Origin of the sequence: Micromonospora sp. NPDC005305, from assembly GCF_040607315.1 — a bacterium.
GTDB lineage: Bacteria > Actinomycetota > Actinomycetes > Mycobacteriales > Micromonosporaceae > Micromonospora.
This window is the reverse complement of record NZ_JBEXGL010000011.1, coordinates 190,028-234,029: the sequence shown is the minus strand read 5'-3', so window position 1 is coordinate 234,029 and position 44,002 is coordinate 190,028. Positions and strand designations below refer to the sequence as shown.

The window sequence follows — 44,002 nt, the reverse complement described above, 5'->3', positions numbered from 1 at the left end:
CCGGACGCCTACGCCCAGTGGGAGCAGCAGGCCACCGACATCGTCGCCCAGCACTGGAACAGCTGACCCAAACAACGACCGCTGGCCGGCACCCCCGAACACGGGGGTGCCGGCCAGCGGCGTATCTGGGAACGGGTCAGCAGGGTCCGTACAGGCGGCGCGTGCCCGAGCCGGCAGTCCAGGCGGCCGGGTCGCTGAACCGGCAGCCGAAGTCCGGCGCCGCCAGCGCCTTCCGATCGGTGACCGTGTCGCCGGCCGGGCGCTTGCCGGTGCGTACCCAGGAAATCAGGTCGTCCCAGGCGGCGCCGGCCTCGGCCGGGCTGAACTCGCAGTGCTGCGCGGCCCGGATGGCCCGCTGCACGACCAGCCGGCTGCGGCCGTGCCACGCGACGTCGCGGGCGTAGGCCTGCTCCATGCTGAACGGTACGAACAGGTCGCCCAGGTCGTGCAGGCTGAGCACCGGCACGGTGGGCCGGCCGCTGATCCGCGGCACCTCGGTCAGCGTCGGAGACAGCCGCTGCCACAGGTTCTCCGGTGCGACCCGCTGCACGGCGGCGTTGACGTTCACCGGACTGTTCGGGGAGTACCGGGTGAGCAGGTTCGTGGCGAGCTGACCGGGCCGCTGGGCGGGGGAGTCGCCGCCGTCGGTGACGGTGATGCTGAACAGGAAGTCCTTCCAGACCGCGAAGGCGGCGTCGGCGCCGGGCCGCGGGCCGCCGGACCGCTCGACGGTGATCGCCCGCAGTTGCTTGCCCAGGTCGTTGGTGGTGTCCGGGCCGCCCGGCTTCAGTTCGGCCAGCCCGAGCGCCGCCTGGATGCGCGGCACCGCGCCGGTCAGGTAGTCGTCCGGCGTCGGGTACGCGCGCACCCCGGCGAGAGCCTGCGCGACCAGGTTGTAGTCGAGGAAGAAGTCGAACAGCTCCTGGTCGCCGAGCACCCCGCACATGGGCAGCGCGCCGTCGTAGTAGTTCGGGTACTGCTCCAGGGAGCGGCCGATGATGTGCCCGCCCATCGAGACCCCGGCGATGAGCACCCGCCTGGGCCGCTTCACCGTGTCGGCGAAGAGGTCGGCCAGCTTCCGGGTGCCCAGCACGCCGGAGCGGATGTCGTAGCCGTTGCGGTCGTAGGAGGACGACGCCCAGGCGTACCCCTGCGCCAGCATCCGCTGCCGCAGGTCGTAGCCGGGCGGCTCGGGGGAGAGCACGGTGCCCTGGCCGCGGTAGCCGTGCGCCCACATCACCAGGTTGCCGTTCCACCTGGCGGGGGTCTCGATGATGAAGCCGGCGTGCGCGTGCACGCCCTGCCGGACGGTGGTGGTGGCGCCGTCGATCACCAGCGGCGCGAGCGGCGGATTGCTGATGGTGTAGCCGGGCAGCGGCTGGCTGCCGTCGTCCCGGTCGGCGGCGACGGCGGGCGCGGCGCCGGCGAGGCCGACCGCGACGGTGAGGGCCGCGCCGGCGGCGAGCAGCCGGCGCAGGAGGCGGGTGGATGAGGTCTGCATCGGTGCTCCCCCGGGGACGGGTGCCGCCGCCCTGGGACGGGGGCGGCCAGGCGGGACGGATGCCTACCGGCCGGTAGCGCCCCTGAACCTAGGACGGGCGTCGAAGGCTGTCAATCATTGACTGACCGAACGGTCAGCGAAGGTCGGCCGGTCCGCCCACAGTGGCCGCTCACACCAGACCGTGCGCCAGCATCGCCTCCGCCACCCGCCGGAACCCGTTGATGTTCGCCCCGGCCACGTAGTCGCCCGGCAGGCCGTACTCCTCGGCGGTGGCCCAGCAGCGGGCGTGGATGTCCCGCATCGTCTCCCGCAGCCGCTGCTCCGACTGGGCGAACGTCCACGAGTCGCGGCTGGCGTTCTGCTGCATCTCCAGCGCGCTCACCGCCACCCCGCCGGCGTTCGCGGCCTTGCCCGGGGCGAACCGTACCCCGGCCCGGCCCAGGATCCGCACCGCCTCCGGCGTGGTGGGCATGTTCGCCCCCTCGACCACCGCGACACAGCCGCCGGCCACCAGCGCCGCGGCCTCCGCGCCGCCGATCTCGTTCTGCGTCGCGCAGGGCAGCGCCAGATCGCAGGGCACCTCCCAGACGGTACGACCGGAGACCGCCACCGCGTGCGGCACGTGCCGCACGTAGTCGTCGAGCCGGGCCCGGCGCTGCTCCTTCAGCTCCCGCAGCAGGGCCAGGTCGATGCCCTTCTCGTCCAGCACGTAACCGTCCGAATCGGAGCAGGCCACCACCGTGCCGCCGAGCTGGTGCACCTTCTCGATGGCGTAGATGGCCACGTTGCCGGAACCGGAGACCACCACCCGCTTGCCGTCCAGGCTGTCCCCGGTCTGCTTCAGCATCTCCTCGGCGAAGAAGACCGCCCCGTAACCGGTCGCCTCCCGCCGCACCTGCGCGCCCCCGTACGCCAGCCCCTTGCCGGTGAGCACGCCCGACTCGTACCGGTTGGTGATCCGCTTGTACTGGCCGAACAGGTAGCCGATCTCCCGACCGCCCACCCCGATGTCCCCGGCCGGCACGTCGGTCTGCGCGCCGATGTGCCGGTACAGCTCGGTCATGAAACTCTGGCAGAACCGCATCACCTCCCGGTCCGAGCGGCCCTTCGGGTCGAAGTCCGCCCCGCCCTTGCCGCCGCCGATGGGCAGGCCGGTCAGCGCGTTCTTGAAGATCTGCTCGAAACCGAGGAACTTGACGATCCCCAGGTACACCGACGGGTGGAAGCGCAGCCCGCCCTTGAACGGACCGAGCGCGCTGTTGAACTCCACCCGGAAGCCGCGGTTCACCCGGACCCGGCCGTGGTCGTCCTCCCACGGCACCCGGAAGATGACCTGCCGCTCCGGCTCGCAGATCCGCTCGATGACGCACGCGTGCGCGTACTCCGGGTGGCGGGCCAGGGCCGGCCCGATGCTCTCCAGCACCTCCCGGACGGCCTGGTGGAACTCGGGCTCACCCGGGTTCCGCTTGACCACGTTCGCGAACACCGTCTCGACGGTCTCCGGCATCACGGACACGCCCCTTCCGGTTCCGGTGCCGGCCTCGTCGCCGCACCGCCCCGGGGTACGGATCGTCACGGTCGTCCGGTTCATTGAGCGGGTGGACGAGTTGATCTGGAAGACGGCGAGGGACGCCCGCGCCGTGGCTGCCGAACTGGCGGACGTGGCGTTCGAGAGCCTGGAGCTGGATGCGCGAAACCAGCTGTCGGCCTGCGCCCGGAAGGCGCGCACGCGGCGCGGCGGACCACGCCGGGCGGGCATCTCTGGCCGCCCCGACGCGGCGTGATGTCCGGTTCCCGCTCTGCCCGGGGCGGTGAGTGGAACGCTCTGTGTGTCTCCCGGGTCCGGATACGTCCATACCGTTCCACCGACGGTGCCGGTATGGGCGCGGTGTCCGGTTGCGGGGGTGACCGGCGGCATCCTGGCGGTGGAATGGCCGGCGGGCCGGGGTCGTTGTATCCGGGTGAACGGCCGAGGACCACGCCCCGCCTCCCGGGGTGACCCGCCGAGAGCGACCGTCCGCCGAGGCGGGACTGCCTGGCCGGGAATGACGGTGGCCGGTCGGTCGTTGTACATGGTCCCGGCGCGACGTAGAGGCTCTGCCCCGCGCGCTGGCTGATCCCCCTAAGACTTTCCCTTTGAGCGCCTGACGGTGCTTGCGCACACCAGCACTTTGCCGGCCCCCGTCGGCGTGTGTGCGCCAACCCCCAAGGAGCCTTTGTCATGAACACGATGCTGCGTAAGAGTGTGCTGGGTATTGCTGGTCTGGCTTTCACCGGTGGTGTCTTCGCCGGTCCGGTCGCCGCCCACGCCGACGCCCACCCGGTGGACACCAAGCCGGTGGCGGTGAGTGTGCAGGGCGCCCAGTCGCACATCGACCTGAACGACGAGCAGACCGCGAACGCGAAGGCGATCATCGCGGCGACGAAGAAGGCCGGCCTGCCCGAGCGGGCCGCGGTCATCTCCATCGCCACGAGCCTGCAGGAGTCGAAGCTGGAGAACCTCGGCCACCTCGGCGACGCCAATGACCACGACTCGCTGGGCCTGTTCCAGCAGCGCCCGACCAGCGGTTGGGGCACGCCGGAGCAGATCACCAACCCCGAGTACTCCACCCTGGCCTTCCTCAAGGGCCTGAAGCAGGTCGACGGCTGGGAGAGCATGCCGCTGACCGAGGCCGCGCAGACCGTGCAGGTCTCGGCCTACCCGGACGCCTACGCCCAGTGGGAGCAGCAGGCCACCGACATCGTCGCCCAGCACTGGAACAGCTGACACAAGCAAGCTGGCCGGCACCCCCAACACGGGGTGCCGGCCAGCGGCGTATCCAGGAATGAACTGAACCCGAAATGGAGACGTATCAGCGGACGGGGACCGGTGAGAGGGGACAACCATGACCGACCCTGAGCCGACCGGGTCGGGATGGTCCGGGGCCGCCCGCCTGCTGGCCGCCGCCGCGGTGCTGGTGGTGGCACTCGGCGTGGCGGCCGTCGTCGTGACGCTGTCCCACCCGAGCCGACTCGGAATCGCCTTCTCCGGCCAGGCGCCCCCGCAGGGCCAGGGCCGCCAGCCGACGCCGGCGGAGGGCGACCAGCCGGCGCCGATCGAGGGCCACGGGTCCACGCCGACCGAGGGCCAGCAGGTGACGCCCACCGACAGCCAGCGGCCCACGCCGGCCGAGGGCCGCCGGCCGGGCGGCGTGACCACTGCGGCGGAGGAGACGCTCACCGCCCCGCGCGGCGGCCGGCGGCTGGCCGACTTCGAGCTGGTCGACCCGCTGGCCAGCTTCACGCTGCGGGTCGCGGACCTGGGCGACGACCTGTACCGGATCGGCACGCCGGACGCTGCCGGTGTCACCCCGCGGCCGGAGGTGACCGGGGACCGGGTCCGGCTGCGCGTCCAGGACAACGGCCGGTCCGGGCCGGCCGCCGTCGAGGCGGTGCTGAACTCCCGGGTGACCTGGCGGCTGCGCCTGGCCGGCGGGGTCAGCGAGCAGCAACTCGACCTGGGCGCGGCCCGGCTGGCCGGGATCGACCTGGCAGGCGGGGCGTCCCGCACCGGGCTGCGGCTGCCGCCGTTGAGCGGCGCACTGACCGTACGCGTCAGCGGCGGCGTCAGCGAACTGACCGTGCTCGTTCCCGGCGGGTCGCCGGCCCGGGTCCGGGTCGGGGCCGGCGCCGCCTCGGTGGCCGTGTACGGCGACCGTCGCACCGGGGTGGCCGCCGGCCAGGTGGTCAGCTCACCCGGCTGGGACCAGGCCCGGATCCGGCTCGACCTCGACCTGGCGGCCGGCGCGAACACCGTGAGCGTCTCGGCCGGCTGAGCACGGCGTCTGGGGCCGTTGAGCGGGGCGAACACCGTGAGCGTCGCGGCCGGCTGAGCGTACAGTCGGGCGGTGGACCGTACCGAATCCCTGCCGGCGCAGACCCTCCCACCTGGCGTGGGCTCCACAGACCCGGGCAGCGTGCTGCTGCCCGGTCACGACGTGCCGTTGGGGCGCTACACCACGGTGCGCCGCCTGCTGCCGCAGCGGCAGCGGCGGCTGGTCGGCGCCTGGTGCTTCGTCGACCACTTCGGACCGGACGACGTGGCCGAGCGCCCCGGCATGGAGGTGCCGCCGCACCCGCACACCGGGCTGCAGACGGTCACCTGGCTGCTCGACGGGGAGATCCTGCACCGCGACAGCCTGGGCAACGTCCAGCCGATCCGGCCCGGCCAGCTCAACGTGATGACCTCGGGCCACGGCATCGCCCACTCGGAACGCTCGCCCCTGGTGCACCCGCCGGTGATGCACGGCGTGCAACTGTGGGTGGCGCTGCCCGACCCGGCCCGGGCCGGGTCGGCCGACTTCGCCCACCACGCCGACCTGCCCCGATGGCGCGACGGCGACCTGGACGTCACCCTGCTCGTCGGCGAGGTGGGCGGGGAGCGCTCCCCGGCCGTGGTGCACACTCCGCTGGTCGGCGCGCAGCTGGAGGTCCGCGGCCCGGCACCGGCCACGCTGCCGCTGCGCCGCGACTTCGAGTACGGGCTGCTCGCCATGTCCGGCTCCGCCGAGGTGGACGGGGTGGCCTTCGCCCCCGGCGCGCTGCTCTACCTGGGCGCCGGCCGGGACGCGCTGACCCTGCGGGCGGCACCGGGCAGCCGGCTGCTGCTGCTCGGCGGCACCCCGTTCGAGGAGCCGCTGGTCATGTGGTGGAACTTCGTGGGCCGGTCGCACGAGGAGGTCGTGGCCGCCCGCGAGGACTGGATGGCGGGCCGGCGGTTCGGCACGGTGGCCGACGACGCGGCGCCTCCCCTGCCCGCCCCGGCCCTGCCCACCACCCGGCTCAAGGCGCGGGACCGGCGCGGCGGCACGCTCGGCTGAATGCCCCGGCCCGCCCCGGGTAGACGGCGGGCATGCCCACCACCAGTGCGATTTCCAGTGTCGAGGACAAGAAGCGGCTGGTCCGCCGGCTCGCCGGGGACGGGCGGGGGTTCGCCGAACGGTACGGGTTCCGGGTCACGAACAACCCGTCCCAGCTGTTCCAGGTGCTCTACCTGTCCGTTCTGCTGGCCCGGCGGGGCGACTTCCACAAGGCGATCGACGCGGCGACGGGGTTGCGGGACGCCGGCTGGGACAGCGCCGCCCGGCTGGCCCGCTCGTTGCACGCCGACCGGGTCCGCGTGCTGCGCGCCGCGGGACAGCGCGGCGACGTGGACGCGCTCGCCGCCACGCTCGGTGACCTGGCGCAGAACGTGGTCGACGCGTACCGGGGCGACCTGCGGCGGCTGCGCACCGAGGCGCACCAGGATCCGGGCCGGGAGCGGCGGTTGCTGACCGGGCTGCCCGGGGTCGACGACGAGGTCACGGACCTGTTCCTGCGGGAGGTGCAGGCGGTGTGGCGCGAGGTGGCGCCGGTGGCCGACCGGCGGGCGCTCGCGGCGGCCCGCCGGCTGGGGCTGGGCCGCTCCGCCGACGACCTGGCCGGGCTGGCCGGGAGCGGCGAGTCGGAGCGGTTGGCCTGGCTGGTCGGGGCGCTGGCCCGGGTGGATCTGGAGAAGCGGTACGCCGAGGTGACCGCATGACCGGGACGTGCCGACCGCCACAATCCCGGGATACTCACCCGTTCGGCTGATGCCCTGTCGTATGATGATCGTGGCAGCGATGCCCGCCCGGTTCGGGCGAACATCCACCGCCTGTCGGTCGCGACCCGGTTCGGGCGCGGGACCGGCGGGGACAGGTGCTGCTTGGCGCCCCAGGTCGCGGTTCGTGACCCGGGGCGCCCGCCTGTCACCTGGGCTCACTGGGCGAGGCTGGCGAGCAGGTTCACCGTGGCGGCGACGATGACCGCGCCGAACAGGTACGACAGCAGCAGGTGCCGCAGCGCCGTCCGGCGCAGCTCCGAGCTGCACAGGTCGGTGTCGGAGACCTGGAAGGTGGCGCCGACGGTGAAGCCGACGTAGGCGAAGTCGGAGAAGCAGGGCGGCTCGTCCTGGTGGAAGTTGATTCCGCCCGGCTCGCCGCTGTAGTAGAGCCGGGCGTACCGGGTGGTGTAGACGGTGTGCACCACGAACCAGGAGACCGCGATGCTCAGCACGCCGAGTGCCCCGTAGAGGTCCCGGAGCAGTCCGGCTGGGACGTCGTGCGCCGTCGTCAGCACCAGGCCGACCGCCAGCAGGCTGGCCAGGCAGGCGGCCAGCAGCAGGGCGTCACGCGTCGCCCGGTTGGGGTCCTCCAGCTTCGCCAGCCGTGCGGTGCGGGCGGCGTCCAGCCGGGACAGCCGCGTCCACTGCAGGGCGAGCCAGCTCAGCGCGGCGGCGTCCCACCCGACGAGCGGGCTGAGTGCCGGCGTGAGCATGACGGCGGCGGCGCCGGCGGCGGCGCCGCCGGCCAGCGCCATCACCACCAGTTGGAGCGCCGCCGGCACGTGTCCGTGAACCCGGGCGGCCGTCCGGCGCGGCACCGGGCGGGGTCAGATGCCGCGCAGGTGCTGCGAGACCCGCGTGTGCGGCTCCCGGGCCTGCGCCGCGCGCTGCGAGCGACCCACCTCGGGGGCGGCGTCGATGCCCGCCGACCGGGCCACCTCGGTGCCGTTGGCGTAGTCCACCGGCGGCAGCGCACGCAGCGCCTTCAACACCTCCGGCGGCGCGCCCTCCCGTTCGGCCTCCTGGATGACGTCGTCCTTGCCGGCCGGGTAGTCCAGCGCGGACAGATACTCGAGGACGTCGGTGTAACTCGCCATGGGTGGGGCTCCTCGCGCCTGTAGTTGCGGTCACGACCGGCGGCGGTTACCCGCCGGACCGCGGGTCACGCCCCGCGCGCCGGTGGAATTCCGGCACCGTTTGCGGGCCGTCGTGACGGGTAGCCGCGCGGGTACTGAGCATCGAAGGGGGTACCACTCATGCACTACCTCACCTTCGTCGGCCGGGTGGCGCGGCGTACCGGGACGTCCCAGGAGTTGGCGGCGGAGCTCACGCGCGCCACGCTGGCCACCCTCACCGACCGGTTGACCGGCGGTGAGGTGCTGGATCTCGCCGCCCAGATGCCGAAGCCCCTCCAGGGGCTGTTGAAGCCGGACCCGCGCGCCGAGGCGGCCGAGCGCTTCGGCGCGGCCGAGTTCGTCGCCCGGGTCTCCGCGCGGGCCGGCGTCGACGAGAACACCGCCCGGGACGGGGTGCGGGCCGTGTTCTGCACGCTGCGCGAGGCGATCACCAGCGGGGAGTTCCAGGACGTGGTGGTCCAGCTGCCGCGCGACTTCCGGGACATGGTGGAACCGGCCCTGGCGCCCCGCCGCTGACACCGCCCGTCAGGCCACCGTGCCGGCGGCGCGCAGGGCGGCGATCCGGGCGGCGTCGAGACCGGCCTCGGCCAGCAGCTCGTCGGTGTGCTCACCGGGCCTGGGCGGTGGCCGGCGCACGGAGGTGGGGGTGGCCGAGAAGCGCGGCGCGGGGGCCGGCTGGGGCACCCCGTCGGGCGCGACGAAGACCTCCCGGGCGGCCAGGTGCGGGTGCCCCGGGGCCTCGGCCCAGTCGAGCACCGGCGCCACGCAGGCGTCCGAGCCGGCCAGCAGCGCGGCCCACTCGTCCCGGGTGCGGGTGCGGAACAGCCGGGCCCAGGCCGCGCGCAGCGCCGGCCAGTTCGCCGGGTCGTGCCGGTCGGGGGCGTCGTCGCCGTCGAGCGGGAAGCAGGTGAGCCGGACCAGCTCGTCGTAGAACCGCGGCTCCAGGGCGCCGACCGCGAGGTGCCGCCCGTCGGCGCACTCGTACGTGTCGTAGAAGGGTGCGCCGCCGTCGAGCAGGTTCACCCCGCGCGGGTCCTGCCACATGCCGGCGCGCCGCAGCGCGTGGATCTGGGTGGACAGCACCGACACGCCGTCCACGATGGCCGCGTCGACGACCTGGCCGGGTGCGCCGGCGCGGACCGCGTACAGCGCGGCCACGACGCCGAGGGCCAGCATCATGCCGCCGCCGCCGAAGTCGCCGAGCAGGTTCATGGGCGGCACGGGGCGTTCGCCGGCGCGGCCGACGCCGTGCAGTGCGCCGGTCAGCGCCAGGTAGTCGATGTCGTGGCCGGCCGTGTGGGCGAGCGGGCCGTCCTGCCCCCAGCCGGTCATCCGCCCGTACACCAGTCGCGGGTTCGCGGCGCGGCAGTCGTCCGGGCCGAGGCCGAGCCGCTCGGTGACCCCGGGCCGGAAGCCCTCGATCAGGGCGTCCGCCCCGGCGACCAGGGTCAGCACCACCTCGCGTCCCTCGGGCGTCTTGAGGTCCACGGCGAGCGAGCGGCGGTTGCGGTTCAGCAGGTCACCCGGGATGTCGCCGAAGCCGCCGCCGCCGACCCGGTCCACCCGGACCACGTCCGCGCCGAGGTCGGCGAGCATCATGGCGGCGAACGGCCCGGGTCCGATGCCGGCCAGTTCGATCACCCGTACGCCGGTCAGCGGTCCCTGACTGTTCATCGCGTCACCATAGGGCCCCGGCCCGCGCGGCACCACGGCCGCTGTTCCGCACAGCGGTTGACCAGGGCAATCACCCGCGTCGCCACTTGGCGTCCACGTTGAGGTTGCCCTAACCTTGAGGCGGCGAGGGGAGTACTTCCCACGAACCATTCCGGTCAGTACGGCGGGCCCCGGGCGCGCCTCGGGTGGTTGCCCACGAACGGTGGGTGAAGGAGACCTCGAACATGACACGGTGTTCGAGGAGGCTCCATGACCGAGTTGTCGTACCTGTCCGCTGCCGAGTTGTCGTCGGTGGGGACCCCCACCCTGTGGGCGGTGACCATCGCCGGCGTGCTGGCGCTGCTGGTGCTCGACTTCCTGGTCACCCGGCGGCCGCACGAGGTCTCCCTCCGGGAGGCGCTGGGCTGGTCGGCCTTCTACATCGCCCTGCCGCTGGCCTTCGGCGGCTGGGTGTGGGGCCGCTACGGCTCGGAGCAGGGCGTCCAGTATCTCACCGGCTACCTGGTCGAGAAGTCGCTCTCGGTCGACAACCTCTTCGTCTTCATGCTGCTGCTGGCCGCGTTCGCGGTGCCCGCCGTGCTGGCCCAGCGGGTGCTGCTCTACGGCATCGCCGGCGCGCTGGTGCTGCGCGCGGTCTTCATCGCCCTGGGCGCCGCCGCCCTGAAGACCCTCGACTTCGCCTTCCTGCTCTTCGCGCTCATCCTGGTCGCCACCGCGGTGAAGCTGCTGCGCGACGCCCTGTCCGGGCACGAGCAGGAGGTCGACATCGACAAGATGCGGTCGGTCCGGCTGCTGCGCAAGGTCATGCCGGTGGTCGACGAGTACCACGGTCCGAAGATGACCATCCAGCAGAACGGCCGGCGGGCGCTCACCCCGTTCGCCCTCGTGGTGGTCGCCGTGCTCGCCACCGACGTGGTCTTCGCGGTCGACTCGGTGCCCGCCGTCTACGGCATCACCGAGGACCCGTACCTGGTCTTCGCCACCAACGCCTTCGCCCTGCTCGGCCTGCGGGCGCTCTACTTCGTCCTGCACGCCGCGCTGAGCCGCCTCGTGCACCTCAGCTACGGCCTGGCCGCCATCCTCGCCTTCATCGGCCTCAAGCTGGGCCTGCACTGGGCGCACGGCATCTGGCCCGGGGTGCCGCAGATCCCCACCCTCGCCTCGCTCGGCGTCATCATCGGCGTCCTGGTGATCGTCACCCTGACCAGCCTGCGCGCCACCCGCGACCGGGCCACCGGCGAGGAGGCGGTCGTCGCCGAGCGGCGGTGACCCGGCCGCCGCGCCGGTCACCCGGCGCGGCGGCTCCCGGCCGAACCCGTCGCCCCGGCCCACCCCAGGTGGTACGACTGACGCGTGGGAATCGTCTCGCCGGGCTTCCAGGGCCGGCCCCGTACGGCCGAACCGGCCCTGCCGCCGGGCCAGTACCTCACCGAGGACTTCCCGGTGCTCTCCGCCGGGCCGACGCCCCGGGTGTCGCTGGACACCTGGGAGTTCGTGCTCACCGCCGAGACGGGCGCCGAGTACCGCTGGTCCTGGGACGAGCTGATGGGCCTGCCGCAGGAGACGCCGCACGTGGACATCCACTGCGTGACCCGCTGGTCCAAGCTGGGCACCGACTGGCAGGGGGTGTCGCTGGACACCCTGCTCGACGGCGTCGACACCGCCGCCCGGTACGCGCTGGCCCACTCCTACGGCGGCTACACCACCAACCTGCCGCTGGACGACCTGCGGGGCGGGCGGGCCTGGGTGGTCCACACCTACGAGGGCGGCCCGCTGCCGGCCGAGCACGGCGGCCCGGCCCGGCTGATCGTGCCGCACCTCTACTTCTGGAAGTCGGCCAAGTGGGTCCGCGGGGTCCGGCTGCTCGCCGACGACCAGCCGGGCTTCTGGGAGACCGCCGGCTACCACGACTACGGCGACCCCTGGCGCGAGCAGCGCTACCAGGGCGACTGAGGTGGCCGCCCCGACGGCCGGCGGCCGGGTGGTCGCCCCACTGACCTGGCGGGTCGCCCGGCTGGTGGAGCGGCGGGTGGAGACGCCGAGCGCGCAGACCCTGGTGCTGGACGTGCCCGGCTGGCCGGGGCACGAGCCCGGGCAGCACCTCGACATCCGGCTCACGGCGGAGGACGGCTACCAGGCGGCGCGCTCGTACTCCCTGGCCGGCCCGGCCGAGGGGGAGCGGATCACCGTGACCGTGCAGCGGGTGCCCGACGGGGAGCTGTCGCCCTACCTCAGCGACACCTACGCCGAGGGCGACCCGGTGGAGGTGCGCGGCCCGGTCGGCGGCTGGTTCGTCTGGCGCACCGACGAGACCGCGCCGGTGCTGCTGGTCGGTGGCGGTTCCGGGGTGGTGCCGCTCATGGCGATGGTCCGGGCCCGGCGGGCCGCCGGCAGCCGGGCGCCGTTCCGGCTCATCTACTCGGCGCGCACCCCCGACGACGTCATCTACGCCGACGAGCTGCGCCGCCGCACCCGCGACGACCAGGGCTTGGACGTGGCCTACATCTACACCCGGGCGGCGCCGGAGGGCTGGCGGGGGGAGCCGCACCGGATCGGCCTGGCCGACGTGAACAGCCACGGCTGGCCGCCCGACCTGGAGCCGCTCTGCTATGTCTGCGGCCCCACCGGCTTCGTGGAGACCGTGGCGGACCTGCTGGTGGGGCTGGGCCACCCGACCCGGCGGGTGCGGACCGAGCGGTTCGGCCCGACCGGCTGACCACCCGAGGAGAGCGCATGACCGACATGTCCTACCTGGACGGCAACATGCTCGACGGGCCGCTGCGCGAACTCTTCGCGGTCGACCTGAGTTCCGCCACCGGCCGCTGCGACCACTGCGGCATGACCGGCCCGGTGGCGGGGCTGCACGTCTACTCGCACGCACCCGGGCTGATCGGGCGCTGCCCGGCGTGCACCGAGGTGATGGTGCGTCTGGTCCGTGCCCCCGACCGGGCCTGGCTCGACCTGCGCGGCACCACCTTCCTGCGGGTCCCCATGCCCCTCGACCAGCCCCATCCCCGCCCGCTCTGACGCCGCCGCGAGCGACGCGCCCCGCGGCTCAGGACGCGACGGTGAGCTGACCCACCTGGCTCGGGGTCGGCTCGGCGTGGTTCGTCGGGCTCAGGGGCGCCGGGGAGCCCGCCGGCCCGGCCGGCGCCGGGACGGGCGCCGGGCGGGTGACGGCCAGCGCGGCCCGCCGCCACCGCCGCCGCAGCCGGCTGGCCAGCTGCCCGACGGTCACCGGCACCACCGACAGCACGAGCTGGCCGTTGCGCGGGTCGACGGTCGCGGCCACCCCGTACAGGCGGGCGCCCTGGCGCAGCAGCCGGGGGCAGCCGGCGGCGAGCCGGGGCGCGCGGACCGGGGCGCTGCCCCGGCCGTGGCCACCGTCGACCTCCGCCCGCACCGGGTGGCGCTGGCCGCTGGCCGCGCTGCCGGCGAGGAGCCGGTCGACCGGGAAGTCGGTCCGCACCGTCCGGCTGGTCGGGTCGGTGGCGTCCAGCAGGGTGGTGCCGGCGACCGGGCCGGCCACCAGCCGCACCGGCCCGGCCTCCGCGGCGAAGCGGGGGTACGGGCTGCGCGTGGTCACCGCGAGCGTGTGCGCGTCCGTCCAGCTCACCGTCACGGTGTCCAGCCGGGCCAGCCAGTCGGCGCGTACCTCGGTGACGTCGGTCCAGGCGGCCGGCGCGCCCGGGTAGCCGGCGTGCCAGCGGCCGTCGGCGACCACCGTGGCCGGCACACCCCGCTCGGCGTCCTGGTCGATGATCGCCAGCAGCTCGTCGACGCCCCCGGCGGTCACCGCGCCCAGCCGCAGGCGGGCCTCGATGTCGAGCCGGTCCCGGAGCCCGTCGGTGACGTACCGCTCGACGAGCCGGCGCACCGCCGCGTGGACCCGTTCCTGCGCGGCACGGTCCAGCCGGCGGAAGTCGTCGCCGACCAGGTGGGCCAGCTCCAGCCCGACGTGCCGGCGCAGCACCGCGTCCCGCCGGGCGCCGGCCGGGATGAGCCCGGCCACGAAGTCGAACAGCCGCTCCACGCTGACCAGGCGCTGGTCGACGCGGCTGTGGTAGGTGATGTTGCGGGCGTCCAGGCGGCGCACCGCGTGGTAGTAGTCGTAGTCGGCGAGCACCGAGATCCGCCGGGCGTGGTAGCAGGCGGCGAGGGTGAACGGCTGGTCGCTGAGCACCGGCATGTCCTCGGGGAAGCGCAGCCCGAGCCGGTCCACGAGGTCCCGGCGGAACAGCTTGGTGTTCGCCAGCGACCAGGGCAGCGCGGAGTCGAACAGGCTCACGTCGACGGCGTTGCCGGCCGCGAAGACGTCGGAGAAGACGTGCCGGCCGTTGACCCCGACCACCTTGCCGAGCACCACGTCCGAGGCGTAGCGGTCGGCGGCGGCGACCAGCCGCTCCAGGGCCTCCGGACCGAGGTGGTCGTCGGAGCCGAGGAAGAAGACGTACCGGCCGGTCGCCACCTCCAGGCCCCGGTTGCACGGTGCGGCCGGGCCGCCGGAGTTGGTGTGGTGCAGCACCTTCACGGTGCCGGGGTGGCGGGCGGCGAACCGGTCCAGCAGCCGGCCGCTGCCGTCGGTCGAGCCGTCGTCCACCGCCACGATCTCCAGGCGGTCGCGGCCGATCGTCTGGCGCAGCAGCGAGTCGAGGCAGGCCCGCAGGTAGGGCCGCGTGTTGTAGACCGGGATGACGACGCTCACGTCTGGGGTGGGCACCGGAGCGCTCCTCGGGGAGTCGACGATTCGGGCGTGTCCGCGTCGGGCGGGGGTGCGGCGTCGGGCGGGGACGGGGCGTCGGGCAGCAGCCGGCGGTACGCCGCCTCCAGCACCTCGGCCTGCGCCGACCAGGTCCAGCCGGCGAGCAGGCCCGGCCGGTCGTACGCGGCGCGGCGCCGGGCGGGGTCGGCCAGCACGGCGGTCACCGCGCGGACGAGGTCGTCGACGTCGCCGGCCCGGAACACCTCGCCCTGGCCGGTCTCCCGCACCGTCGCCGCCATGGTCCGCACGTCGCTGACCACCACGGGCAGCCGCGCGTGCGCGTACTCGAAGAACTTGGTGATCAGGGCGATCTCGTGGTTGGGCCACCGGTGGATCGGGATCACCCCGACATCGGCGCCGGACAGGAACGGCACCACCTGCCAGTGCGGCACGTACGGCAGCACGTGCAGCCGGTCGGGGACGCCGAGCCGAGCGGCCTGCTCGGCGAGCCGCTCGACGTAGCGCAGCGCCGGGTTGACCACCAGCGCCAGGTGCACGCCGGGCAGCCGGGGCAGCGCCTCGACCAGGGTGTCCAGCCCGCGCTGCGGGGCCGCCGCGCCGCTGTAGACGAGCAGCGGCACGCCGGGAGCGAGCCCGCACTCGGCCCGCAGGTCCGGCGGCGGCGCGTCGTCGGCCGGGCGGTGCTCGTCGGCCGGGGCGTTGAGCAGCACGCCCGGCGCCTCGGCGAGCCGGTGCTCGCGGCGCAGCAGCTCGGCCAGGTCCGCCGAGACGGTGAGCACCGCGTCGGCGTACGGGGCGTACTCCCGCTCGTGCGCCCGGTGGGCGGGCAGCCAGCGGGCGTGGTCCCGCCACGGTTTGATCCCGGGCAGGAACTCGTGGGCGTCCCAGACCAGCGCCACCCGGCGGCCCTCACCGGCGGCGCGGATCTTGGCGCGGGCGCCGACGCCGAGCATCCGGAAGTCGTGGGCGTGGATCAGGCCCGGGCGCAGCCGGTCCACCTCGGGCCCGTAGGCCAGCTCGTAGTCCCAGAGCCCCGGCTCCAGCCGCCGCCACGCCCGGTCACCCTGGACGAGCTGCCAGAACAGCGTGTAGGCGCGGTCCCAGGGGCTGCGGAAGCGGCGGCCGTACCGGACCCGGTTCATCATCTTCGTGCGCAGCCACACCCAGCGGTCGAGCAGCCCGGCGGCGATCTCCCGCCGGCGCAGCGCGCGCCGCGCCCGGCCCAGCCGGGCGCCGGCCAGCTCGCCGTCGGCCGCGCGCCGCATGACCAGGGCGGACCGGACGGCGAGGTCGGCCCGCCAGGCCCGGACCCACTGGGCGCGGTGCTCGGCGATGCCACCCGACCGGTACGCCAGCGGCCAGCGCAACGAACGGCGGAACTCGTGCCGGCGCCGGTGCAGCGGCTCCGCCATCGGCAGCAGCCGCACCTCGGCGGCGCCCAGCCGCCAGGTCCGCTCGACGCCGTCCGGGGAGCGGCCGAGCAGGGTGACGTCCCACCCGGCCTCGGCGGCGGACCGGGCGATCTTCTGCACCCGGGAGTCGCCCTCGACCTTGTTGTCGACGAGCATGACGATCCGGCCGCGGCGCGGCGGTGTCGCCTCCTCGTGTGCCACTGCTGGTCCTCCGCTGGTCGGCCGGCCTGTCCGGCGTGACCCCAACCTGCTGGAGGCATCGGTCGGCGGGGCGACACCGACGTGACGCCGAGGTGACCGAGAGGAGGCGGTTGGGGGATGCCGGTGGGGAGACCGGACGGCCTCCCCACCGGTGCCGGGCCGATCAGCGCCCGGTGTCGCCCAGCCGGCGCCACACCAGCACGGTGAGCACCGTGAGCGCCGCCGCGGCCAGCCAGAACGGTGCCAGGATGCTCCCGGTCGCCCGGGCCAGGACGCCGCCGGTGGCGGTGCCCAGCGCCGCGCCGCCCAGGTCGGCCAGGGCGTAGACGCCGGTCACCCGGCCGCGCAGCCGGTCCGGCACGAGGCGCTGCCGCAGCGACACGACGAGCACACCCCAGACCATGGCGTGGCCGCCCCACACGACCAGCGCCGCGCCGGCGACCACCGGGTGCCGGGTGCCGGCCAGGACGAGCTGAAGCCCGATCTCGATCAGCAGCCCGGCCCGCAACAGCGCCGGCGTGCCGAACCGGGACCGCAGCCGGGTGGCCAGCGCGCTGCCGGCCAGCCCGCCGATCGCCGAGGCGGTCAGCAGCAGCCCGTACCCGACCTCGGCGAGGCCGAGCCGCTGACGGGCGTAGAGCACGAACACGGCGAACGCGGCGCAGAAGGCGACGTTCATGACGGCGATGCAGCCGGCCAGGGTGCGCAGCACCGGCACGGCCCAGAGCGCGCGTACGCCTTCCACCACGTCGGCCCGCAGCGACCGGCGCGGGGCCGCGGGCTCCGGCGGCGTCGCGGGCGGGACGGGTCGCCAGCGCAGCAGGGCCAGCAGCAGCGCGGCCAGCCCGAAGGTGGCCGCGTCGAATCCGAACGGCAGCGCCGCCGCGCCCACGAAGAGGTACGCCCCGAACGGCTTGGCCACGAACTGGTTGCCGATCACGAAGGTCGCGGAGAGCCGGCTGTTGGCCTGCTCCAGGCGCTCGGCGGGCACCACCGACGGCAGGAGCGCCCCGGCTGCGGTGTCCGCCAGGGTCTCGCCGACGCCGGTCAGGAAGAACGCGAGGCAGATCAGCGGCACCGTGGCCACGCCCGCGAGCACGGCCCCGGCCAGCGCGGCCAGCACCAGGGCCCGACCCAGGTTGACCGCGACGATCAGCCGGCGGCGGTCGAGCCGGTCCACGAGCGCCCCGCTGACCAGGGCGAGGAGCAGCCACGGCAGCTGCGGGGCGAGTGCCGCGGCGGCCACCGCCGCCGGGTCCGGGGTGAGCGAGGCGACCAGCAGCGGCGCGGCCACCAGGGTGATGCCGTCACCGAGGTTGGAGACGGCGGAGGCGGTCCAGAGCCGCCGGAAGTCGGGGCCGAGCCGGTCGGCCGGAAGGGTGGCCGTCATGCCGGCCACCGGGCAGGGATACGCGGTCCGGGCGCGACGCGGCGCCCGGACGGGTCGTCCGGAAACACGAGGAACTCCCTCGGAAGCGATGTGGTGGCGTGCGGGCACGCCGGGACGTCGGGACCCGCGCAGGGCGGATCACCGGATCGCTTCGCGGTGCGGGTGGCGGTGTCGGGCCCGGCGGGAAGCGCCGGGCGGACCGGGTGGCGGCGCGCCGGACCAGATCAGGACACCGGGTCTCCCACCGGCGAAGCGGAAACCAGCACCGTGCCGAGTGGAGCAGTCCTCATGATCGACCTCCCGTCCTCGGATGCCACGCTAGGGCACGTCCGCGCGTGGCGCGACCCCGGTTGGACAGCGGGCGGACGGGTGACCGAGAGTGGATCACCGTGAGGTATCTGCGCAGCGACGGCCGCGTCGCGATCCGCCGTCCCCGCCCCACGGACGAGGCGGAGTTCGTCGCCGCCGCCCGGCGCAGCCGCGACCTGCACCACCCGTGGCTCGCCGCGCCCGACGACGCCGAGCGGTACGCCGCCTACCTGCGCAAGATCCGGGCGCGGAACAGCTCCGGGTACCTGCTCTGCGACCGGGCCACCGGCGAGATCGCCGGGTACGCGAACATCAGCGGCATCGTCCTGGGCGCGCTGCGCGGCGGCTACCTGGGCTACGCCGCCTTCCTGCCGTACGCCGGCACCGGGCACGCCTCGGCCGGGGTCCGGCTGGTCGTCGAGCACGCGTTCACCGCGCTGGGGCTGCACCGGCTGGAGGCGAACATCCAGCCCGGCAACGAGCCGTCGAAGAAGTTGGCCCGGCGGCTCGGGTTCCGTCAGGAGGGCTTCTCGCCCGACTACCTGTTCATCGACGGCGCCTGGCGGGACCACGAGCGCTGGGCGATCACCGCGCCGACGGCGGGCTGAACGGCGCGGTGGCGGCCGCGCAACGGCGACCGCCACCACGTTCATCGGCTCAGCGCCCGGGCCTTCGATCCTGCGGTCGCTGACCGGTGAGGCGCTGGAGCTTCGCCTCCTTGTGCTCGACGCGCCGGCGCTGACGGGGCGTGAGCTGCGGGCGGCCACTCTGCTGCCGGTAGTGGGAGATACGTCGGTCGGACGGCAGGATGCTCACTACGGGCTCCCCTCGTGTCGGAGTCGACTCTCGCGCTTCCCACCACTCTCCGTCTCGGCCGGGTGAGGTCACCCCACCCGATCCGGGTGAGCGGCGGTCAGCTGCCGGGCTTCGGGAACGCCACGGGGCTGCGGTGCCCCGCCCGGTCCACCGCCCGCACGCCGAAGAACACGTTGTCCTTGGACAGGTCGATCGTCACCTCGGTGACGTCGCCGACCGGCAGCACCTTCTACCACTCGGGGGCGGTGGTCTCCCGCCACACCACCTCGTAGCCGGCGAGGTCCGGTTCGGTGCCGCGCTGCCACCGCAGCGTGGTGTCGTTGGTCAGGTTGGTGGTGACGACGGTGACCCCCTTCGGGGTGCCCGACCCCCGGCGGTCTCGTGGGTTCCCATCTGGGCATCCTCGCCCCGGATGGGAAGCCTGTCCATATAGTCAGGCATGGATCAGCGTGGCGATTTCATCCGGAACGGGTGATGCCACCCTCGCCCGCACTCCTCCTACCGTCGGCGCATGGCTGTCGTGCGTCCGACTCCGGCCGACCCGACGCCGGGCGTGCTGGCCCCCGCCCATGCGAGCGGGGACCAGCGATCCATCCCGCCCGAGCTGGGCGCCGAATCCATCGCCGTCCTCAACGGCCCCACCTTCATGTACTCGGAGCCGTCCGGCGACGTGCCGCCCGGCAGCATCGGTGGTCTGGTCCATCTGGACACGCGGCTGCTCAGCGGGTGGGTGCTCACGGTGAACGGGCAGCGCCTGCTCGTGCTCCGCTCGCAGATCCTTCAGCCCTACTCGGCCCAGTTCGCGCTCGCCAGTCCGGAGCTGCCCGGCCTCCCGGCGAACGGCCTCGGCTTCCGGCGGCTGCGCTACATCGGCGACGGTTTCCACGAGCGGGTGGAACTGGTGTCCTACCAGCCCGAACTGGTCCGCATCGAGCTGCGGCTGGCGGCGGCCGCCGACTTCGCCGACCTCTTCGAGGTCAAGTCCGGGGTCCGGGACCGCTCCGCGCACATCACCCGCCGGCACACGCCCGACCAGCTCTGCTTCACGTACGCGGCCGACGGCTTCTCCGCCGAGACCCGGGTCTGCTCCTCGCGGCCCGCGGACCGGGTCGAGGGCGACGAGCTGGTGTGGGAGCTGGAGCTGCACCAACGGGAGGAGTGGTTCGTCGACCTGGACGTGCCGCTGCCGCCGGGCCTGGGGGTGGTCGAGTCGGTCCGGGGCGACATCGCCGACGTGGTCCACGGGCGGGTACCCGACCCGTTCCGCCACTGGATGGCCGAGCGGGCCCTGCTGCACAGCGACAGTCAGGCGCTGGAGCGGACCATGCACCGGACCGGGCAGGACATCGCCTCGCTCCGGCTGGAGCTGGAGGTCAAGGGGCAGCGCATTTTGCTGCCCGGCGCCGGACTGCCCTGGTTCCTCAGCGTCTTCGGCCGGGACACCCTGCTCACCGCCTACCACACACTGGTCGCCGGTCCGAGCATGGCGCGCGGCGCGCTACTCGCCCTGGCCCGGTTGCAGGGCGACCGCTGTGACGACTTCACCGACGAGGAGCCGGGCAAGATCCTGCACGAGGTCCGCAGCGGGGAGCTGACCCGGACCGGGCTGAAGCCGTACGGCCCGTACTACGGCACCGCCGACGCCACCCAGCTCTGGCTGGTCCTCCTGTCCGAGTACTGGCGGTGGACCCGGGACGACGACCTCGTGCGGAGCCTGCGGGACAACGCGATGGCCGCCCTCGACTGGATGGACCACTACGGGGACCGGGACGGCGACGGCTACGTCGAGTACGCCACCCGCTCGCCGGAGGGCCTGGGGAACCAGTGCTGGCGGGACTCGCCGAACGGCGTCGTCTTCCACGACGGCCGGATCCCGGTGCTGCCGATCGCCACCTCCGACATCCAGGGCTACGGATACGACGCGAAGCTGCGGCTCGCCGAGCTCGCCGACGGCCCCCTGAACGACCCGGCCCTGGCCCGCCGGCTGCGCGCGGACGCCGCTCGGCTCTACGACCAGTTCAACCGCGATTTCTGGATCGAGGAGCGGGGTGGTTTCTACGCCGTCGGCCTGGACGGCGACAAGAACCGGATCGACTCGAAGACGTCGAACATGGGCCACCTGCTCTGGAGCGGCATCGTGCCACCGGAGCGGGCGGACCGGGTGGTGCGGCAGCTGATGGCGGAGGACTCCTTCTCCGGCTGGGGAATCCGCACCCTGTCGCGCGAGGACGCGCTGTTCAACTCGCTCGGCTACCACCACGGCACGGTGTGGCCGCACGACAACTCGCTCGCCGTCCTCGGGCTGACCCGGTACGGGTACCGGGCCGAGGCCAACCGGATCAGCCTGGCGCTGATCGAGGTGGCGGAGCAGTTCGGCTACCGGCTCCCCGAGGCGCTCAGCGGCTACCCGCGCGAGCGGCTGCTCTTCGCCGTGCCGTACCCGACCGCGTGCAGCCCGCAGGCCTGGGCGAGCGCCACTCCGCTGGCCCTGGCCCGGGCGATGCTCAACCTCAACCCGGTCGACGGCCGGCTGGTCTTCGACCCCGACATCCCGCCGGAGATCGGCCGGATCGCCGTCGACCGGTTGCGGGCCTTCGGGCAGTCCTGGGACCTCGAGGCGGTGGGCCGCAAGGGGTACGTGCGGCTTTCCGCGGACTGACGCCACGTTTGTCGGGGTCCTCGACGGGAACGGCAGCAGGCATGACGAAACCTCGTGTGGTGATCGTGGGGGCCGGGTTCGCCGGATACCACGCGGCGAAGACGTTGAGCCGGCTGGCCGGCAGGCAGGCCGAGATCGTCCTGCTGAACACGACCGACTATTTCCTCTACCTGCCGCTGCTTCCCGAGGTCGCCGCCGGGGTGGTCGAGCCCACCCGGATCTCCGTGCCGCTCGCCGGCACCCTCGACGGCGTCCGCGTGGTCATCGGCGAGGCGGACCGGGTCGACCTGCAGAACCGCTGGGTCGGCTACCGCTCCGCGGAGGGGGACCACGGCCAGCTCGCGTACGACCGGCTGGTGCTCTCCGTCGGCAGCGTCAACAAGCTGCTGCCGATCCCCGGGGTGACCGAGTACGCGCACGGCTTCCGCGGCCTGCCCGAGGCGCTGTACCTGCACGACCACGTGGTCCGCCAGGTCGAGCTGGCCGAGCTGGCCGAGGACCCGGCCGAGCAGCGGTCCCGCACCACGTTCGTGGTGGTGGGCGCCGGCTACACCGGCACCGAGGTGGCCGCGCACGGCCAGCTCTTCACCGACCGGCTGATGGCCCAGCGGCCCCACCTCAAGGTGCGGCCCCGCTGGATGCTGCTGGACGTGGCCCCGCGCGTCCTGCCCGAGCTGGACCAGCGTCTGTCCGTCACGGCCGACCGGGTGCTGCGCCGCCGCGGCGTCGACGTGCGGATGGGCACCTCGGTGTCGGAGGCCACCCCGGACGGGGTGATGCTCACCGACGGCGAGTACGTGCCGACGTGCAGCCTGATCTGGTGCGTCGGGGTGCGCCCCGACCCGTTCGTGGCCGAGCTGGGGCTGCGCACCGAGAAGGGGCGCCTCGTGGTCGACGAGTACCTCAACGTCCCCGGCTACCCGGAGGTGTTCGCCTGCGGCGACGCGGCGGCCGTGCCCGATCCGACCCGTCCCGGGCAGGTGTGCGCGATGACCGCCCAGCACGCGCAGCGGCAGGGCAAGCTGGCCGCGCGCAACATCGCCGCCTCGTACGGGCAGGGCACCCGGAAGTCGTACAAGCACCGCGACCTGGGTTGGGTGGTCGACCTGGGCGGCAAGGAGGCCGCGGCCAACCCGCTGCACGTGCCGCTGGCGGGCCTGCCGGCCAAGGTGGTCACCCGCGGCTACCACCTGTACGCCATGCCCAGCAACCGGGCCCGGGTCGGGGCGGACTGGCTGCTCGACGCCACCCTGTCCCGGCCGGCCGTGCAGCTCGGCCTGGTCCCGGCGAACGCGGTGCCGCTGGAGAGCGAGTCGCCCGAGGTGGTGCACCGCCGCTGATCCCGTCCCGCGCGGCTCACCCGCCGGCCGGCGGCGCGTTCCCGTCCCCGGGAGCCCGCCCGCCGGCCGGACGCCGTTCGGGGCCCGGGACGGCGGGGACGGCCAGGGCCTGCCGGCCGGCGTGGGCGAACTCGCGCAGCAGGACCTGCGCGATCCCGGCGACCGGAATGGCCAGCAGGGCGCCCACCAGGCCGGCCAGTTCGGCGGCGAGCAGCACGCTCACCAGCACGGTCAACGGGTTCAGCCGGACCGCACGGGCCATGATGACCGGTTGCAGCAGGTGGTTCTCGACCTGCTGGTAGACCACGAAGAAGACCAGCACCACCACGCCGGCGGTGGGGGAGTGCAGGAACCCCGCCCCGGCCGCGACGATCGCCCCGATGGTGGCCCCGACCAGCGGCACCAGGTCGGCCAGCGCGACCACCAGGGCGATCACCCCGGCGAACGGCACCCCGACGAGGAAGAGCACCGCGAAGGTGAGGCCGCCGCAGATGACGCTGATGAGCAGGTTGCCGCTCAGGTAGCCGGTGATGATCCGGGAGGAGTCCCGGCCGATGCGCCGCAGCCGCTCGGCCGCGCCGTCGCCGATCAGCTGCAGCGTGCCCGCGATGATCTTCGGCGCCTCCAGCACCATGAGGTAGGCCAGCACCACCACGGTGAGCACCGCGGCGACGATCTCCAGCACGCCCCGGAGCACGCCGACCGCCGGCTGGCCGAGCCGGGAGCCGTAGCGCTCGATCTGGTCGGCGTGGGTGTCGGCGTACCGGAGCAGGTGGAACCGGTTCAGCACCTCGCCGAGCGGTCCCCGGCCGGCGCGCGCCTCGCGGAGCAGCTCCGGCGCCCGGTCGGCGAACCGGCCCAGCTCGTCGGCCAGCGGCAGGACGATCATCGCGCCCAGCGCGGCCAGCAGCACGAAGGTGGCCAGGAAGACCAGCAGGGTGGCCAGCGCCCGGCGCCGGACCAACCGCCGTTCCACCCGGTCGACCAGAGGGTTCAGGGCCACCGCGAAGAACGCCGCGACGAGGCCCCAGACCAGCACCCGCCGGGTCGCCCAGACCAGCGCCAGCCCGAGCAGCGTGGCGAGCACCAGACCGATCACGATCAGCGCCCGGCGGGCGGTGGACCGGTCGTCGGCTCTGCTCATCCGGCGCGGCTACCCGCCCGGGACCGGTGGAAACCCGCCGGTCAGCGCTTGGCGAGGGTGGCGTCGGTGGCCGGCCGGGTGCCGGCGACGAACGCGTCCAGCGTCGCCCCGTGTAGCACACCTCCGGGCACCGGGTCGCCGGCGGCGCGGGCGAGGAGACGGCGTACCGGCAGCCGGTCGGGACGGGTGGCCGCCGCGAGCACCAGGTTGCCGTACCGCCGGGCGCGCAGCATCCGCCGGTCGGCGACCAGGCAGACGTCGGCGAAGACCGCCCGCAGCGTGGCCACCTGCGTCCGGGTCTGCACCAGCGGCGGCAGGTCGGTGACATTCACCAGGAGGACGCCGTCCGGGCGGAGCACCCGGGCCACCTCGGCGGCGAACTCCACGCTCGCCACGTGCTGGGGCATCCGGGCCGCCTGGTAGACGTCGGCCAGCACCACGTCGTACGCCCCGGCCGGGACGGACGTGACCGCGTCCCGGGCGTCGCCGATCTCGACGACCACCTCGGGCGGCACCGGGGGCAGCTCGCGGCGGACCAGCTCGACCACCGCCGGGTCCCGCTCGATCACCCGCTGGGGTGAGCCGGGCCGGGAGGCGGCCAGCCAGCGGGGCAGGGTGAGCGCCCCGCCGCCCAGGTGCAGGACGGTCAGCGGCCGGCCCGGCGGGGCGGCCAGGTCGACCACCGCGGCCATCCGCCGCACGTAATCGAAGTGCAGGTGGCGTGGGTCCGCCAGGTCGACGTACGACTGTTCCACGCCCGCGGCGAGGAGCGTCCGGCCGGTGGGCCGGGCCGGGTCCACGACGATCTGCAGGGCGTCGGCGTCGCTCTCCACGGCGGGCAACCTACCCGGCGCACCCCGGGCCGGCGGGCGTGGCGCCCGCCGGCCCGGACCGCCCGGCTCAGCCGGCGGCCATCCCGGCGCCGGCCTCGTCGATGGCCTCGTCGACCCGCCGGGCCAGATCCACGTCCAGCGCGGTCACCCCGTCGACCTGCCGGGTACGGACGGTGAGCACGGCACTGTCCGGGTCGGGCCGGCCGATCTGCGGCCCGCGCCCGGTCTCGCCCCGGAGCTGGTCGAGCCGGTCGAGCACCCGGTCCAGGTTGCCGGCCGGCAGCTCGATGGTGCGCACCAGCGACTGCCGGTCGCTGGACCAGTACGGCAACCGGCCAAGCGCGGCGCGCAGTTCCTGCTCGTCCAGCGGGGCGGTGGCGGACGTCGGACCCACCAGGCCGCCGCCGGGCTCCGGCGGCTCGAGCAGATCCCGCAACCCGTCCGGTACGTGCAGCGACTCGACCAGTTCGCCGTCCGCGTCGGCCAGCGCCGCGAGGGTGGCCTCGGCCTGGTAGCGCGCCTGCTCCGGGGTGAGGCGGCTGCGCCGGCCCACCTCGTCCAGGAAGCCGGGCAGGTCCCGCCGCCGCTCGATGCCGTCCACCGGCACGACGTCGTGCAGCTTCAGTGGCACCGCCTCGAGCAGCCGCTCCCGCTCGGCCTCGTCGAGCGCCCAGGCCAGCGCGAGCACGGTCGCCTCGGCCGCCACCTTGGCGGTGAAGAAGTCCACCCCGGCCCGCCGGCTCACGTCGTCGACGAGATCCCGGTAGCCCAGCGTGGTCACCCGGGCCGGCCGCTCGTCGGGCAGCGGGCGCGGGCGCTCCGCCACGGCCGCGGGCGGCGGCGCGGGACCGCCGCGCGTCGTGTCCGGCTTGCGCCGGCCGGCCGGCGGCGGGCCGGACCGTTCGCTGCGGTCCAGCGAGGTGATCTGCTTGGACGCGCTCAGGCTGGCGCCGGTCTGGCTGGGGAGCCGACCGCGTCCCCGGGCGTCCCGGGCCAGGGCCCGGCGGCGCTGGTTGTCGCCCTCCATCTGCTTGCGCATCGTCGCACCTCGTTCCTGGTCGGTTGCGCTTGCGCCGGTCGCCTTCCCGGCGCTGCCGGGAAGGAAACGGCCGCCGGCGGACCGGCCGGCTTCACTCGCTGCGGGTGAGGGCTGGTCACCCCGGGGGGCCGCACGATCGTGGTGGACCGGAAGAACTTCCGACGCACGCGGAAGGGCAGGTCGTCATGAAACGGATCGTGGAGATCGTCCCCGCTCGGCCCGGCTGGTACGCGAGGTGGCATGTCGATCCGGAGGGCACCCGCAGCTACCCGGTGACCCTCTGGGCGCTGCTGGAGGAGAGCGACGGCAGCGGGCGTGAGGTCGTCGGCGTCGACTGTGTGGGGCAGTGGCCGGGAGCCGACGACAACGAGGTGGGTGGGGAGTTCGTCCGTTACCTGTTCCAGACGCCCGATTCGGGAACGCCGGAGGACGCGGCGTCGCCCACGGTGGGGGAGCTGCGCGAGTCCGGCCCGCGCCTGCAGGCCATCCCCGCCGCCTGAGCCGCCCTCCCCGGCCCCCGGCCCCTGGTCCCAGGGTCGGGGGCCACCCCCGTTCGCCGGTCAGCCGACGTCGCGGGTCGCCGCGGTCTCCCCGGGTGGCGGGACGGCCAGCAGCTCGGCCAGCCCCGTGCGGTCGAGCAACTGCCGCACCTGCGGGTTGACTGGTCAGCAGCTGCGAGCGCATGCGGTCGTGTTTCCGGCTCGGGCCGGTCCCGAAAACCCCAGGGCGCTCAGACACGGGCGGACGACCCGGTCGTGGGCCGGTCGGGCTGCGGCCGGGACAGCAGGGCGGTGACCCCGGTCATGTCGAGGATCGTCGCCAGGAAGCGGGGCGTCTCCCGGAGCTGGAGGGACGTGCCACCCTGCTGGCCGTCCTGCCAGGCGTGCACGATCACCGACAGGCCGGTGCTGTCGATGAAGAGCAGGCCGCGGAAGTCCAGCACGAGCGTCCGCGGGTTCTCCGCCAGCAGCCGGTCGACCTCGGCGCGCAGCGGGGCGGCCGTGGTGAAGGCGAGATCACCGCCGACCCTGATGGCCGGCGCGGCGGGGTCGGAGCGGTCCACGGAGATGCGCAGCGGTGTCGCCTCGGGCGTTCTCCGTTGGGGTGCCACCATCACGCCTTTCGCGGCTGCCGGTCGGGCCGGGTCGTCCGGATCGTAACAACCCCGCGACCGCACCGCCGGGTGGCGCGTCCGCAGGCCGGGGGGCACGGGCCGTGGGGTGGCGGTACCGGCACGCCGGCGTAGGGTGGGTGGAGAAATTTGACCATACGCGCCGTTCCGTGTGGACCGTGGGTATCGACAGGAGTGGGGCTCAGCTGGTGACTGCTGCCGACGTCAGGGGCGCTGACCCGGGCGACGGACGGATCTCCAGGCCGGGTGCCAGACGGGCTCGTCCGTGGTCGCCCGCCGCGCCGGCCCTGCCGCCCCTGGCCCCGGACCGCGGCCCGGCCACCCCCGACTGGTCGGAGGTGGTGGAGCACTTCCGCGAGGGTCTCATCGTCTGCGACGCCGACGGGGTGGTGCGGCACCTCAGCCCGGTCGCCGAGCGGCTGGTTCCCGAGGTGGTGCCCGGCGAGGTGCTCGCCGCGGCCGGCGTGCCCGCCCTGCGCGCCGACGACCCGGGCGAGTTCACCCATCACGGCCAGCGACTGCGCCTGCGGGGCGTCTGGCTCTCCGCCGGCCGGCGCTGCTGGTACGTCGAGGACGTCACCGAGAGCGTGAGCCGGGCCGACGCGCTGCTCGCCGAGCGGGCCCGCTCGGCGTTCCTCGCCGTGGTCGGCGAGAAGCTCGGCAACCCCCTGCATCCCGACCGCGCCGCCGCCGCGGTGGTCCGGCTGGCCGTGCCGAGCCTGGCCGATGTCGCCGTGCTGGTGCTGACCCCGCGCTCCGGCCGGGCCCGCTGGTGGCGGGCGGTGCGCGCGGACGACGAGGCGCCCGTCGTGGACAGCGGCGTGCTCGCCGCCGCGGCGCTGCCGTCGGCGATCGGGGAGGGCCTGGGCGGCGTGGAGCCGCACGCCCTGGACTGGCTGGTGGAGCAGGCCGTCGAGGCGGGCTGGCTGCCCGGTCTCGACGCGGCCGGCGCCACGGCGCGGGTGGTTCCGTTGCCCGGCCGGGAAGCCCCGGCCGGGGTGCTGCTGGTCGTCCGCCGGGCCAGCCGCTGGTACGACGACGCCGACCTCGACCTGGTCCGCGCGTTCGCGGCCCGGGCCGGTGCCGCGCTCACCACCGCGCTGCTCTACCGCGACCAGGCCGAGGTGGCCGACACCCTCCAGGCCAGCCTCCTGCCCGTCGAGCCGGCGGCCGCCCCCGGCGTGCAGTGGGGGACCGCCTACCGCCCGGCGGAGGCGGGGCTGCGGATCGGCGGGGACTTCTACGGCTCGCACCGGCTCGTCGACGGCGGCTCCGTCTTCTTCCTCGGCGATGTCTCCGGCAAGGGCGTCGAGGCGGCCGTGTTCACCGGCCAGCTCCGCCAGTGCCTGCACGCGCTGCACCGGGTCGAGTCGCAGCCGGGCCGGCTGCTGAAGCTGCTCAACGACGCGTTGCTGGAGACCACCCAGGCGCACGGGCAGGGCCGGTTCGCCACCATGGTGCTGGGCGTGGTGCGCCCGCACCGCGACGGTGGCCTCACCCTGACCATGGCCGGCGGCGGCCACCTCCCGCCGCTGGTGCTGCGGGCCTCCGGCGAGGTCGAGGTGGTGCCGTTGAGCGGGATGCTGATCGGTGTGGTGCCGGATCCCCGGATCGGCGAGGTGACCGTGCACCTGGCGCCGAGCGAGACCTGCCTGCTCTACAGCGACGGGGTGACCGAGGCGCGCGGTGGCCGGCGGGGTGACGAGCAGTTCGGGGCCGAGCGGCTGTTGCACGCCGTGACCGGCTGCCACCGGATGCCGGCCCCGGCGCTGGCCGAACGGATCGAGCAGGTGACCTGCGACTGGCTCGGCCACGGCGACCACGACGACATCGCCGTGCTCGCGTTGCGGGCGACCGGCCCGGTCCGTCCCGGCCGCCACCTGCACGCGGTGCCCGCTCCGACCGGTGCCGGCCTGACGAGGGAGACCGAGGCGTGACCGCGACGACCACCGAGGCCGACCCGTCTCACGCCTTCCCCGGCTATCTGGAGTGCCTGGCGGAGGCCGACGAGCACGCCGCGGTCGAGGTGGCCCTCGGGCTGCTGGAGTCCGGCGTGCCGGCGGAGCGGGTGCTGCTGGACCTGGTCGCTCCGGCGCAGGCCGAGGTGGGGGAGCGGTGGGCCCGCGACGAGTGGAGCGTGGCCCAGGAGCATGCCGCCACCCACATCAGCGAGCGGGTGGTGGCGGCCGTCGCCGCGTACGCGAATCCCCGCCCGACCCGCGGCCGGATCGTGGTCGCCTGCATGGACGGCGAGTGGCACGCCCTGCCGGCCCGGCTGGTGGCCGAGGTGCTGCGGCTGCGCGGCTGGCAGATCACCTTCCTCGGGGCCAGCGTGCCCGCCGCGCACCTGGTGTCCTACCTGCACCGCTACGACGCGCACGCGGTGGCCCTCGCCTGCGCGCTGCCGATGCGGCTGCCGCACGCCCACCGCATGATCGAGGCGTGCCGCCGCTCCGACGTGCCGGTGGTGGTGGGCGGGCGCGGCTTCGGGGGCGACGGGCGCTGGGCCCGGGTGCTCGGCGTGCCGTGGGCGCCGGACGCGCCGACCGCGGCGGGCCTGGTCGCCGACGAGCGGGCGCTGCGGGCGGTGCTGCCGGCCCGGCTCGACCACCTCGCCGACGACGAGTACGCGAGCCTGGCCAAGCGGCGCGGTGAGCTGATCGACAGCGCCCTGGCCGACCTGCGTGAGCGGGTGCCCGGGGTGCGTGACTACACCCCGGCCCAGCTGGACTCGACCGTCAGCGATCTCGGCTACATCGTCGACTTCCTGGCCGCCGCGCTCTACGTCGACGACGAGACCCTCTTCACCGAGTTCGTCGAGTGGTTGGTGGCGATCCTGGTCAGCCGCCGGGTTCCGGCGGGCGCGGTCGGGCTGACCCTCGACCACTATGGACAGCGGCTGCGCGACTTCCCCCGGGCCGGCCGGTTCCTGGACCGGGCCCGTGCGCTGGTCGGCGGGCTGTCCGGCGCGCCGGGGCGTTGACCGTCGGGGTGCGGGCGCGCCGGAGAGCCCTGCGTATACTTGCAGCACTGCAAGGATCGGCCTGTGGTGGGAGCGAGGAGGGGCCACGGTGACGTTCACCGTCACGTACGGCCGGCGGGACGGCGGCCCGGCCTGCCTCCGGCTCGCGGGTGAGCTCGACCTGGCCACGGCGCCGGAGCTCAACGCCGCCATCGACCGGCTGGCCGCCGAGGGGCACCGTGAGCTGTTGCTGGACCTCGCCGAGCTGACCTTCTGCGACTCCACCGGCATCGCCGCGTTCGTCCGCGGCGACAACCTCGTCACCGCCGCGGGCGGTTGGTTGCGGATCACCGGGGCGACCGGGCGGGTGGCCCGGGTGCTCCAGGTGACCGGGCTGGCCGAGGTGTTGAACCACGAGGCGGGTGTGGCCGACCCGGCCACGCCGGCCGCCTCCTGATCGGATAGATTCCCCGCCAGCCGCCGACCTCGCCGTCGGCGTCCGCCTCCCGAGACGAAGCAGGTAGTCCCATGGGTCATGGCACCCCGAGCCCCGTTCGCATCCTGGTGGTGGACGACGACCCCGGTGACGTCCTGATGATCGAGGAAGCCCTCGAGGACTCGGACGTCGAGAAGGTCATCGACGTGGTCAACGACGGCCAGGAGGCGATGGAGTTCCTCCGCCGCGAGGGCCGGCACACCGAGGCCCGGCGCCCCGACGTCATCCTGCTCGACCTGAACATGCCGCGCATGGACGGGCGTCAGGTGCTCGGTGAGGTCAAGCGGGATGAGAACCTGCGCACCATCCCGATCGTCGTGCTCACCACCTCCAACGCCGACACCGACATCCTCGGCAGCTACACCCTCCAGGCCAACGCGTACGTGACGAAGCCCATCGACCTCGACGACTTCAACGACGTGGTGCGCCGCATCGACGAGTTCTTCGGCCGCGTGGTCGTGCTCCCCAAGCACCCCTGAGCCCTTCGTCCGGGCGTCCGGATGCTGAACATTTTGCGGGAACCGCCGCGGCCGTGGCCGCCGGCCGCCCAGGATCAGGTGGGGACGTGACACCAGCTGCCTGGGGGGCGACACAGATGAGGTTCTCCGTGGTCGAGACCGGTTACGACCAGCGGCAGGTGGACTCCTGCCTGGACGAGCTGGGAATCCGGTTGGTCCGGCTCGCCGCCCGCGCGGAGAGCGCCGCCGGCGCCGGCCGCGAGTGGGACCAGGTCCGCGAGGACGCCACCCACCTCTGCGACTTCCTGCGCCGCCGGACCGCCGTCGTGGACGGCGAGGAGGCCGCCGGGACGGCCGCCGAGCGGGCGGCCGCCACACTGCTGGCCGAGGCCCGCAGCGAGCTGGAGGCGGCCCGGGAGGAGGCCCGCCAGGTACGCGAGCAGGCGTACGCCGAGGCGGTCCGGGCGCGCCGGGACTTCGAGGCGGCGCTGCTGGCCCGCCGCCGGCGGGAGGCCCGCGTCGACGAGATCCTGGCCGGGGCGCGCGGCGACACGGTGCCCCCGGACACGCCGACCGCTGCGGCGGGCGTGCCGACGGGCGGCGCCGCCGAGCGCAGCGCCGCCTGAGCGCCCCTCAGACCAGCGCCGCCACGACCGTGGTGGCCCGCTTCTCGTGCTGCGCGTACGCGTCGGGGAAGGCGGAGACCTGCACCGCCTGGGCCGCCGCCGTGAGGCTCAGCTCGGTCCAGCCGGGCACCTCCTTGAGCGCGCTGAAGAAGGCGCGGGCCGCGTACGCCGGGCGCATGATCTCGGCGACCGTGCCCCAGCCGCTGCTGGGCCGCTGCTGGAACAGGCCGATCGAGTCGTGGTCGGAGCCGCTGCCCTGGTGCGGGTAGTCGAACGACTCGGGGAGCACGTCGCTGGCCAGGTTGTAGAGGTTGCTCTCCTGCATGGCGGTGGCCACGGCCACCACGAGCGCCCGGCGGGGCATCTTCATGGCCTGGCCGGCGTCGACAATCGCCTTGGCGTTGTCCATCTGCCGCTGGTCCAGCCCGGCGACGGGCCGGGGGTGCGCGGGCCGCACCGGCTTCTTCGGCGCCTTCTTCCTCGTGGGCGTGGGGCTCGGTGTGGCGGCCGGGATCGGGGTGACCGGCACGGCGACCGGCGGGGCGGCGCGCTCGAAGTCCCGGGAGGCCCGCTGCTCGGCGGCCGCGGCCGCCCGGTCGGCGAGCGCGCCGCGGACCGGCTCGTGCGGCTGCCCGGTCTCCCGCGCGCCGACGACGCCGATGAGGCCGAGGCAGCACGTCACGCCGGTGGCGACGGCGACCCGGGCGGGGGTGGAGCGGGCCGGTCGGCGGCGGGCCGGCTCCGGGGCCCGGTGCCGCCCGATCCTCCGTTCGGCCGATGCCGGGTCGATCGTACGGTGAACGGGTCGCGTCTCGGTCGGCTGCTGCGTTTCGGGGTGGTCGGGATGCACCCGCCGAGGCTAGAAAGCTTCTCGGCGCTTGCCATCGGGGTAGTTGGTGGCATGCGCCACAATTTGCCATGATCCGCCCGCACATTACGCTCGGTACACCACGAATTCGATCATTCGTGCCTGTCGTATTTTCCGTTCATGTCGGAAATCCACGGACATAAGACGCGGATGATCCTCTTCGCGGCGGTCCGGCCCGCCCTCCTCCGTTCGGGCGAGGGATACGCCCGTCACCTGGAGGTACACGCCTCGGCCGGGAGGCCCAGGCGGCCGGCGACCCCGGGTGTCCGGATTGCCGCCACCGGAGGTCCCGCCGCTCGATACGATGCGGACGGTGACGGAGCAGATGGTCGATGAGCGGGCCGCCGGCGAACCCGCCGGCCGCCAGGGCCGGCAGGGCCTCGTGGTCGGCCTGTGCGCTGTCCTGCTCGCCCTGCTCATCGTCGGCCACCGGGCGGTACCCAACGTCCACGGGTTCGGCAGCCTGGTGGACAGCGCGACCCCGCTGCTCGGGCTCGGCGTCCCCGTCCTCGCCCTCGCGGCGCTGCTGCGCCGGTCCCGCCGGGCCCTGCTCGTGGTCCTGCTGCCGGCGCTCGTCTGGGCGGCGCTCTACGGCGGCGCCTGGCTGCCGCAGGCCGCCGGCGCGGGCACCCCCTCGCTGCGGGTGGCCAGCCAGAACCTGCGCTCCGGCAACCCCGACCCGGCCGCCACGGTCCACGCCCTCGCCGACGCCGCCCCGGACCTCATCGGGCTACAGGAGGTCGACGACGGCGAACGGGTCGCCGCAGCTCTGGGCAGGCGCTACCCGCACCGGGCCGCGGTCTCCACGGTCGCGCTGTGGAGCCGCTGGCCGATCCGCGAGGCGCACGGCGTGGACACCGGCCTCGGCTGGGACCGCGCGCTGCGGGCCGTGGTCGGCACCCCGGAAGGCGACCTGGCGGTCTACGTGGTCCACCTCGGCTCGGCCCGGGCCGGGCACACCGCCACCCGGGACGAGACCCTCGCCGCCCTCGCCGCGACCGTCCGGGCCGACGACGCACCGCGGCTGGTGGTGCTCGGCGACTTGAACACCGCCACCACCGACCGCGTCTTCGGGCCCCTCACCCGCCTGCTCGGCGACGCCCAGGCCGAGGCCGGGCAGGGCTTCGGCTTCACCTGGCCGGCGGAGCTGCCGGTGACCCGCCCCGATCACGTCCTCTACCGGGGGCTCACCCCCACCGCGGCCGGGGTGCTGCACACCCCGGACAGCGACCACCGCGCGGTGACCGCCGGTTTCCGCTGGTGAGCGGTCAGTGCCGGCCGTTCTCCGCCGGGGTGACGGTCAGCCGGTGCCGGCTGTTGTCGCCGCTGGAGAACGGCCAGAGCCGGTCGGCGTGCGCGACCAGGTCGGCCAACTGCTCCCGGGTGAGACCGGCCGAGGAGATCTCGGCGTGCACGTCGGCGCGGTAGCGGCCGTCGTCGTCGCGGCCCAGCTTCGCCTCCGCGGTCACCTCGACGGTGTGCGCCTCGTCGGTGATCTCACCGGCTGCCTCCACCGCCGCGTGGTGCAGGCAGGAGGCGAACGCGGCGGCCAGGAGCTGCTCGGGCGTCAGGCCGGTGCAGTGCGGCGCCAGCGGGGACGCCAGGGCGGAGGAGAGACCGCCGTCGTCGGTGCGTACGTGACCGCCCGCGGCGGTCGCCGTGGCCGTCTCGGCCAGCCAGGAACTCGGATCCGGCATCGCGTTCCTCCCGTCACTCACCCGCCCGGCTACCCGGCCCCCGGCCGGCGAAACCGCGCCTGAGCAGGCAGGCGTCAGCGAGCCCGGCCGGTCGGCTGCGCGTCGACGGCGATCGCCTCGGTCGCCTCGGCCGCCGCCTGGTCGGTCCATGCCGACACCGCGGCGCTGCGCTGGCGGGGCGCCGGCGCGACCATCGGCACGTAGACCCGGGCGTCCACCACCTCGGCGAGCAGCAGCGCGGCCATCAGGCTGCTCGGCCGGGCCGCCGGGTCCTCGGCGAGACAGCCGCGGCACAGGTCGGCCGCCTCGGCCGGCAGCCCGTCGATGTCGGGCAGCGGCTCCGGCCGCCGGAGCCGGCCCGAGCCGAGCAGTTGGGTGGTGCTGTCGGCCGCGTACGGGAGCCGGCCGGTCAGGCAGTAGTAGAGGAGCACGCCGAGGGCGTACATGTCCGCGGCCGGGGTGGCGGGCTGCCGGTCGAGCTGCTCCGGCGCCAGGTACGCGGGCGTGCCGACCACGATCCCGTCCGGGGTGTGGTCCGGTGCGCCGGCCGGGCTGGCGATCCCGAAATCGAGCACCTTCACCCCGGCCGGGGTGAGGATCACGTTCGCCGGCTTCACGTCCCGGTGCACGATGCCGTGCGTGTGCGCGGCGGCCAGCGCGGCGCTCACCTCGGCGCAGACCCGCACCGCGATCCGCCAGTCGAGCCGGCCTCGGCGCAGGTGGGCGGCGAGGGTCTCGCCCTCGGCCAGCTCCATCACGATGTAGGGCACCGCCCGGCCGTCCGGCAGAGCGGCGGTGCCGAAGTCGTGCACGCTCGCCACGTTCGGGTGCACGAGCCGGGCCGCCGAGCGGGCCTCCCGCCGGATCCGGTCCACCGAGGTGGCCTCCCCGTCCAGCCCCGGCGAGATCAGCTTCACCGCGACGGTCCGGTCGAGCACGAGGTCGTGCGCCCGCCACACCTCGGACATCCCGCCGATGCCGACCCGCCGTTCGAGCTCGTACCGCCCGCCCAGCGTCCTCATCGACCACTCCTCGCCTCGTCCGGTTCCCTCCGTTTCGCTACCCGGGCCCGGAGCAGGGCAAACCGCCGGGGATTCCCGCCACCGGGCGGGCCCGGCGCGGGTAGCTTCGCGGGCAGGGGTCTGTATCGACGGTGAGACGGAGGGTGACCGGTGGCTCTGGTGCGCGTGCGGTTCGTCGGCGGACCCGCCGACGACCTGGTCCGGGACCTGCCCGCCGATCCGGACGGGGCGCCACCGCCACGGTGGATCCTGCGCCACCCCGACCGGCCGCCCGGTGGCGAGGCCGACCACCTCTACGAGCGCGACCACCACCACGGCGGCGGCGACTGGACGATGCGGTACGTGCGCACCGACCCGTTCGGCGCCACCGAGTGAACCCGGTCAGGCCGCCTGCGCGCCGGTGGTGTGGAGGATGACCGAGGCGACCAGCTCCGGGTCGTCGTGCATCGGCACGTGCCCGCAGCCGGCCAGGTCCAGGTGCCGGGCCGCCGGCAGCCGGGTCCGCGCCAGCGCGGCCTGCCGGTGGGGCAGGATCCGGTCCCGGGTGCCCCAGGCGACCGTCACCGGCACGGTCGGCGCGCCGGCGAACGCGTAGCCCCGGCCCGCCCGGGCCACCGCGCGGAAGGCCCGCGCCTCGCGCAGCGCCCGGGCGTCGGCGAGGGCCTCGGCCAGCGCCATCCGGTTCGGCCGGGCCAGGATCATGCCCAGCGCGAGCGTGCGCAGCGCCGGGTTGGCGAACAGCGACCGCAGCACCGGCTCCGGCAGCCGGGCCGCGTTGCGGTGCAGGCTGAGCACGGTGAGCGCCCAGCGCAGCTCGCGTGGGGTGCAGAAGCCGGCGGGGGAGAGGGCCGTGGCGGAGGAGACCGCCCCGGTGGCGGCGAGCTCCAGGGCGATGGCGCCGCCGAGACTGTTGCCCGCCACGTGCGGGCGGTCCAGCCCGAGCGCGGCGAACAGCTCGACGATCCCGGCCACCAGGCCGGGCATGTCCGCGGGCAGGCCGGCGGCGGGCACCGGCGAGCGGCCGAAGCCGGGCAGGTCGACGGCGATCACGTCGTGCGCCTCGGCGAGCCGGTCCAGCACCGGCGACCAGGCCGCCCAGTGGTGACCGATGCCGTGCAGCAGCACGAGCGGCGCGCCGGCACCACGCCGCTCGAACACGAGTTCCACCGGGTTCATGGCCGTGTCTCCGTCGCTCGCGACTGCGGGGCTCGCGGAACCGGCTCGCTCATCCCGCTCGCCGTCACCTCCGGGGTGCTCGCCCCGAAGCCCCGACCCAGCGCCCGGGTCTGCTCCTCGATGAGCGGGACCATCTCCGTCGCGGTCCGCCCGACCAGCCGGTCGGCGAGGGGGCTGACGAGCAGCGAGCGGACCGCCTGCACGCCGGCGACGGCGCGCGGCACGTACACCCGGCGGCTGCGGCGCTCGATCGCCCGCACGAAAGCCGCCGCGCACTCCTGCACGGTGGTGGTCCGCCGCATCGGCCAGGGCAGCTTCGCCAGTGCCGTCTCGAACGCCGGCAGGTCGGCCCGCGCCTCGCGGACCAGGTCGGTGTCCACCCAGGACGGGTGCGCCGTGCCCACGGCCACCCCACGGTGCGCCAGCTCCAGCCGGATGGCCGTGCCGAAGTGCTCGACGCCGGCCTTCGAGGCGCAGTAGGCGGCCATCCCGGGCAGCGCCGCGAACGCGGCGGCGGAGGAGACGATCAGCAGATAGCCGCGGCGGGCGGTGAGCGCCGGGACGGTCGCCGCCGCGGTGCGCAGCACCCCGATCAGGTTCACCTCGACGGTGCGGACCAGCGCCTCGACGTCGCCGACGGCGATGGTGCCCCGGTTGGCGACGCCGGCGTTCGCCACCACGGCGTCGATGCCGCCCAGCTGCGTGACCGCGCCGTCGACCGCGGCGGCCAGCTCGGCCTGGTCGGTGACGTCGGCGGGAAACCACACGTGGCCGGGACCCAGCTCGGTGGCGAGCGCGGCGAGGCGGTCGGGCTCCAGGCCGACCAGGGCCAGCCGCGCGCCCCGGGCGGCGGCGAGCCGGGCGGTGTGCTCGCCGATGCCCCGGGCCGCCCCGGTCACCAGCACGACCTTACCGGCGAGCCGGCCGGCCGGACGACCGTCGATGGACATGCCGGCAAGTTACCACCGGGTAGCGTGCGGGGGAAGGGTCGCCGGCGCGCTCCTGCCAGCCTCGGACGCCCTGCCCGGCCAGCCGTTCCGGTCCGCGCGGACCACGACGCGGGGCCCGCACAGCTGGTACACAGGATCGGGACAGGCCCGGTACAGCGGGTGCGCCCACGATGGGAGCATGGTCATGAACGGGCAGGCCGCGCAGGGCCGGATCGAGCTGCGCCGACCGGACGGCGAACCGGTGCGGGTGCTGGTGGTGGACGACGAGCCCACGCTCACCGACCTGCTCTCGATGGCGCTGCGCTACGAGGGCTGGCAGGTGACCACCGCCGGCAACGGGATGGCGGCCATCAGCGCGGCCCGGCAGTTCAGGCCCGACGCCGTGGTGCTCGACGTCGTGCTCCCGGACCTGGACGGCTTCCAGGTGCTGCGCCGGCTGCGCGAGCAGGCGCCCACCGTGCCGGTGCTCTTCCTGACCGCGCGGGACGCGGTCGAGGAGCGGATCGCCGGGCTCACCGTCGGCGGCGACGACTACGTCACCAAGCCGTTCAGCCTCGAAGAGGTGATCGCCCGGCTGCGCGCTCTGCTGCGCCGCTCCGGCTTCGCGGTGGCGGCCCGCGAGGAGGCCGTGCTCACCGTCGGCGACCTCAGCCTCGACGAGGACAGCCACGAGGTCCGCCGCGGCGACGACCTCATCACCCTCACCGCCACCGAGTTCGAGCTGCTGCGCTACCTCATGCGCAACCCGCGCCGGGTGCTGAGCAAGGCGCAGATCCTCGACCGGGTCTGGAACTACGACTTCGGTGGCCAGGCCAACGTGGTCGAGCTGTACATCTCGTACCTGCGCAAGAAGATCGACGCGGGCCGCGAGCCCATGATCCACACCTTGCGTGGGGCGGGCTATGTCCTCAAGCCCGCGGAGTGACCGGGGCGGGCGGGTGCGTCGGCGGCTGTCCGGCTGGTCGCTGCGCCGGCGCCTGGTGCTCTCGGTGGTGGCGCTGCTGGCCCTGGTCAGCATCGGCATCGGCGGTCTGACCACGATCGCCCTGCGGCACTTCCTCATCGGCCGCGTCGACGACCAGATCACCGCCGGTGACCGCCGGCGCGAGAACGTGCCCGACATCTTCCGGGACCAGCCGACGCCCGGGCGTCCCGGCAACGCCGGGGAGTGCGAGTCGCTGCAACCACCGCCCAGCTTCCCGGTGGACTCGGTCGCCGTGATCGTCGACGACGGCCACGTCGAATGTGCCAAGATCCGGACCGGCCCCCGGGTGGTGGAATCGTTGCCGGCGGAGCAGGCGGCGGGGGTTGCCGGGCAACCGACCGACGGGCGACCCCGCACCGTGGACATCGGGGCTCAGGGCGACTACCGGGCCGTCGCTCATCAGATGCCCGACGGAAGCGTCCTCGTGTTCGCCGTTCCGCTCGCCAGCGTGAACGACACGGTCATGTGGGTGCTGGTCGCCCAGGCCGGGCTGGTCACCGCCGGGCTGATCGTCGCCGGCGGGCTCGGCGCGCTGATCGTCCAAGCCGCGCTGCGCCCGCTGAACCGGGTCGCCGCCACGGCCACCCGGGTCACCGAGTTGCCGCTGGACCGGGGCGAGGTCGCCCTGTCGGTGCGGGTGCCGGAGGCGGACACCGACCCGCGTACCGAGGTGGGGCAGGTGGGCGGCGCCCTCAACCGGATGCTCGGCCACGTCGCCGCCGCGCTCGCCGCCCGGCAGGCCAGCGAGATGCGGGTACGCCAGTTCGTCGCCGACGCCAGCCACGAGCTGCGCACCCCCCTGGCCGCCATCCGCGGTTACGCCGAGGTGGCCCGCCGCGGTCGGGACGAGGTGCCGCCGGACGTGGCGCACGCCCTGCGCCGGGTGGAGTCGGAGAGCACGCGGATGACCAGCCTCGTCGACGACCTGCTGCTGCTCGCCCGCCTCGACTCCGGCCGCCCGCTGGCGGCCGAGCCGGTCGACCTCACCGCCATGGTGGTCAACGCGGTCAGCGACGCGCACGTGGCCGGCCCCGAGCACCGCTGGCAGCTCGACCTGCCCGACGAGCCGGTCAGCGTCACCGGCGACGCCCACCGACTGCACCAGGTGCTGGCCAACCTGCTCGCCAACGCCCGCGTGCACACCCCGCCCGGCACCACGGTGACCACCCGGCTCGCGCCGGTGGCCGGCGGCGTCGAGCTGAGCGTCACCGACGACGGCCCCGGCGTCCCCGCCGAGCTGCAACCGGAGGTCTTCGAGCGGTTCGCCCGCGGCGACAGCTCCCGCTCCCGCGCGCACGGCAGCACCGGCCTCGGCCTGGCCATCGTGGCCGCCGTCGTGGAGGCCCACCACGGCGCGGTCGCGGTGGCGAGCCGTCCCGGCCGGACCGTCTTCACAGTGCGGCTGCCGGAATCCACAGCCGACGCATAGGCCGCGCACGGGGGCGGGCCAGCGGGCCGCCGGACGCTGGCCGGCATGGACAGAACAGAGAGCCTGCTGACCGCGCCCACGGCCGGGTCGCCCGCGACCGACCCGGTGCCCGCGCCCGCCCCGGAACCGGCCCGGATCCCGGCGCAACCGCCGGCCGAGCCGGCCGAGCCGGCCCGTCGCGACCCGCGCTGGACGCGCCCGGCCCTGCTCGGCCTGCTGCTGGCCACCGCGCTGCTCTACCTCTGGGGCCTGGGCGCCTCGGGGTGGGGCAACGCCTTCTACTCGGCGGCCGTGCAGGCCGGCTCGCAGAGTTGGCAGGCGTTCTTCTACGGCTCCTCGGACGCGGCCAACTCGATCACCGTCGACAAGACTCCCGCCTCGCTCTGGCTGATGGCCCTCTCGGTCCGCCTCTTCGGGCTGAGCAGCTGGTCGATCCTGGTGCCGCAGGCGCTGCTCGGCGTCGCTTCCGTCGGCGTCCTGCACGCCGCCGTGCGCCGCTGGTACGGGCCGGTCGCCGGCCTGCTGGCCGGTGCGGTGCTCGCGGTCACCCCGGTGGCCACGCTGATGTTCCGGTTCAACAACCCCGACGCCCTGCTGGTGTTCCTGCTGGTGGCCGCCGCATACGCCACGGTGCGCGCGGTCGAGACCGCGAGCACCCGGTGGATCACGCTGACCGGCGCGCTGGTCGGCCTCGGCTTCCTCACCAAGATGCTCCAGGCGTTCCTGGTGATCCCGGTCTTCGCGGGGGTCTACCTGCTGGCCGCGCCGACCGGCTTCTGGCGGCGGATCCGCCAGCTGCTGCTCGCCGGGCTGGCCGTGGTGGTCGCGGCCGGCTGGTGGGTGGCGGTCGTTGAGCTGGTGCCGGCGAGCGCCCGCCCGTACATCGGCGGCTCGCAGCACAACAGCATCCTGGAGCTGACCCTCGGCTACAACGGCCTCGGCCGGATCACCGGCGACGAGGAGGGCAGCGTCGGCGGCGCCGGCCGGATGGGCGGCGGGGGCCCGTTCTCCGGACAGTCCGGCCCGCTGCGGATGTTCGGCACCGAGGTCGGCGGTCAGGTCTCCTGGCTGCTGCCGGCCGCGCTGATCCTGCTGGTCCCCGGGCTGTGGCTGGCCGGGAGGGCGGCGCGTACCGACCGGACCCGGGCCGGGCTGCTCCTCTGGGGCGGCTGGCTGCTCCTCACCGGGCTGATCTTCAGCTTCATGTCCGGGATCTTCCACGGGTACTACACCGTTGCCCTGGCCCCGGCGGTCGGCGCGCTGGTCGGCATCGGAGCGACCCTGCTCTGGCGGGCCCGGACCACCCCGGCGGTCCCCGCCCCGCCGGACACCGCTCCGCCGGGCGCCGGCACAACGGCCGCTCCGGGGGCGGGTGGGCCGTTCGCTCCGGGCCGGCGGCGCGGGTTCGCCGCGACCCTGACTCTGGCCTTTGCCCTGGCCCTCACCGCCTGGTGGTCCTGGCACCTGCTCGGCCGCAGCGCCGACTGGTACCCGTGGCTGCGTACCGCCGTGCTGGTGGTCGGCCTGGCCGCCGCCGCGCTGCTCGTCCTCGTCGACCGGCTGCCCCGCCGCGCGGCGCCGGTGCTGCTGGCCCTGGGCGCGGCGGCCGCGCTCGCCGGCCCGGTGGCGTACTCGCTCCAGACGGCGGCCACCGCGCACACCGGCTCGATCCCCAGCGCCGGCCCGGCCGTGCAGGGCGGCTTCGGCCCCGGCGGCCGCGGCGGCTTCCCGGGCGGCGGCCGCCTGCCGGGCGGCATGGCTGCCCCCGGCGGCCAGTTCCCCGGCCTCCCGGGCGGCCAGAACGGCGGCACGGAGCAGAACGGCGCCACCGGCCAGTTCCCCGGCCTCCCGGGCGGCCAGAACGGCGGCACCGCCCCGGGCGCCATGGGGCAGGTTCCCGGCGGCGACGGCCGGTCGCCGCGCGGCGGCGGCATGGGCGGGCTGCTCGATGCCCGCGAGCCGAGCGCCGCGCTGAAGGCGCTGCTGGAGGCCGACGCGGACGACTACACCTGGGTCGCCGCGACGGTCGGCTCGAACAACGCCTCCGGCTACCAGCTCGCTACCCGCGAGCCGGTGCTGCCGATCGGCGGTTTCAACGGCAGCGACCCGTCGCCGACCCTCGCCCAGTTCCAGCGGTACGTCGCCGACGGACGGATCCACTACTTCGTCGGCGGCGGCGGCTTCCGGGCCAACGGCGGCAGCGACGCCTCCGCCGAGATCGCCGCGTGGGTGGCCGGGAACTTCACGGCGCGGACCGTCGACGGCGTGACCGTGTACGACCTGAGCAGCGGACGGCAGGGCTGAGCGATGACCGACACACGGGAACCCCGGGCCGCCGTGCGGGCCCGGCCCACGGAGCCCACGGCGGTGCTGGACGTCGTGGTGCCCGTCCACAACGAGGAGGCCGACCTGGGCCCCTGCGTCCGGCGGCTGCACGCGCACCTCAGCGCGCAGTTCCCGTACCCGTTCCGGATCACGGTGGCCGACAACGCGAGCGTGGACGGCACGCTCGCGGTGGCCGAGGCGCTCGCCGCCGAGCTGCCCGAGGTGGGGGTGCTGCACCTCGACGACAAGGGGCGGGGCCGGGCGCTGCGGGCCGCCTGGTCGGCCTCCCCGGCGCCGGTGCTGGCATACCTGGACGTGGACCTCTCCACCGACCTGGCGGCGCTGCTGCCGCTGGTCGCCCCCCTCCTCTCCGGTCACTCGGACCTGGCCATCGGCACCCGGCTGGCGCGGACCAGCCGGGTGGTCCGGGGCGCCAAGCGGGAGGTGATCTCGCGCGGCTACAACCTGCTGCTGCGCGGCACCCTGGCGGTGCGCTTCTCGGACGCGCAGTGCGGGTTCAAGGCGATCCGCGCCGACGTGGCGGTCGGCCTGCTGCCGCTGGTGCAGGACACCGGCTGGTTCTTCGACACCGAGCTGCTGGTGCTGGCCCAGCGTGCCGGCCTGCGGATCCACGAGGTGCCGGTGGACTGGGTGGACGACCCGGACAGCCGGGTCGACATCGTGGCCACCGCCCTGGCCGACCTGCGCGGCATCTGGCGGCTGGGCCGGGGCCTGGTCACCGGGGCGCTGCCGCTGGCCGACCTGCGCGCGCAGCTCGGCCGGGCGCCGCTGCGCACACCGCCGGCTCAGGTGCCGGTCGGGCTGCCCCGGCAGCTCGCTCGGTTCGCCGTGGTCGGGGTGGCCAGCACGCTCGCGTACCTCGCGCTGTTCGTGCTGGCCCGCGGCCCGCTCGGGGCGCAGCCGGCGAACCTGCTGGCGCTGCTGGTCACCGCGGTGGCCAACACGGCCGCCAACCGGCGGCTGACCTTCGGCGTCACCGGCCGCCGGCACGCCGGCCGGCACCACCTGCAGGGCCTGCTCGCCTTCGCCCTCGGCTTGGCCCTGACCAGCGGTTCCCTGGCGGTCCTGCACGTCACCGCCGGCACCCCGCCTCGCGCCCTGGAGCTGTCGGTCCTGGTCGGGGCCAACCTCGCGGCGACCGTCCTCCGCTTCACCCTGCTCCGCCTCGCCCTGCACCACCGTCCCTGACCCCGCGATCGTGGCGAGTCACCGTCCACCACCAACGGAAACTCGCCACGATCCGGAGCGGGGAACCGCACGCCGGCGTGGCAGGGTGGGGGGATGTACCGGGAGGGGCCGGCGCCCGGGATCCCCGGGGCTGTGCGGTGGGCGAGCGTCTCGCGGGGCGACGGGCCCGTGCGGGTGCTGCCGGACGGGTGCCTGGACCTGCTCTGGTCCAGCCGGTCCGGTCTGCTCGTCGCGGGGCCGGACCGCACCGCGCACCTGTCGGTGAGCATCCCGGGGGAGCGGTGGGTCGGGCTGCGCCTGCCGCCGGGCACCGGGCCCGCCGTGTTCGGGGTGCCCGCCGACGAGCTGCGGGACCAGCGGGTGCCCCTCGCCGACCTGTGGGGACGCGCCGCCGCCGACCTGGCCGACCGCGTCGAGGCAGCCGACGCCCCACCCTTCGGCGCCGGTCGTGCCTGGCACCGAACTCCCGGACGCCCACCGGCCGCCGCGTCCGCCGGTGGCAGCCCACCCGCTCCGGCACTCGCCGGATGGTCGGGACCCTCCGTCGCCGCCGTGCTGGAGGACGTCGCGCGGGGCCGGTTGCGGGCCGCCGGTGGTCCGGACCCGCTCGGGGCGCGGGTCGCCGCCCGACTGGCGGCCGGCGCCACCGTCGCCGCGACCGCCGCCGAGGTCGGCCTCGGCGCGCGGGCCCTGCACCGGCGCAGCCGGCTCCTCTTCGGGTACGGCCCGAAGACCCTCGCCCGCATCCTGCGGATGCGCCGGGCCCTCGACCTGGCCGGCGGCGGGACCCCGCTGGCCGAGGTCGCCGCCCTGGCCGGGTACGCGGATCAGGCCCACCTCACCCGCGAGGTGACGGAACTGGCCGGCGTC

The 44,002-nt window shown here is 74.9% G+C and carries 44 protein-coding genes (1 of these 44 only partly in view); 26 read left to right on the top strand and 18 right to left on the bottom strand.

The genetic code is table 11. The features are described from left to right. Positions 1-136: 136 nt before the first annotated feature. Positions 137-1,501 (bottom strand): hypothetical protein, encoded by a 1,365-nt coding sequence (locus ABZS80_RS20520; protein ID WP_355057985.1) that lies wholly within the window; start codon positions 1,499-1,501, stop codon positions 137-139. Between the two features lie 169 nt (positions 1,502-1,670). Continuing rightward, entirely contained in the window at positions 1,671-3,008 is a 1,338-nt protein-coding gene (gdhA, locus tag ABZS80_RS20515; protein WP_355057983.1) for an NADP-specific glutamate dehydrogenase, read from the bottom strand. Between gdhA and ABZS80_RS20510 the strand changes: the two genes are divergently transcribed. The 5 genes from ABZS80_RS20510 (at position 2,968) to ABZS80_RS20490 (ending at position 7,061) form a co-directional block, all read left to right on the top strand. After that, on the top strand, positions 2,968-3,285 hold the full coding sequence (locus tag ABZS80_RS20510) for a hypothetical protein (RefSeq protein ID WP_355057981.1): 318 nt from the start codon (positions 2,968-2,970) through the stop codon (positions 3,283-3,285). The genes gdhA and ABZS80_RS20510 overlap by 41 nt on opposite strands. Positions 3,286-3,722: 437 nt before the next feature. Continuing rightward, positions 3,723-4,268, top strand: coding sequence for a hypothetical protein (locus tag ABZS80_RS20505; protein WP_355057979.1), 546 nt, complete (start codon positions 3,723-3,725; stop codon positions 4,266-4,268). 118 nt (positions 4,269-4,386) lie between these two features. Next, entirely contained in the window at positions 4,387-5,316 is a 930-nt protein-coding gene (locus ABZS80_RS20500; RefSeq protein WP_355057977.1) for a hypothetical protein, read from the top strand. Positions 5,317-5,388: 72 nt separating this feature from the next. Then, complete coding sequence (locus tag ABZS80_RS20495; RefSeq protein WP_355057975.1) at positions 5,389-6,360, top strand: pirin family protein; 972 nt, start codon at positions 5,389-5,391, stop codon at positions 6,358-6,360. A gap of 32 nt (positions 6,361-6,392) precedes the next feature. Beyond that, positions 6,393-7,061, top strand: a complete 669-nt coding sequence (locus ABZS80_RS20490) for a hypothetical protein (protein WP_355057973.1) — start codon at positions 6,393-6,395, stop codon at positions 7,059-7,061. Positions 7,062-7,276: 215 nt separating this feature from the next. Here the strand turns inward: ABZS80_RS20490 and ABZS80_RS20485 are convergent, their stop codons facing one another. Both ABZS80_RS20485 and ABZS80_RS20480 read right to left on the bottom strand, forming a co-directional pair. Continuing rightward, positions 7,277-7,903 (bottom strand): DUF1345 domain-containing protein, encoded by a 627-nt coding sequence (locus ABZS80_RS20485; protein ID WP_355057971.1) that lies wholly within the window; start codon positions 7,901-7,903, stop codon positions 7,277-7,279. 45 nt (positions 7,904-7,948) lie between these two features. Beyond that, positions 7,949-8,218, bottom strand: a complete 270-nt coding sequence (locus ABZS80_RS20480) for a DUF2795 domain-containing protein (protein WP_151465257.1) — start codon at positions 8,216-8,218, stop codon at positions 7,949-7,951. Between the two features lie 159 nt (positions 8,219-8,377). Here ABZS80_RS20480 and ABZS80_RS20475 point away from each other — a divergent pair, with 159 nt between their 5' ends. Beyond that, a complete protein-coding gene (locus tag ABZS80_RS20475; RefSeq protein ID WP_355057969.1) occupies positions 8,378-8,773 on the top strand; it encodes a DUF2267 domain-containing protein in 396 nt (131 codons plus the stop codon). Between the two features lie 9 nt (positions 8,774-8,782). Here the strand turns inward: ABZS80_RS20475 and ABZS80_RS20470 are convergent, their stop codons facing one another. Beyond that, the gene (locus ABZS80_RS20470; protein ID WP_355057967.1) at positions 8,783-9,931 is read right to left on the bottom strand and encodes a CaiB/BaiF CoA-transferase family protein; all 1,149 of its coding nucleotides are present in this window, start codon (positions 9,929-9,931) and stop codon (positions 8,783-8,785) included. A 249-nt stretch (positions 9,932-10,180) separates the two neighbouring features. On the opposite strand from ABZS80_RS20470, the gene ABZS80_RS20465 reads away from it, so the two are divergent. The 4 genes from ABZS80_RS20465 (at position 10,181) to ABZS80_RS20450 (ending at position 12,958) form a co-directional block, all read left to right on the top strand. After that, the gene (locus ABZS80_RS20465) at positions 10,181-11,200 is read left to right on the top strand and encodes a TerC family protein (RefSeq protein ID WP_355057965.1); all 1,020 of its coding nucleotides are present in this window, start codon (positions 10,181-10,183) and stop codon (positions 11,198-11,200) included. 84 nt (positions 11,201-11,284) lie between these two features. Continuing rightward, positions 11,285-11,884: a sulfite oxidase-like oxidoreductase gene (locus ABZS80_RS20460; protein ID WP_355057963.1), complete on the top strand. Its 600-nt coding sequence runs from the start codon at positions 11,285-11,287 to the stop codon at positions 11,882-11,884. A 1-nt stretch (position 11,885) separates the two neighbouring features. Continuing rightward, on the top strand, positions 11,886-12,647 hold the full coding sequence (locus ABZS80_RS20455; protein WP_355057961.1) for a ferredoxin reductase: 762 nt from the start codon (positions 11,886-11,888) through the stop codon (positions 12,645-12,647). A 17-nt stretch (positions 12,648-12,664) separates the two neighbouring features. Continuing rightward, positions 12,665-12,958, top strand: coding sequence for a DUF6510 family protein (locus ABZS80_RS20450; RefSeq protein ID WP_355057959.1), 294 nt, complete (start codon positions 12,665-12,667; stop codon positions 12,956-12,958). Positions 12,959-12,986: 28 nt separating this feature from the next. Here ABZS80_RS20450 and ABZS80_RS20445 read toward each other — a convergent pair whose 3' ends face one another. The 3 genes from ABZS80_RS20445 to ABZS80_RS20435 all read right to left on the bottom strand — a co-directional run bounded on the left by ABZS80_RS20445 (position 12,987) and on the right by ABZS80_RS20435 (position 17,657). Beyond that, positions 12,987-14,651, bottom strand: coding sequence for a glycosyltransferase family 2 protein (locus ABZS80_RS20445; RefSeq protein ID WP_355057957.1), 1,665 nt, complete (start codon positions 14,649-14,651; stop codon positions 12,987-12,989). Beyond that, positions 14,633-16,222: a glycosyltransferase family 4 protein gene (locus ABZS80_RS20440; RefSeq protein WP_355058006.1), complete on the bottom strand. Its 1,590-nt coding sequence runs from the start codon at positions 16,220-16,222 to the stop codon at positions 14,633-14,635. Before ABZS80_RS20440 ends, ABZS80_RS20445 begins: the two co-directional genes overlap by 19 nt. 208 nt (positions 16,223-16,430) lie before the next feature. After that, positions 16,431-17,657, bottom strand: coding sequence for an MFS transporter (locus tag ABZS80_RS20435; protein ID WP_355057955.1), 1,227 nt, complete (start codon positions 17,655-17,657; stop codon positions 16,431-16,433). Between the two features lie 389 nt (positions 17,658-18,046). On the opposite strand from ABZS80_RS20435, the gene ABZS80_RS20430 reads away from it, so the two are divergent. Then, positions 18,047-18,574, top strand: a complete 528-nt coding sequence (locus ABZS80_RS20430; protein WP_355057953.1) for a GNAT family protein — start codon at positions 18,047-18,049, stop codon at positions 18,572-18,574. 305 nt (positions 18,575-18,879) lie between these two features. Here the strand turns inward: ABZS80_RS20430 and ABZS80_RS20425 are convergent, their stop codons facing one another. Then, complete coding sequence (locus tag ABZS80_RS20425; protein WP_355057951.1) at positions 18,880-19,008, bottom strand: hypothetical protein; 129 nt, start codon at positions 19,006-19,008, stop codon at positions 18,880-18,882. 285 nt (positions 19,009-19,293) lie between these two features. On the opposite strand from ABZS80_RS20425, the gene ABZS80_RS20420 reads away from it, so the two are divergent. Beyond that, on the top strand, positions 19,294-21,441 hold the full coding sequence (locus tag ABZS80_RS20420) for a glycogen debranching N-terminal domain-containing protein (protein ID WP_355057949.1): 2,148 nt from the start codon (positions 19,294-19,296) through the stop codon (positions 21,439-21,441). Between the two features lie 41 nt (positions 21,442-21,482). Further along, positions 21,483-22,781, top strand: coding sequence for an NAD(P)/FAD-dependent oxidoreductase (locus ABZS80_RS20415; protein ID WP_355057947.1), 1,299 nt, complete (start codon positions 21,483-21,485; stop codon positions 22,779-22,781). Positions 22,782-22,797: 16 nt separating this feature from the next. Here ABZS80_RS20415 and ABZS80_RS20410 read toward each other — a convergent pair whose 3' ends face one another. From ABZS80_RS20410 to ABZS80_RS20400, 3 genes are all read right to left on the bottom strand, one after another. Then, complete coding sequence (locus ABZS80_RS20410; RefSeq protein ID WP_355057945.1) at positions 22,798-23,925, bottom strand: AI-2E family transporter; 1,128 nt, start codon at positions 23,923-23,925, stop codon at positions 22,798-22,800. Between the two features lie 41 nt (positions 23,926-23,966). Beyond that, entirely contained in the window at positions 23,967-24,758 is a 792-nt protein-coding gene (locus tag ABZS80_RS20405) for a fused MFS/spermidine synthase (protein WP_355057944.1), read from the bottom strand. 67 nt (positions 24,759-24,825) lie between these two features. Beyond that, positions 24,826-25,797: a DUF2267 domain-containing protein gene (locus ABZS80_RS20400; RefSeq protein WP_355057942.1), complete on the bottom strand. Its 972-nt coding sequence runs from the start codon at positions 25,795-25,797 to the stop codon at positions 24,826-24,828. A gap of 185 nt (positions 25,798-25,982) precedes the next feature. On the opposite strand from ABZS80_RS20400, the gene ABZS80_RS20395 reads away from it, so the two are divergent. Next, entirely contained in the window at positions 25,983-26,297 is a 315-nt protein-coding gene (locus ABZS80_RS20395; RefSeq protein ID WP_355057940.1) for a hypothetical protein, read from the top strand. Between the two features lie 230 nt (positions 26,298-26,527). Here ABZS80_RS20395 and ABZS80_RS20390 read toward each other — a convergent pair whose 3' ends face one another. Continuing rightward, positions 26,528-26,911, bottom strand: coding sequence for an STAS domain-containing protein (locus tag ABZS80_RS20390; RefSeq protein WP_355057938.1), 384 nt, complete (start codon positions 26,909-26,911; stop codon positions 26,528-26,530). 206 nt (positions 26,912-27,117) lie between these two features. Here ABZS80_RS20390 and ABZS80_RS20385 point away from each other — a divergent pair, with 206 nt between their 5' ends. The 5 genes from ABZS80_RS20385 (at position 27,118) to ABZS80_RS20365 (ending at position 31,471) form a co-directional block, all read left to right on the top strand. Then, positions 27,118-28,866, top strand: a complete 1,749-nt coding sequence (locus ABZS80_RS20385; RefSeq protein WP_355057936.1) for a PP2C family protein-serine/threonine phosphatase — start codon at positions 27,118-27,120, stop codon at positions 28,864-28,866. Further along, complete coding sequence (locus tag ABZS80_RS20380) at positions 28,863-29,912, top strand: cobalamin-dependent protein (RefSeq protein WP_355057934.1); 1,050 nt, start codon at positions 28,863-28,865, stop codon at positions 29,910-29,912. Before ABZS80_RS20385 ends, ABZS80_RS20380 begins: the two co-directional genes overlap by 4 nt. 88 nt (positions 29,913-30,000) lie before the next feature. Next, positions 30,001-30,348 carry an STAS domain-containing protein gene (locus ABZS80_RS20375; protein WP_355057932.1) on the top strand — a complete coding sequence of 116 codons (348 nt, stop codon included), beginning with the start codon at positions 30,001-30,003 and terminating at the stop codon, positions 30,346-30,348. A 71-nt stretch (positions 30,349-30,419) separates the two neighbouring features. Then, positions 30,420-30,866, top strand: coding sequence for a response regulator (locus ABZS80_RS20370; RefSeq protein ID WP_355057930.1), 447 nt, complete (start codon positions 30,420-30,422; stop codon positions 30,864-30,866). A 116-nt stretch (positions 30,867-30,982) separates the two neighbouring features. Next, on the top strand, positions 30,983-31,471 hold the full coding sequence (locus ABZS80_RS20365) for an ATPase (protein WP_151464845.1): 489 nt from the start codon (positions 30,983-30,985) through the stop codon (positions 31,469-31,471). Between the two features lie 7 nt (positions 31,472-31,478). On the opposite strand, the gene ABZS80_RS20360 is transcribed toward ABZS80_RS20365, so the two are convergent. Beyond that, a complete protein-coding gene (locus ABZS80_RS20360; RefSeq protein ID WP_355057928.1) occupies positions 31,479-32,321 on the bottom strand; it encodes a hypothetical protein in 843 nt (280 codons plus the stop codon). Positions 32,322-32,652: 331 nt separating this feature from the next. Here ABZS80_RS20360 and ABZS80_RS20355 point away from each other — a divergent pair, with 331 nt between their 5' ends. Further along, positions 32,653-33,603, top strand: a complete 951-nt coding sequence (locus ABZS80_RS20355) for an endonuclease/exonuclease/phosphatase family protein (RefSeq protein ID WP_355057926.1) — start codon at positions 32,653-32,655, stop codon at positions 33,601-33,603. A 4-nt stretch (positions 33,604-33,607) separates the two neighbouring features. Here the strand turns inward: ABZS80_RS20355 and ABZS80_RS20350 are convergent, their stop codons facing one another. Further along, positions 33,608-34,036, bottom strand: a complete 429-nt coding sequence (locus tag ABZS80_RS20350; RefSeq protein ID WP_151464846.1) for an OsmC family protein — start codon at positions 34,034-34,036, stop codon at positions 33,608-33,610. 74 nt (positions 34,037-34,110) lie between these two features. Further along, the gene (locus ABZS80_RS20345) at positions 34,111-35,058 is read right to left on the bottom strand and encodes a serine/threonine-protein kinase (RefSeq protein ID WP_355057924.1); all 948 of its coding nucleotides are present in this window, start codon (positions 35,056-35,058) and stop codon (positions 34,111-34,113) included. A gap of 150 nt (positions 35,059-35,208) precedes the next feature. Between ABZS80_RS20345 and ABZS80_RS20340 the strand changes: the two genes are divergently transcribed. Next, the gene (locus ABZS80_RS20340) at positions 35,209-35,433 is read left to right on the top strand and encodes a hypothetical protein (protein WP_355057922.1); all 225 of its coding nucleotides are present in this window, start codon (positions 35,209-35,211) and stop codon (positions 35,431-35,433) included. A gap of 6 nt (positions 35,434-35,439) precedes the next feature. Here the strand turns inward: ABZS80_RS20340 and ABZS80_RS20335 are convergent, their stop codons facing one another. Further along, the gene (locus tag ABZS80_RS20335) at positions 35,440-36,234 is read right to left on the bottom strand and encodes an alpha/beta fold hydrolase (RefSeq protein ID WP_355057920.1); all 795 of its coding nucleotides are present in this window, start codon (positions 36,232-36,234) and stop codon (positions 35,440-35,442) included. Beyond that, complete coding sequence (locus ABZS80_RS20330) at positions 36,231-37,184, bottom strand: SDR family oxidoreductase (RefSeq protein WP_355057918.1); 954 nt, start codon at positions 37,182-37,184, stop codon at positions 36,231-36,233. Before ABZS80_RS20330 ends, ABZS80_RS20335 begins: the two co-directional genes overlap by 4 nt. A 184-nt stretch (positions 37,185-37,368) precedes the next feature. Here ABZS80_RS20330 and ABZS80_RS20325 point away from each other — a divergent pair, with 184 nt between their 5' ends. The 5 genes from ABZS80_RS20325 to ABZS80_RS20305 all read left to right on the top strand — a co-directional run. Continuing rightward, positions 37,369-38,109 (top strand): response regulator transcription factor, encoded by a 741-nt coding sequence (locus tag ABZS80_RS20325; RefSeq protein WP_355058004.1) that lies wholly within the window; start codon positions 37,369-37,371, stop codon positions 38,107-38,109. Then, the gene (locus ABZS80_RS20320; RefSeq protein ID WP_355057916.1) at positions 38,087-39,598 is read left to right on the top strand and encodes an ATP-binding protein; all 1,512 of its coding nucleotides are present in this window, start codon (positions 38,087-38,089) and stop codon (positions 39,596-39,598) included. Before ABZS80_RS20325 ends, ABZS80_RS20320 begins: the two co-directional genes overlap by 23 nt. A 45-nt stretch (positions 39,599-39,643) precedes the next feature. Further along, on the top strand, positions 39,644-41,902 hold the full coding sequence (locus tag ABZS80_RS20315; RefSeq protein WP_355057914.1) for a glycosyltransferase family 39 protein: 2,259 nt from the start codon (positions 39,644-39,646) through the stop codon (positions 41,900-41,902). Between the two features lie 3 nt (positions 41,903-41,905). Further along, a complete protein-coding gene (locus ABZS80_RS20310; RefSeq protein WP_355057912.1) occupies positions 41,906-43,132 on the top strand; it encodes a glycosyltransferase in 1,227 nt (408 codons plus the stop codon). A gap of 93 nt (positions 43,133-43,225) precedes the next feature. Next, a protein-coding gene (locus tag ABZS80_RS20305; RefSeq protein ID WP_355057910.1) for a helix-turn-helix domain-containing protein crosses the window boundary here: on the top strand, positions 43,226-44,002 show its 5' portion. The gene runs 36 nt beyond the window's last position; only the first 777 of its 813 coding nucleotides appear in the window; it begins with the start codon at positions 43,226-43,228; its stop codon lies off the right edge, out of view.

What these genes read in the sequence shown, in the direction of transcription:
- ABZS80_RS20520 (WP_355057985.1), bottom strand. Translation starts at nt 1,501, where the DNA reads ATGCAGACCTCATCCACCCGCCTCCTGCGCCGGCTGCTCGCCGCCGGC.
- gdhA (WP_355057983.1), bottom strand. Translation starts at nt 3,008, where the DNA reads ATGCCGGAGACCGTCGAGACGGTGTTCGCGAACGTGGTCAAGCGGAAC.
- ABZS80_RS20505 (WP_355057979.1), top strand. Translation starts at nt 3,723, where the DNA reads ATGAACACGATGCTGCGTAAGAGTGTGCTGGGTATTGCTGGTCTGGCT.
- ABZS80_RS20500 (WP_355057977.1), top strand. Translation starts at nt 4,387, where the DNA reads ATGACCGACCCTGAGCCGACCGGGTCGGGATGGTCCGGGGCCGCCCGC.
- ABZS80_RS20490 (WP_355057973.1), top strand. Translation starts at nt 6,393, where the DNA reads ATGCCCACCACCAGTGCGATTTCCAGTGTCGAGGACAAGAAGCGGCTG.
- ABZS80_RS20480 (WP_151465257.1), bottom strand. Translation starts at nt 8,218, where the DNA reads ATGGCGAGTTACACCGACGTCCTCGAGTATCTGTCCGCGCTGGACTAC.
- ABZS80_RS20475 (WP_355057969.1), top strand. Translation starts at nt 8,378, where the DNA reads ATGCACTACCTCACCTTCGTCGGCCGGGTGGCGCGGCGTACCGGGACG.
- ABZS80_RS20470 (WP_355057967.1), bottom strand. Translation starts at nt 9,931, where the DNA reads ATGAACAGTCAGGGACCGCTGACCGGCGTACGGGTGATCGAACTGGCC.
- ABZS80_RS20465 (WP_355057965.1), top strand. Translation starts at nt 10,181, where the DNA reads ATGACCGAGTTGTCGTACCTGTCCGCTGCCGAGTTGTCGTCGGTGGGG.
- ABZS80_RS20450 (WP_355057959.1), top strand. Translation starts at nt 12,665, where the DNA reads ATGACCGACATGTCCTACCTGGACGGCAACATGCTCGACGGGCCGCTG.
- ABZS80_RS20440 (WP_355058006.1), bottom strand. Translation starts at nt 16,222, where the DNA reads ATGCTCGTCGACAACAAGGTCGAGGGCGACTCCCGGGTGCAGAAGATC.
- ABZS80_RS20435 (WP_355057955.1), bottom strand. Translation starts at nt 17,657, where the DNA reads ATGACGGCCACCCTTCCGGCCGACCGGCTCGGCCCCGACTTCCGGCGG.
- ABZS80_RS20420 (WP_355057949.1), top strand. Translation starts at nt 19,294, where the DNA reads ATGGCTGTCGTGCGTCCGACTCCGGCCGACCCGACGCCGGGCGTGCTG.
- ABZS80_RS20415 (WP_355057947.1), top strand. Translation starts at nt 21,483, where the DNA reads ATGACGAAACCTCGTGTGGTGATCGTGGGGGCCGGGTTCGCCGGATAC.
- ABZS80_RS20410 (WP_355057945.1), bottom strand. Translation starts at nt 23,925, where the DNA reads ATGAGCAGAGCCGACGACCGGTCCACCGCCCGCCGGGCGCTGATCGTG.
- ABZS80_RS20400 (WP_355057942.1), bottom strand. Translation starts at nt 25,797, where the DNA reads ATGCGCAAGCAGATGGAGGGCGACAACCAGCGCCGCCGGGCCCTGGCC.
- ABZS80_RS20395 (WP_355057940.1), top strand. Translation starts at nt 25,983, where the DNA reads ATGAAACGGATCGTGGAGATCGTCCCCGCTCGGCCCGGCTGGTACGCG.
- ABZS80_RS20390 (WP_355057938.1), bottom strand. Translation starts at nt 26,911, where the DNA reads ATGGTGGCACCCCAACGGAGAACGCCCGAGGCGACACCGCTGCGCATC.
- ABZS80_RS20370 (WP_355057930.1), top strand. Translation starts at nt 30,420, where the DNA reads ATGGGTCATGGCACCCCGAGCCCCGTTCGCATCCTGGTGGTGGACGAC.
- ABZS80_RS20365 (WP_151464845.1), top strand. Translation starts at nt 30,983, where the DNA reads ATGAGGTTCTCCGTGGTCGAGACCGGTTACGACCAGCGGCAGGTGGAC.
- ABZS80_RS20350 (WP_151464846.1), bottom strand. Translation starts at nt 34,036, where the DNA reads ATGCCGGATCCGAGTTCCTGGCTGGCCGAGACGGCCACGGCGACCGCC.
- ABZS80_RS20345 (WP_355057924.1), bottom strand. Translation starts at nt 35,058, where the DNA reads ATGAGGACGCTGGGCGGGCGGTACGAGCTCGAACGGCGGGTCGGCATC.
- ABZS80_RS20335 (WP_355057920.1), bottom strand. Translation starts at nt 36,234, where the DNA reads ATGAACCCGGTGGAACTCGTGTTCGAGCGGCGTGGTGCCGGCGCGCCG.
- ABZS80_RS20330 (WP_355057918.1), bottom strand. Translation starts at nt 37,184, where the DNA reads ATGTCCATCGACGGTCGTCCGGCCGGCCGGCTCGCCGGTAAGGTCGTG.
- ABZS80_RS20325 (WP_355058004.1), top strand. Translation starts at nt 37,369, where the DNA reads ATGAACGGGCAGGCCGCGCAGGGCCGGATCGAGCTGCGCCGACCGGAC.
- ABZS80_RS20320 (WP_355057916.1), top strand. Translation starts at nt 38,087, where the DNA reads ATGTCCTCAAGCCCGCGGAGTGACCGGGGCGGGCGGGTGCGTCGGCGG.
- ABZS80_RS20315 (WP_355057914.1), top strand. Translation starts at nt 39,644, where the DNA reads ATGGACAGAACAGAGAGCCTGCTGACCGCGCCCACGGCCGGGTCGCCC.
- ABZS80_RS20310 (WP_355057912.1), top strand. Translation starts at nt 41,906, where the DNA reads ATGACCGACACACGGGAACCCCGGGCCGCCGTGCGGGCCCGGCCCACG.